Here is a 54935-nt window from a genome sequence, read left to right on the forward strand (position 1 = left end):
CGCCCGCGACAGTGGCCGCTCATCGTTTCGCGGCGTGCCGGTCTCGACCTCGACGGTGCTGTACCAGTCCACCGGGCAGGAGACCAGCTTCTCGCTGCCGAGGATCCAGCCCTGGATAAGTTCTCCGCACGAGGCGGGACATTGTGCAACGGCCACGTTTTCACCTTTCCGCTTACCTTCGCCAGGGCGCATAGTGGCACGGCGATTCGCCGGTTACCATGATTCTCCGCAAGGGGAGAGGCGCCGTTTATACCGACACCGCCAGCTCGTGCGCCTGCGGCAGCGCCAGGCGCATCACATCGCGGGCAATCATCAGCTCTTCATTGGTATTGATGACCGCCACTTTGACCATCGCATTTTCGGCCTGAATAAAGGTAGCGTTGTGCTGGTTTTTCTCTTCATCGACCGACAGCCCGAGGAAATTCAGGTTATGGCAGATGGCGCTCCTGGCGCGGGCGGAGTTTTCGCCGATGCCGCCGGTAAAGATCAGCGCGTCCAGGCCGCCCATCTGCATAATATAGCTGCCGATGGTGGCGCGAATGCGCTCGGCAAACAGCGAGAGCGCCAGGGCTGCCTGACGATTACCGCCGTCCGCCGCCTGCTCGACATCGCGATAATCGTGCGAGATGCCGGAAACCCCCAGCAGGCCGGACTCGTTATTCAGCAGCTGATTAAGCTGCTCCGGCGTTTTTCCCTCATGCAGCGCCAGCCACGGTAGAATCGACGGATCGATATCGCCGCTGCGGGTGCCCATCATCACGCCGGACTGCGGCGTAAAGCCCATTGAGGTGTTAACCGAGCGCCCGCCTTTGATTGCACAAACGCTGCTGCCGTTGCCGAGATGGCAGCTCACCACGCGCAGAGCGCTCAACGGTACGCCCAGCTTTTCCGCCAGCGTCGCGCTAACGTACTTGTGGCTGGTGCCGTGGAAGCCGTAACGGCGAATGCCCAGCTCGCTGTAGTAGCGCCAGGGCAGAGGATAGATAAACGCGCGCTCGTCCAGCGTTTGGTGAAAAGCGGTATCAAACACCGCCACCGACGGCGCGTCGGGCAGCAGCTGGCGGAAGACTTTAATGCCCAGCGCGTTGACCGGATTATGCAGCGGGGCCAGCTCCGCCAGGCGCTCGATTTCCGCTAAGGTCTCATCGGTCACCGGCGTCGAATCTTTAAAGCGCTCCCCGCCGTGCGCCACGCGGTGGCCGACGCCATCGATATCCCGCAAACTCTGGATAATCCGATGGTCGAGGAGCTTTTCCAGCAGCAGGGTGACGGCTTCACGGTGATCGGCTACGGGCGCCGTTTCCTGCCATTTTTGCGCCGGCGTTTTGAGGGTCACCAGGGCGTTTGCCATGCCGATACGCTCGATCAATCCCTGGCAGAGCATATCGCCCTGAGGCATCTCCAGCAGCTGGAATTTTAACGATGAACTGCCGGCATTAATGGCCATTATTTTGTAAGACATAAAGGTTCCTTCGAATTCAGAAAATCCAGCACGGCATCAAGCCCCAGATTATTCAGCGCGCTGGTGATAAAAATCTGCTGGGCGCCAGCCTGCCTGAGCCACTCGCCGATCAGCGATATCCGCTGCGGGTCGGCAAGGTCGGCTTTCGTGACCAGGCCAATCGTCGGGCGGTTCATCGGCGCGGTAAAACCCGGAGAAAACGGCGACCACTGGGCGTCGGCGTTCAGCACCAGAGCGATAACGTCGGCCTCGCAGGCGCTGGTTAACAGAGCGCTATAAAGGCAGCGGTTCTCCAGATATTCGCCCGGCGTGTCGATGGCCATCGGCGACCATTCAATCGCCTGGGTTTTCTTATAATGGAGCGTTTCGCCGCGCAGGCCCTGGGTCAGCGAGGTTTTGCCGCACTGGCTGGGGCCGATCAACATCAGACGTTTCATCGCGCTACGTCCGGGTTATTGAGCAGGTAGTAAACTGCATCATCTCGCCCAGGGTGCGCGTCACCTGCCTGAGGGCGTACTCGACGGCGGAAACGTCGCCGGTCAGCACCACGGCGCCGGTAAAGCGGTCAAGAAAACCGATCTCCACCGCGCCGGATTTGGTGGCGATATCGCAGGCGATAATCGACGCCTCGCTGGGCGTAATGGTGAGGATGCCGATGGCGGACACCGCATCCTGCAGGCCGAGTTTCTTAAAGAGATCTTTCCCGGGATTGGCAATCAGGTGCGCGAGGGTTACCTGTTTCCCGGGAACGTATTCCTGAATCATGCGATCCGTTGTTGGCTGTCTTTCCATTATCCCTCCACCATCTGTCGCCACATGGCTTCATGCGGGCGCGGGATCACCGAACGATAAACCAGCAGCCCTTTTTCGCCCGCGCTTTCGCTGGCTACCGTAACCGCGTTGTTGACGTCGGAAACGTCGCCCGCCACCACCATGTAGCATTTACCGCCGATGCCGAAGGCCATATGCACCCGTACCAGGGTGACGTTGGAGCCTTTCACCGCCCGGTCCGCGGCGCTGATGCAGGCCGCAACGCTCCAGGTTTCAACGATGCCGACCGCCTGGCGTTGGTCTACGCTGTTCAGGCCGCTGATGGCCGGGAGTACGCTGGGATGGATATTCGCCAGCACCAGGCTGTCGACGAGCATTTCGCCGGCCTGCGAAGTGCCGGTTTCAATGGCCTGCTGGATGGCGCCGATATCCCCGCCGAGCATCAACAGAAACTTACCCGGGCAGATAGTCTTGCTGACCAGCAGATTGACGTTGGCGCTTTTCAGCATCGCATCGCCGAGTTCCATTCCTTTGGCAATGCTGGTGAGTTCTAAAATTCCTATAGCCTGAGACATGGTTAACCTCTTACCACCGTGATGGCCTGTTCGCTGATGGCCGCAACCACGCCGTCGATGCTGGCGTGAACCGGCGCGCCTAATGCGCCTGCCGGAATATCAGCAACGCATTGCCCGCGCGTAACGCGGTCGCCCACTGCAACGTTCGCTACCGCGCTGGCGCCGATATGCTGGCGCAACTGCAACGTCACTGTTTCTACTGCCGGTTCGTCTTCCACCAGCGGCGCCTCCTGATACCAGGGGCTCAGCCCCAGTTTGGCGATCAGTCGCTTCACCGGCACGAGGCGATATTTCGCCATTTCGTCGGCCGGATAGAGCGGCCCTTCATAGCGCTGGTTTTGCGCGCGCAGCTCGCGTTTCAGCATGCGGTTGATGCGCATCGGCGAGATCCCTACCGGGCAGGCCACGCTTTCGCAGACGTTGCATTCCGAACAGGTGAGCGCGCTCAGCAGCAGCTGGGGCGTGGCGGCCTGATGAAAGTTCACCGCCCGCACCAGCAGGTGCGGGGAGAGTTCGTGGCCGATCAGATGCCGTGGGCAGAGATCGGTACACAGGCGACACTGTTCGCAGACGGTACGGGCCACGGAAAGCACCGTGCGCTCGTCCTGCATCCGCCGCTGGATAAGCGGATGGCTTTTGGGCAGCACCAGCAGGCCGCCGGTAGTTTTGGTTACCGGGCTATCGAGAGCAGTCATCAGGCCGCCCATCATCGGGCCACCGTTAATAAAACCGGGGTCGTCGACCGTCGCGCCGCCCGCCAGCGCCAGCACTTCGCGCAGCGGCATGCCGATGGGGACGGTGACGGTCAGCGGTCGGGCGACCGCGCCGTTAACGGTTAGCGTGCGGCGGGTCACCGGAAACTGCTGCTCAACCGCACGGGCAATATTGAGCACCGTTTGTACGTTATTCACCACGACCCCAACGCTGGCTGGCAGCGCGGCGGGTGCGACCCGTCGACCGGTAGCTAACCAGATAGTCAGCACCTCATCGCCTGCGGGATAGACATCCGGCAGAATATGCAGGCGAATACCGGCAGGCAGCAGCGGGGTGAGGGCGTCGATAGCCCGGCGGTACTTCTCTTTCAGGGCAATCACCCCTTCGCGCGCGCCGGTTGCCGTCATCGCGTACTGCACGCCGCGGACCAGACGTGCAGCCTGCTGCCACATTAGCTGCTGGTCGACCTTGAGCATCGGTTCGCACTCGGCGGCGTTAACCAGAAAGATCTCCACCTGCGCCTGCAGCTTCACGTGGGCGGGAAAACCCGCTCCACCCGCGCCGACTACGCCCGCAGCGCGCACGCGCTCGCGGATCTCCTCGGCGCTTCTGGCCATTTCAACAGCGTTGACGGCGGTACTCATAGCAGTTCCTCCAGCAGTTCCTGAATTTCCCCGGCGCTGGCCGGGCGAGGATTCGTACGCAAGGTCACGTCAGCCAGTGCGGCCTGCACCATGGCCGGAATGCGCGCTGAGTACTCGGCACGTCCCTCTTTCAGCGCGACCGCCAGTGACGGCAGCGCACAGCGCTGCTTGAGCCGTTCGATTTGCTGGATCAGCGCATTGATCGCCGTACTATCGCTGGCGTCTGCCGGACAAAAGCCGCAGGCTTTGGCCAGCCGCGCGTAGCGTTTTCCGGCGCGCGGATGACCGGCGTTAAAGCGGATAACCGCGGTTAACAGCAGCGCGTTGGCCAGTCCGTGCGGGAGATGAAACTGCCCGCCAAGCTGGTGGGCGATAGCATGGTTAAGCCCCAGCCCCGCCTGGCTGAACGCCATCCCGGCAAGCGTTGAGGCATTGTGCATTTTCCCGCGCGTCGCCACGCAGTCGCCTTTTTCCACCGCCGTGGGCAGATACTGGAACACCAGTTTGGCGGCTTTTTCCGCCAGCGCGTCGGTAAAGTCGCTGGCGTGCGGAGAGACCCACGCCTCCAGCGCGTGGGTCAGCACGTCCATGCCGGTGTTGGCCGTAATCTGCGGCGGCACGCTGACCACCAGCTCCGGGTCAAGGATCGCCATATCGGGATAGAGCGCATTGTTGAACAGCGGGTACTTGATGCCTTTATCCGGATCGCTAATTACGCAGGCGCTGGTCACTTCTGAACCGGTACCGCTGGTGGTCGGTATGGCCACGCAGGTTTCGATGCTGATGCCGCTCTGCTGACTGAACCAGACGATAGCTTTCGCCGCATCCATTGCCGATCCGCCGCCGAAGCCGATGACCACCTGCGGCTGCAGGGCCTGCATTTGCGCAATGCCCTGTACCACGGTGTGGATAGTGGGGTCCGGGGTTATCTCGCTAAAGACGCTAATGCGGTTATCTGCGGGCAACGCCTGACGCAGGGTTTCCAGCAGCGGCGAGCGCGCCAGAAAGCCATCGCAGATAATCCAGATGTGCTTGTTGGTAAAGCGTTTGAGCACCGCCAGGCTACCCTGACCGCTGTACAACCGCGTTTGTAGTGAGAAAGTTTTCATCGCGACCTCGGTTAGCGAATGGAAAAGCCGTTGGTCAGCACGCAGCGACGGGAGCGGGCAAACGTGCGCGCCGAGGTTGTCCCTTCACCGGTCGGCGTGGCGATAGTAAAGGTGGTAAAGCCTTCGCCGCCGACGCCGATCCCGGCATAAGAGGGGCCGTTCTTGACGAATATCGAGGTTTGCAGGGTGCGGGCCGCGAGGTTCAGGCGCGACACGTTCTGCGAGTGCATAATGGCGGTATGATGCAGTCCCTCTTCAACCTTCAGCGCCAGGGCCAGCGCGCTATCGAAATCGCTAACTTTCACTATCGGCAGCATCGGCATCAGCTGCTCGCTGGTAACCCACGGATCGTCGGCGTTAACCAGCGCTATCAGTAGACGCGGCGCTTTCGACGGAACGGCGATCCCGGCCGCTTCGAGCATGGCTGATGGGCTTTTGCCGACCAGTTTTTTATTCGCCTGGCCTTCAGGCAGGCAGGCGGCCCGGAGTCTGTCGGTGTCGGCCGGGCCCAGCAGCAGCGCGCCGAAGGTTTGCATTTGCTGCACCAGACGTTCGGCGACGCTCTCCACCACAATCAGGCTCTTCTCGGCAATGCAGGGCAGGTTGTAATCGAACGAGGCGCCGTTGATGATATCTTCCGCCGCTTTAACCAGATCCGCCGTTTCATCAACGATGCAGGGCGGGTTACCCGCGCCAGCGCCAATGACTTTCTTACCGCTCTTCATGCCCATCGCCACAATACCCGGGCCGCCGGTAATGGCCAGAACCGCAATGCGCGGATGGGCCATCATCTGCTGGGTGGCTTCGAAAGTGGGTTCTGCTACGGTAACCACCAGATTGCGGATGCCGCAGCAGCGGAAAACAATCTCTTCAATCATGCTAATCAGCTTCAGTGAGACCTTTTTTGCTCCCGGATGCGGGCTGAAGTAGACGCTATTGCCCGCCGCCAGCATGCTGATGCTGTTATTAATGATGGTTTCCGTCGGGTTGGTGCTCGGTGCGACCGACCCGATAACGCCAAACGGCGAATACTCAAACAGCACCATGCCGCCGTCGCCGGTCAGTGCCGTGGTGGTGAGATCTTCCACGCCCGGCGTGTTGTCCAGCGCAGCTTTGTTTTTCAAAAATTTATCTTCTTTGTTGCCCATCCCCGTTTCATTGGCGCTCTCTTCCGCCAGGGCGGCCAGATGCGGCGTCAGCTCCTGACGCATTGCGCTAATGATGGCGCTGCGGGTTTTTAGCGGGCACTGCTGATAACGTAAGAACGCCTGATGCGCGGCATCAATGGCCTCGCTCACGGACTGAAAAATCCCTTTGCCCTGCGCCGGGTTTGGCGTTTGGGCTGGGGTTAACTGTTCGCTAAGAATGGTGCGAATAAGCGTTTCGAGTTCAGAAGTATTCATTGATGAGTTCCCACGTTAATGGCCGCGATGGCGGTCTGTGCTATATCCATGTCCTGTTCAACGCTGCCGCCGCTGATGCCAAGACCCCCAATTAATGAGCCGTCGCGCCACAGGGCGTAACCGCCGCCAAAGGTAACCACTTTTCCCTGCAAATGCGTTTCGAGGCCATAAAGCGCGGCGCCCGGCTGAACGGCCTCGCTCAGCTCATGGGTCGCCGTTTTCATCGCCACCGCGGTCCAGGCTTTTTTCGGCGCCAGTTCGCTGCTGACCAGCAGGGCGTCCGGCATCCGCCAGGTCACGGTTTCGGTGCCGTGTGCGTCAACGATGCTGATCACCACCGGAACCTGAAGCTGCTGCGCGCGCTCAACGGCGGCGCGGGTGAGCTGGTGCAGATCGTGGAATGAAAGGGCCAGGGGCGTCGTCTCCTTGCTGCGGCTCGGCTGAGTGACGGCCAGATAGCGCCGGCTCACTTCACGAATGATGTTGTTCTGGTGCGCATCGCTATCTTCCGCGCGCGCCAGGGCGTACAGGCAGTCTGACAAGCGATTGATGTAGCGCATCAGCACCTGGCGCACGTTGACTTCCGCCGCCAGCTCAACCAGTCGTCGTTCGGCCCGGCGGGCCAGCGTGCGGGCAAAATGCAGGCGGCTCGCGGCTTCGCAGCGGCCGGGTAAAATAAAACTGTGCAGCGGTTCGACGCGGGCCATGGCCCGATCGATGGCGGCTTCCAGAGCGGAAATCTCTTCGCTGCTGATGTAGCGCTGTTTCGGTGACGGCCGTTCGTTGTCGCTGGCCAGTTCTGCGCTAAACCAAAAAAGCTGCTGCTGGATGGCCTCAAGTAAGGCGCGGTGATTTTCATCCGCGGCGGCGCAGGCGCACAGGCTCAGCGCGGCGTTCAGCTCATCCAGCGTGCCGTAGGCTTCAACCCGCGGGTGGGTTTTACTCACCCGCTGGCCGGTAAAGAGTGAGGTGGTGCCAGCGTCGCCCGTTCGGGTATAAATCGCCATATTCGCTCCTTAACGTGAAAGCGTATCGACAATGCCGACAACGGCGAGGTCGATGGCCTCGTTTGGCCCGGAAAAAACGTGCCTGGCGCTGGAGCCGCCGCTGAGCAGAACCAGCTCGCCGATCCCCGCGCCGACGGAATCCACGGCGACTTCATCGCCGGAGGTCGGCGAGGCGGGAAGCTCGCCATCGGCGCTGACCCGCCGCACCAGCAGCAGCTTTTTGCCGATCAGGGAAGGCGATTTTTGCGTGGAGACAACCGCGCCCGTGACTCGTGCCAGATGCATGATTTACTCCTGCTTAATTAATTGAATATGCCGCGCCTGTGCCGCTTCGCGCGCCAGCGCGGTCACGATGCATTTGCGGTGGATAACCAGGCGACCCTGGCCCAGCTGCGCGACGTCGCGATAGCTCAGCACCGATCCTGCGTGCAGGATCAGCGGCAGCCCGCGCTCGTCGGTGAAGATCGCCGGCAGGCGCGCCAGTTTTTTGACCGGGATAACCGGCAGCAGCTGACTGTGCAGGGTGAGCTGCACGCGGATGCCGAAAGCCAGCGCGTCGTGAATTGTCCGGGCCGCAGGATCGTCGGTTTCCGCCTCCGTCAACTGGCCCAGCAGCGGCAGGTCGACAAGCAGGATGCGCAGCGAGGCGTGCTGGCTGAACAGCCCGGGGCAGTCGGCATCGCGCAGCTGCGCAACGCTCAGCGTCGCCGTGCTGTGGGCGCGACGCTGCAGCCTGGAGACGATTTCCTCCACGATGCGCTGCAGAACTTCGCCGTTCATCGCGGGCCTACCAGCCGGGCAAAGGCCTGCGGATTATCGGCGCCGGCGGCGTTGGCTTCATCGGTATCAATGTGCATTTCGAGACGCATATCCGGTGAAACGCGAATCGCCACGTTGTTGAAAATCAGCCCGCGCTCGTCGCCTTCAATGGCCACGGAGACCCTATCGCCGTGGGAAACCCGCAGGATCAGCGCATCGAGCGGCGACATATGAATATGCCGCTGCGCGACGATAACCCCTGACGAGAGCGTCAGTTCGCCATAGGGGCTGACCAGACGGATGCCCGGCGTCCCTTTCAGATCGCCAGACATTCTCAGCGGCGCCGCAACCCCCAGGGTTCTGGCATCGGTACGCGATATTTCCACCTGGCTTACCGAACGCAGTGGGCCGAGCAGGCGCACATTTTTAAGCTGCCCCTTCGGCCCTACCAGGGTGACGGTTTGCTCCGCAGCGTACTGTCCCGGCTGCAGCAGCGCTTTTTTCTCGCTGATGGGATGGCCAGGAAACAGGCGTTCATAATCCGACGCCGACAGGTGGATATGACGATTTGAAACCCCCAGCGGAATGGGCCGCAGACGCATCTCGTCGAGGACTTTACTGACCGTTGATTCGAGAAGCTGTTTATCCATTACGCTTCACCTCGCTTGCCGGGATGAATGCAAAGGGTGCGCGGCTCGCCCTTCTGGCGCGGACATTTTGGATCCAGGCACAGGTTGCAGCTGACCACGCCTTGTTGCTGGAGGGGCTCTTCTGCTGGCGCTTCAGAAACGACATTAGCCGTCTTTGACTCTTCAGGCTCAGGTTCCATGACAGAGAGTGGGGGAGCCTCTGCGGGCAGGATCCCTTCTCCGGGTCTGGCGATGACTTTATGAGCCACCAGACCGTTTCGCTGTTCGGCAAACTGTGCACCGGTGGTGATGGCCGCCTGTACTGAGGCCACATCACCGGTAATTTTAATGACCGTCCAGCCTGAACCATTGGTCTTTTCGAGGGCGACCAGCGTGATAGAAGCGGATTTCGCCATGATATCGGCGCAGCTAACAGCCAGTGCCAGACCACAAACTTCAAGTAATCCCAGTGATTGCTTCACGCGGTGCTCCTTATTCGCCATCAATCAGGCTGATTTCGGTAAAATGGCCTCGACGTCGCTGTGCGGACGCGGGATCACGTGGCAGGATTTCACTTCGCCTACGACGCTTGCCGCCGCGCTGCCCGCATCTACTGCCGCTTTGACCGCGCCGACATCGCCGCGAACCATGACGGTCACCAGACCCGAGCCAATTTTTTCGTAGCCGACCAGCTGCACGTTGGCCGATTTCACCATCGCATCGGCGGCCTCAATGGCGCCTACTAACCCTTTTGTTTCAACCAGTCCCAGTGCGTTATTCATACTGCTGTTCTCCTGTTGCTTAGCTATTCAGATCCCGGAACGGGATCCCTTTGACCAGCCGTGCCGCGTTATTACCGGTGTTACGTTGGGCCTGACTGTCCTGATGATGCATCAGCGTAAAAAGCGGCGCCGATGCGGGTAAATTCTTGTAGTGCACGACCAGCGTATGGCGATCGCAGGCGATGCCCACCAGTAGCGGCGAGCTGCGCGCCGCCTGCCAGGCGCTGTCCACGACATCCCCGGCCGGGTGATGCTGGAGCAGGAAAGGAATGCCTTCCTCTTCGATACCCAGCAGCACGTCGCGCCACAGGCCGTCGCAACCGTCGATGGCGGCGATCACAATAGCCGGGGTGCTGTGATTACTGTCCATGCGCGAACTCCTTATGCCAGGAGAGAATCAGGCCGGTGGCCACCGCGTTTCTGGGGCCCTCGCTGCCGCGAATATTTCCCCGCCCGGCAACCAGGCGGTAGTGCGCCAGCGCATCGGTGACCAACTGCGGGACCTCGAAATCCAGCGACGAACCGCCGACCAGCACCACGAACGGAATATCGCGAATGTTGCCGGTGGGGCTGACCTGACGCAGTGCGCGCAGGGCGTTGGTGACAAAGACCCGCTCTTTGGCGCTGCGGCGAATGGCGCGTACTTTTTCCAGCGCTAAGTCGCCGGGTAGCGGCACCAGTTCGTCCGGTTTCACCACGCAGACGCGGGCGAATACGGCGGGGGGCAGCGGCGTGGAGAAGAACTGCACGCTGCCGTCCTCGTGGCGTAAATGGAACAGACTTTCCACCTTGGCCAGCGGATACTTCTTGATCTCTTCCGCCAGATAGCGGTCTTCCAGCCCCAGCTCGCGGGCAATAATCATCGTCACCATATCGCCAGCTCCGGCGAGGTGAGTGGCGATGATTTCGCCTTTGGGGTTGATGATGGAGGCATCGGTGGAGCCTGCGCCGAGGTCGAGGATCGCCAGCGGTCGGGTGGTACCCGGCGTGGTCAGCGCGCCCAGAATGGCGGCTTCGGCCTCGGCGCCGCCGATCTGCACGTCGATATTGAGCTTCTGCTCGATTTCGCGGGCAATCATCGCCATCTGCAAACGATCCGATTTCACCATTGAGGCGATGCCCACGGCCTGCTCCAGCGAGAACTCCCCGGCAAGACCGCCGGTGACGCTCACCGGCACCGAGGTATCGACGGCCAGCAGGTCCTGAATGAATATTTCGCTGCTGGGCTTGTTGGTCAGCTCGGCCATGGTCTGGCGCACGTGTTCCAGCATGCCGCCGATATTGGTCCCCGACTCGCCGGTGACGTTATCGAGCTTGCCGCAGCCGTCGACCGCTTTCATGATGGCTTCGGCGCCAGCGGCAACGTCTACGCGTACGCTCCGGCCCTGGGCCAGCAGCTCAAGGTTACCGGCGGGTATCGCACGCGCTTTGACGTCACCGGATGGCGTTTTGACCACCACGGCGGAACGGTTGCCAATCAGCGCCCGGGCCATCGGGACGATGTTTTTCGTCTCCTCGGCGTTGAGGTGGAATACGGTGGCGATGCCGTAGGGGTTAGAGAGCGTTTCGATAACCTTCCCCGGGACGGCGACCTCAATTGCCGCCAGCATTCCCAGCGGAATGCGGTCGATGTACAGCACTTCGTCAACAATCGGCAGCGGTTTTTCCAGCCGGTTGCTGACCAGTACGCCATCGTCGCGTTGCAAAATGACGCCGGTAATCTGATATCCGGCGCGCAGGGAAGCGTTAATCACGCTGGCGATATCGGCAAAATCGAACGCCGACGACACCACCAGGATATAGGGCGCGTCCGCCGGGCGGGTTAACAGCTCCTGCGGCGTAATGGTGATGCCCACGCCAAGCCCCGCGCCGCCGGGCGTTTTCGGGTTATGGCCGATCATGGTCGATTCGGTGATGATGGTCTCGGTAATGGTTTCCATCGCCACATCGCCAATCACCGGCGTAGCTTCATTAATGCGGATGAGCGAAATATCGCTGACGGCGATCCCGGCGCCTCTGGCGACGAGGGCGAGCGCCTCCTGAATACCGAACACGTTACGCAACGTGCCTTTGATCCCGGTGGTTTCCGCCAGCGCGCTGTGGGTGATTGTCAGCGTGCCAGCCTCATTCAGAGTCGCCAGGGCGACTTCCGTCGATGAGTTGCCGATATCAATGCCAGCTATATATCGCATACGAAATCCTTAATCGTCGCCTTTGAGTTTTTTACGCTCGACGTACAGCGTGGCCGCCTCGCGAACGAAAGCGGCGCAAATCTTCGCCTGATAGCGGCTTTCGAGATCGTCGGCAATCGCCATCAGCTCTTCTTTGGTGGAACGATACGGACGAAGGGCGTTGTAGATTTCAAGAATGCGATCGTCCGGTACCGCGGTCAGTTCGGCGGCGCGTTCGAAGTTCATCGCCAGCCGGTCGCGGCCCGCGTCCCTGGCGATAGAAGCCTGTAAGCGCAGGGTTTCCGGGGTGATACGCATATCCTGGGCGGTGACTTTATTGCTCAGCACGTTTTCCAGCGTAAAGTCGTCCAGCGTTTTATTGGTGGCGGTTTTCACCCATTCCGGGTGTTTGTTCGCCAGCGGGTAGTCGCTGACCTTTGCGCTACGGGACGTGCCGTCTGCCGCCGGAGCCGCCGTCGGCGCCTCGCCCTGCAGGCTGTTCATGCGGCTTAATACGTCGCGCACCATCGATTCAATTGCGTCGGTATTCATGGAGTTATCCTTTATCAAAGCGCCACGCGCAGTTCCTGCGGGTTTTTGCCCGTTACCACGTACTTGGTCTCTTTAATGTGCAAAATGGCCGATTTCGCCTGGTATTTTGGCCGCGCCATCTGGTCGTTCAGCGTCGGGACCGGTTGCGGCGATTCGCGTTTCGCATAGCGGGCGGCGTTTTTACCAATCTGGCGATAGGTTTCCAGGGTCAGCAGCGGCGCCTGGGGGAACAGCTCCAGGTTAGAGAGCGGCGGCAGCCCCTGCTGGTGAATCACCGTGGTGCCTTTTGACTGGATGCCGATAGAGATGCCGGAACCGCTCAGGCGATTGCCTTCAACGGCGACGAAGGCCACGTCGGAGGATTTAAAGCAGCGAATCACGCGCGCCTTAATGCCTTCTTCTTCAATACCGGCAATGACTTCGCGCAAAATGCTCTTATGCGGTATGCCGACGATATTGACGGTCTGCGCCAGGCCGAAAGCCGGGCCGACGGCGATAATCACTTCGTCCTGCTGGGTTCCCTGACGCGCTTCGCCCACTTCCGTCAGGAAGCCGTCGCCGGCGGGCGGCGTGGCCTGGGGCGCCGCGGAGGCCGCTGGCGCAGTAAACGAGACGGGTTTATCGCTGCCCTTCATCTCGCTGAGCACGTCTTCAATTATCTGGCGCAGCAATTTTTCATTAATTTCCATTTCTCACCCCTTAATCAATCTCGTTGGGATCAAGAGCGCCAGGGATGTTTTTAATCTCTTCCCAGCGTTCGCCCTGCAGGCGATAGCCCGTTGCCGGACCGGCATAGTCGTTAACGTCGTTGACGGCTGACAGCACCTGCCCATCGCCGACGATAATTGCGGAGGTATGCAGATAGTCTCCGGTCAGCTTGGCTTTCTGGATGTTGAGCATGTCCTGGGCAACGTCGGTGAACCCGCCCTGCGCCAGCGCTTTCACTACTTCCAGGCCGTTGCGGTTTTTATTGATGATTTCCTGGGCGAACTTGATGTCTTCGACGATGTTGCGCTCCGGCATATCTTTCGAACCGTGGGCGTAGGTCGCGGCTTCCACTTCTTCATCGGTAATCGGCGGCAGCCCCATTCCGGCAAAAACGGCCTGCAGCGCGCGGGCAGCCTTATTACGGATGGCAATAACATCTTCTTCGCGAACCGGACGCAGACCGCCGTCCACCTTCAGGTCGCGCTGGATGACGTTGTAGTCGTCAAAGTCTTCGGCATCTTCGTTGGAACCGGCGAACATGTTGTCGTAGTTCGGCACCGCGGAATAACCGGAAGAGATAAAGTCGGTCCCCGGCAGAAACTGCATCAGCAGGCGCGCGGTACGACGCATATCGGAGTGGGTGAAGGTCTGGTCGTTACTGGAGGCGCACTCCAGATCCAGCGACGAACAGATCAGGTTTTCCGCCAGCACCGCGCGAATGCCGGAAGGCACCGCAGACGGCACGCCGATGCAGCTAACGGAACCGTTTTGCAGGCCCTGTACGCCCGCGGCTTTGGTGATGTAGATGCAGCGCGCTTCCAGGTAAAGCATGGATTTGCCTTCGGCATAGCCCATCTGCACTTCGGAGCCGGAGCCGGAGGTGAAGCGCATTTTCAGACCGCGAGAGGCGTAGGAGGAGGCTAAGAAACCCTTCGACCACGGCGTGTCGTCGCCGTCGGTAAAGACCGGTTCGGTACCGTAGACAGAGATGGTTTCGGCGTAGCAGGTGTGGCCCAGCATGCCGAGCTTGAGCTCGGTGGCTTCTTCCAGCGAGCACTGAGTCAGTACGCCCGGACGGCCTACCTGCGAGCCGACCAGCAGCGCGATGGCGTTGAACGGCGCGTAGCGCGCTACCGCAACGGTGGTTTCCTGTTCGTCAAATCCGCGCCATGCGCCTTCGGCGGCGTCGGCGGCAATCTGTACCGGGTTATCTTTGACGTTGGTGACGTGCGCCTGCTGGGACGGGGTGCGGCGGGCGCGCATTTTCTGCATCGCCATCATCATCTCAACGACGTTCATATGCGAAACCACTTCGACAATTTTTGCCGGCGTCATCGCGGTGGTCAGCGGGACGATTTCGCTGCGTTTAACGTTCGGATCGCACAGCATGTTGGCCAGCTTGACCGAATCCATCGCCATCACTTCTTCGGCGCGATTCAGGTTGATACCGTAGCGGGCGATAAAGTGGTCGATCAGGTCAAAATCGCTCACCGGTTTCCCGTCCAGCTCGGTCACCGCGCCGTTAACGATTTTTATCGACGGTTTCGGATCGTTCGGGCTTTCCATCGCGATAAAGCCTTCTTCGATCCACTCCTTAACGAAGCCGTCCTGATTCACAGGGCGTTTCGCCAGTGCTTCAAATCTTTTCGATCTCATGAATCAGCCTCGTGGGTATCAGATGTAGGACGGGCGATCGTTTTTCGGTTCAGAACCGAGGGTCGCAAGGACGGTTTTACCGATTTCGCGCGCGGAGGTGACTGCCTGGCGGACCGCGCCGGAGTCGCCGGAAATCACCAGGATGGCTTCGTTACTGAAGCTGGTGCCGTGCGCCGGAGAGCTATACGCCACGACTTCCACGTTGGCTGACTTCAGGGCGGTATCGGCCATCAGCACGCCAACGGAGGCCGGTGCGCCGACGATAATGCCGCAGGCGCGGCCAATCGGCGCGCCGAAGGCTTTTTCCAGGGCGTAGCTGGCGCGGGCGGTGTACTGCAGCTCGATATGTCCGGCTTCATTGCCGTAAACATCGCCGAAGGTGCGGTCGAGCTCTTTCAGCGCCACTTCAATCCCGCGCTTAACGTCGGACACGTCGTTGCCGCCTAAAATAATCAACGAACCGTGGCCCGCGCCGCCTTTGGTATCGCGCGGCAGCTCAATGCTGACCACTTCGGTGTTGGTGGCTTTCACCGCTTCGTCCGCCGCCATAATGTGCGGGCCAGCGCCGGTGCGGGCGCCGAGAATGCCGATGGAGCGATAGCGCTTTTCAAGCTTCATCGCGTCCAGCAGGGCGGTATCGACGTTGGCGATAACCAGACCCAGGGTGTCGCCAATAGCGGTCCCGACAAATTCCGTTAAACTGCAGCTTTTTTCTGCCATAGCCGTCTCTCGTATTGGATGGTTTTCAGTAGGGATGGCCTGCTGTTCCGGCGTTGCCACGCGGGCAATCACCTGAGCCATGATCTGTTCAACCAGCTCATTGCTGCTCATTGGCTAATTCCCTTCGGTAAGATTTTTTCTACATCGGTGTGAGGGCGTGGGATGACGTGTACGGCTTTCACTTCACCCACGTTACGTGCGGCGGCGGCGCCCGCATCGGTGGCCGCTTTTACTGCGCCAACGTCGCCGCGCACGATGACGGTTACCAGCCCGGAGCCAATCTTTTCATAGCCCACTAACATCACATTGGCTGACTTAACCATTGCATCAGCGGCCTCTATGGCTGCGGTTAAGCCTTTGGTTTCTACCATTCCTAGTGCTTCTTGTTGCATAAAGACCTCGCATGGAGTGTTCCGATAGTGGGGACTATAAGAAGATGCGAGGAAAAAGAATGGCTGACTTCAATGTGATGGTGAAAAAATAGTGGGTATTGGATAATATAAAATTGTCGTTTATTTATTTAACTGCTTGATGTTATTTGTTATTTTTATTTATTCTGATGTGATTATCTTGTTTTGTATATTCCATATTTACAAATTTGTTCATGACGATTTTAATTTAATCTGCTATGCGCGAGAAACTGATTTGTGATGTTTGTTGGAAAACGTTGAACTGGTTTTAGCAATATTTTTGCATGCCATGGCGGTGGCATAATGGCGAAAGCCGCGCGTGAGCAATGCAATTCTGCGTTATTTAATGACAATAATTTGTTATTGATACCCGAATTTTCCGGAGGCTGCCGTCAGCAGGTTGCCAACAATTTGCGGACGGGAGTTCATATAGTGGTGCGCGTTGTACTCTACTGCCAGCAGGATGTTGGCTGGTCAGGACACGAACTCTGCTAAGAAGGTGTCACCATGAATGATTCGTTAAAAGCGCAATGTACCGCCGAGTTTCTGGGCACCGGGCTGTTTTTGTTTTTCGGCATCGGCTGCCTGAGCGCGTTAAAGGTGGCGGGCGCCAGCCTCGGACTGTGGGAGATATGCATTATCTGGGGGTTGGGGATCTCGCTTGCCGTCTATCTGACGTCGGGAATATCCGGCGGGCATCTCAACCCGGCGGTGACCGTTGCGTTATGGCTGTTTGCCTGCTTTCCCGGCCGAAAAGTCTTCCCCTATATCGTTTCACAGGTTGCCGGCGCCTTTGGCGGCGCGGTGCTGGCCTATGTGCTGTACAGCACGATGTTTACCGAGTTTGAATCCGCCCACCATATCGCGCGCGGCAGCGTAGAGAGCCTGCAGCTGGCGAGTATTTTCAGCACCTACCCGGCGGCATCGCTGAGCATCTGGCATGCGGCGCTGGTTGAAGTGGTGATCACCTCCATGCTGATGGGGATGATTATGGCGCTGACCGACGACGGCAACGGCGTACCGAAAGGGCCGCTGGCTCCGCTGCTGATCGGCCTGCTGGTGGCGGTCATTGGCGCTTCAACCGGGCCGCTGACCGGCTTTGCGATGAATCCGGCGCGTGATTTTGGGCCGAAGCTGTTTACGTGGATGGCGGGTTGGGGCGATATCGCGATGACCGGCGGAAGGGATATTCCGTACTTTATTGTGCCGATTATTGCGCCACTGATCGGCGCCTGTCTCGGCGCGGCCATCTATCGTTATCTGATTGGTAATAATCTACCGTGTAATACCTGTAAATTAGAGGATTAAGGTCACGGCTGAAATAGCCAAAAATTTTCATGAACCGGTATCACGAACTGGCCAAAAACGTCTCCCACGGATGGGAGACTTTTGCTATCGTATTATTCTTTTATCGTTGGCGGTAATTGATGATGAAAGGAAGTAAATATTAAAGAAATGTTTTATTTATAACAAAAAATTAACTGAGAGGTTTTATCATGATTTCTGCGAGCACACTGAACTCAGAACTCATTAATAAAATCGCACAGGATTTTGCGCAGGCCACCAGTCTGGCGGTGGTGGTCGTCAATATTCATGGTGATGAAATATCTGAACTGTTTAACTTCACCCCTTTTTGCCAGCTGATGCGCCAGCATCCCCAGCACAGCACCCGCTGTCGAATGAGCGACCGCTGCGGCGGGCTTGAGGCGTCTAAAACCGATCAGCTCTGTATCTACCGCTGCCACGCCGGGTTAACCGATTTCTCCATTCCTCTGGTCATTGCCGGGCACCTTGTGGGCTTTGTGCTTTGCGGCCAGGTGCGCTTAAGCAACGATGTTGAACTGGTCGATATTCTCAACGTGGATGACCGCTGGCAGGCCGACCCCGAGCTGCTTAAAGCGTTTCGCGACGTGCCGGAAATGGACTACGCCAGAGTGATTGCTTCTGCTGATTTACTGAAGCTTATCGTCGAAAACTGCCTGAAAAAACAGCTCAACTTTGTGGTGATTAAAGATAATCCCCAGCAGCCGGAACCTGCGCGCGCCAGCCGGGTCGCCAGCCCTCATGACAGCAAAATGAAGAAGGCGCTGCGCTACATTGACGCCCATTTATCCGACGAGCTTCGCCTGGAAGACGTCGCCGCTCACGTTTATCTCAGCCCCTATTACTTCAGTAAGCTGTTCAAAAAATATCAGGGTATCGGCTTTAATGCCTGGGTGAACCATCAGCGGATGGTGAGCGCCAAAGAGCTGCTATGCCACAGCGACTGGAGCATCGCCAGCATTGCGCGGAATTTAGGATTTTCGCAAACCAGCTATTTTTGCAAAGTTTTTCGCCAGGCCTATCAGGTGACTCCGCAGGCCTATCGTCAGCAAATTAACGCCAGATCACAAACTGAGTCAGTTTAAATGACAATAATTTGTTATCGCCGGTTTTTGTTATACCCGCGTATCCTGCTCATTCTAAAATGAAAATATCTCATTCACAGCAATAAATTGTCATAGCGCAACAAAATAATAATGAGAGAACGATAAACTGCACCAGTTTTTATTTATTTGATGGGATAGAGTGATATCCGAAATGGCTTTCAGCGCGCCATCGGCGTAATGAAATAGCTTTGGTATTTAAAAATTAAACACGACGGAAGCCATCCGGCTTCCGTAAGATGTTCCGGGAATCATTCAAGTGGATTTCATCCCGCTCGAATCATGACGGACTAAACCGACAGGCGCCAGGGAAGGGGGTGTAAATCCCCCGCAGCCCCCGCTGCTGTGATGCTGACGAACCCATATTTAGCCACTGATCTGCTTAGCGGATTGGGAAGGATGGGGAAGGATGACGCTAAGCCAGAAGACCTGCCTGTCGGTAATAATCAACAACTTCGGTGGGAAGTGGGTTGCTCAGATGCGTACAGTCGAAAGACTGGGAATGCACGCAGCCCTACCACCCGGCACAGGATCGGGGTATGGCAGCCAGGCAGCACGCATTTATTCTCGCAGGAACCGGCAGCGGTTGTGGTAAAACTACGGTCACGCTTGGCCTGCTCAGCCTGTTGAAGCAGCGCGGCATGCGGGTTCAGCCCTGCAAAGTCGGCCCGGACTACCTCGACACCGGCTGGCACACCGCCGTCAGCGGCGTCGCTTCCCGCAACCTCGACAGCTTTATGCTCCCGGAACCGGTGCTTAACGCGCTATTTTGCGAACAGATGCAGCGGGCGGATATCGCGGTCATTGAGGGCGTGATGGGGCTTTATGACGGCTTCGGTACCGACCCTGGCTACTGCAGCACCGCCGCGATGGCTAAACAGCTCGGCTGTCCGGTCATTTTGCTGGTAGATGGCAAAGCGGTTTCCACCTCCATCGCCGCCACGGTGATGGGATTTCAACACTTCGACCCCAGCCTCAACATTGCCGGCGTTATCGTCAACCGCGTCAACAGCGAATCCCATTATCAGCTTCTCAAAGGCGCCATTGAACGCTATTGCGGGCTGCCGGTGCTCGGCTACGTACCGCGAATGGAAGGGGTGGCGTTACCCGAACGCCATCTGGGGCTGGTTACCGCTCGCGAGTCGCTGGTTAACCAGCAGCCGTGGCGCGATTTTGCCCACACGCTGGCGCGAACCCTGGATATTGAACGGCTCCTTGCTCTTAGCCAGCTCACCACCCTGCCCGCCGGGGAGTGGCCGGCGCTGCCGTCGCCCGACGCCGGCGCGGGCCTGACGCTGGCGCTGGCCGACGACGAGGCCTTCAACTTTTACTACCCGGATAACCTCTCGCTGCTTGAACGCTGTGGAGTGAATATCGCGCGCTTCAGCCCGCTGCGCGATAGCGAGCTGCCACCGTGCCAGATGATTTGGTTCGGCGGCGGCTATCCGGAAATTCATGCCGCCGCGCTGGCGGCCAATACGCCGATGCTGGCGCAGCTGCGGGAGGCGCACCGGCGCGGGGTGGCGATTTACGCCGAATGCGGCGGTCTGATGTATCTCGGCAGCTCCCTGGAAGACGCCAGCGGCGACATCTATCCGATGGCCAACCTGATCCCCGGCCACAGCAAGATGGGCAAACGGCTTACCCGCTTTGGCTACTGCGAGGCGCGGGCGATGCGGCAAACGCTGCTGGCGGCGCCCGGCGAAACCCTGCGCGGGCATGAATTTCACTACTCGGATTTTACTCCCGAGTCCCCGGCGGTTCTGGCCTGCCGCAAGGTCCGCGACGGTATGACCCTTCAGCAGTGGTCCGGCGGCTGGCAGGTAGGCAACACGTTCGCCAGCTATCTGCACCTGCACTTTGCGCAGCGTCCCACCATGCTCAACCACTGGCTGGCTGCGGCAAGGAGCGCGCTATGACGCTGCTGGCATGGGGCGTTGCCTGGCTCCTCGATTTTATCATCGGCGATCCGCAGAGCTGGCCGCATCCGGTGCGCTGGATTGGCAGCCTGATCGCCGCCGTTCAGCGCGGCGTGCGCCGCTATTGCCGTAGCGATGTCGCCCTGCGCGTCGGCGGCGGGGTGATGTGGATAGTTGTGGTCGGACTAACGTGGAGCGTCTGCTGGGGCGTGCTGACGCTGGCGCAGAGGATTCATCCGTGGCTTGGCTGGCTGGTTGAGGTCTGGATGATTTTCACCGTGCTGGCCGGACGCTGCCTGGCGCAGTCGGCGCGGGACGTCGAGCGCCCGCTGCGCGCGGGGGATCTGGCGGAAAGCCGCGTCAAACTCTCATGGATTGTCGGGCGCGACACGACGCAGCTTGCGCCGCAGCAGATTAATCGCGCGGTTGTTGAGACGGTGGCGGAAAACACCGTTGACGGGATTATCGCGCCGCTCTTCTTCCTGCTGCTCGGCGGCGCGCCGCTGGCGATGGCCTATAAAGCGGTCAACACCCTGGATTCGATGGTCGGCTATAAGCACGAAAAATACCGCGCCATCGGCATGGTTAGCGCCCGCCTTGATGATGTCGCCAACTTTATCCCCGCTCGCCTGAGCTGGCTGCTTATCAGCCTCGCCGCTCTCCTCTGTGGTGAAGCGAGTGGCCGCGCGCTGCGCATCGGCTGGCGCGATCGCTACAACCACAGCAGCCCAAACTGCGGATGGTCGGAGGCCGCCGTCGCCGGGGCGCTCGGCATTCGGCTTGGCGGCCCTAACGATTACTTTGGTCAGCGCGTGGAGAAGCCGTGGATTGGCGAGGCGACGCGCGACGTTTCCGAAGACGATATTTCCCGAACGATTCGACTGATGTGGGTGTCTTCGACCCTGGCGCTGGCGCTGTTTATGGCGATCCGGTTCTGGCTGGTCGGCGCAGCCTGAGGACAAATGAATGCACTATATCCAGCAACCGCAGGCGATTGAGGCGAAAAGCTTCGACATTATTGGCGACATTATTGCGCAGACCCGCCCGGACTACCGCTTTGCCAGCCCGCTACACGAAGCCATTATCAAGCGGGTGATCCACACCACCGCCGATTTTGACTGGCTGGATATCCTGTGGTTTTCTCCCGACGTGCTTCCTCGCTTAAGCGCCGCCCTGAGCCAGCCCTGCACGCTTTATACCGATACCACCATGGCCCTTTCCGGGATCAATAAAACTCTGCTGGCGAAATTCGGCGGCGAGTGCCGCTGCTATATCAGCGATCCGCGCGTGGTGGCGGAGGCCAAAGCGCAGGGGATGACCCGCTCGATGGCGGCGGTCGATATAGCGGTTGCCGAAGAGGGCGAGAAGGTGTTTGTTTTCGGCAATGCGCCCACCGCGCTGTTTCGTCTGCTGGAGCATGATGTCGCGGTCAACGGCGTGATTGGCGTGCCGGTCGGCTTCGTCGGTGCGGCGGAGTCGAAAGACGCCCTGACGCAGAGCGGCCTGCCGGGCATTGCCGCGCTGGGTCGTAAAGGCGGCAGCAACGTCGCCGCCGCTATCGTCAACGCCATTTTATACCACTTACAGGGGGCGAGATGAGCGAGCAATCCTTCGACGCCCCGGTGTGGCACAACGGCAAGGCGCTGCGTAAAGGCTATACCACCGGATCCTGCGCGACGGCGGCGGCAAAGGTCGCGGCGCTGATGGTGATGCGCCAGCACCTCATTCATCAGATCTCCATCGTGACTCCTTCCGGCGTCACCCTGTGTCTTAACGTCGAATCGCCGCACGTCGAAGGGCAGCAGGCGATCGCCGCGATTCGTAAAGACGGCGGCGATGACGTTGACGCCACCCACGGCATGCTGATTTTCGCTCGCGTGACGCTCGACGACTCCGGCGAGATAACCCTGCGCGGCGGCGAAGGTATCGGCACCATCACCCGTAAAGGAATCGGCCTGCCTATCGGCAGCCCGGCGATAAACCGCACCCCGCGCCACACCATTGAGTCGGCGGTGCGCGAAGCGATAGGCCCGTCGCGCGGGGCGACGGTAGAGATTTTCGCCCCGGAGGGCGAGGAGCGGGCGCAGAAAACCTATAACTCGCGGCTGGGGATCCTGGGTGGCATCTCGATTATCGGCACCACCGGTATCGTGACGCCGATGTCGGAAGAGAGCTGGAAGCGTTCGCTGTCGCTGGAGCTGGAAATTAAGCGCGCGGCGGGGCTGGAACGGGTGGTGCTGGTGCCGGGCAACCACGGTGAACGCTTCGTACGCGAGCAGATGGGCATCGACTCGCAGGTGGTGGTCACCATGAGCAACTTCGTCGGCTACATGATTGAAGAGGCCGTCCGCCTCGGGTTCCGTCAGATTGTGCTGATTGGCCATCCCGGCAAGCTGATTAAAGTCGCCGCCGGGATCTTCCATACCCACAGCCATATCGCCGATGCGCGCATGGAAACGCTGGTCGCGCATCTGGCGCTGTTGGGGGCGCCGCTGGCGCTGCTGCAACTGGTGAGCGAATGCGATACCACCGAAGCGGCGATGGAGCACATTGACGCGTACGGTTTTCAGCCTATCTATAACCATCTTGCTGAACGCATCTGCCTGCGGGTGATGCAGATGCTGCGTTTTACCAAAACGCCGCCCGTCTGCGACGCCATCATGTTCTCCTTTGATAACAAGGTCCTCGGCAGCAATCGCCCGGTGGCCGAGATTGCGCGGGAGATGTCATGTTAACGGTGGTTGGCATGGGGCCGTCAGGCCTGCATTTGATGACGCCGGCGGCGCAAGATGCGGTCGCCAGTGCGGATGCGCTGGTAGGCGGTAAGCGGCATTTGCAGCAGTTCCCCGGATTTCGCGGCGAACGGTTTGCGCTGGGCGCCAATATTGCCGAACTGCTGGTCTGGCTCGGCGAACGCGCAGCGCAGAAGGTGGTGGTGCTGGCCTCAGGCGACCCGCTCTTTTACGGGATCGGCACGCGGCTGATAGCCCACTTTGGCATCGATCGCGTGCGCATTATTCCCGGCATCAGCGCGGTGCAGTATCTCTGCGCGAAGGCCGGTATCGATATGAACGATATCTGGCTGACCAGCAGCCACGGGCGAGACGTCTGTTTTGATGAGCTGGCGCGTCAGCGCAAGGTGGCGATGGTGACCGACGGGCGCTGCGGGCCGCGGGAAATCGCCGCCCAGCTGGCGGCGCGGGGTAAAGGGTATCGCTGGATGGTGATTGGCGAAAATCTGGCGATGGATAACGAGCGGATCCACTGGCTACCGGTCAGTGAGGTCGATGCCGAATATGAGATGAACGCGGTGGTGATCCTCGATGAAAGATGAGCTTTTTCTGCGCGGCGAGAAGGTGCCGATGACCAAAGAAGCGGTTCGCGCGCTGGCGCTGGCCAAACTTGAACTGCACCGGGCAAGCCACCTGATTGATATCGGCGCCGGTACCGGCAGCGTGTCGATTGAGGCGGCGCTGCAGTATCCCTCTTTGCAGGTAACCGCCATCGAACGCAACCCCGCGGCTCTCCGGCTGCTGGACGAAAATCGCCAGCATTTCACCTGCGGCAATATTGAGATCCTGCCCGGTGAAGCGCCGATGGTGATTACCGAGCGGGCCGACGCCATTTTTATGGGCGGCAGCGGCGGCCGTCTCGACGAACTGATTGACTGGTCGTGGCAGCAGCTCTATCCCGGCGGCCGTCTGGTGATGACTTTTATCCTGCAGGAGAACCTGAACGCGGCTCTCGACTATCTGCAGCAGCGGGGGATTACACAGATTGATTGCCTGCTGCTGAACGTTTCATCGCTGACCGCGCTGGGCAGCGGCCACTATTTCAAACCGAATAATCCCGTTTTTGTTATCGCCTGTCAGAAGGAAGAAAACCATGGCTGAGACATTTGACCCCCGTAGTGTGTGGTTCGTTGGCGCAGGGCCGGGCGACCGTGAGCTAATTACCCTCAAGGGCTACCGCTTGCTGCAGCAGGCCCAGGTGGTGATCTACGCCGGGTCGCTGATAAACACCGAGCTGCTGGAGTATTGTCCGCCCGGCGCCGAGTGTCACGACAGCGCCGAACTGCATCTGGAGCAAATTCTCGACCTGATGGAAGCCGGCGTTAAAGCCGGGAAAACGGTAGTGCGTTTACAGACCGGGGACGTGTCGCTGTATGGCTCGGTCCGCGAGCAGGGTGAAGAGCTGACCAAACGCGGTATCGACTGGCAGGTAGTGCCGGGCGTCAGCGCGTTTCTGGGCGCGGCGGCGGAGCTGGGCGTCGAGTACACCGTGCCGGAAGTCTCCCAGAGCCTGATCATCACCCGCCTTGAAGGGCGCACGCCGGTGCCGGAGCGCGAGCAGCTTGAATCATTTGCCAGCCACCAGACTTCAATGGCGATTTACCTTTCCGTGCAGCGCATTCACCGGGTAGCGGAGCGCCTGATTGAAGGCGGCTATCCGGCAACCACGCCGGTGGCGGTGATCTATAAAGCGACCTGGCCGGAAAGCCAGACCGTACGCGGTACGCTGGCGGATATCGGCGACAAGGTACGCGAGGCGGGGATCCGCAAAACGGCGCTCATTCTGGTCGGGAATTTCCTGGGCTCTGAGTATCACTACTCAAAACTCTACGCGGCGGACTTTAGCCATGAATACCGTAAAGCCTGAATCAATCGCACTTTTCTGCCTGACGCCAGGGGGCGTTCGGCTGGCGAAACGGCTGGCGGCGATGCTGCCGTTAACCTGCTTTACCAGCGAGAAGCTGCTGGAAGAGGGTTTTCTCCCCTTTGAAAACGGTTTTGCCAGCGCCGCGCGCGAGGCCTTCAGCAGCTATTCGGCGCTGATTTTCATCGGCGCCACCGGGATCGCGGTACGCGTGCTGGCCCCGCTGGTCAATGATAAGTTCAGCGATCCGGCCGTGGTGGTGATCGACGAACGTGGCCAGCACGTCATTAGCCTGCTTTCCGGCCATGCGGGGGGCGCGAATGCCCTCAGCCGCTATCTGGCCGGGATGCTCGGCGCCGACCCGGTGATCACCACCGCCACCGACGTCAACGAGTTGGCGGCCCTGGATACGCTGGCATTCCAGCTTAATGCCCGGATGAGCGACTTCCGCGCGGCGGTGAAAACCGTCAACCAGATGCTGGTCAGCCATCAGCGCGTCGGTCTGTGGTGGGACGAAGAGCTGGATGAAGACGTCCGCCACTGCGACCGGCGGGGGTTTATCACCGTGACCGATCTGCACCAGCTTCCCGAGCTGGATGCGCTGGTCTGCGTCACGCTGCGCAACGAACTGCCGCCGATCGCCGTGCCGCACTGGAAGCTGGTGCCGCAGCGGGTGGTCGCCGGAATTGGCTGCCGCCGCGATACGCCATTCCCGTTATTAGCGGCGCTGCTGGCGCGCCAGCTTGAGGCGCAGCGCCTGGATCCGCTGGCGCTGAAAGCTATCGGCAGCGTCACGTTGAAGAAGCACGAGCAGGGGCTGATTCAGCTGGCTTCCTGCTGTCGCGTACCGTTCGAAACCTTTCCCGCTGATGCCCTGCGCGAGCATGAGCATCACTTTCCCGCTTCATCGTTCGTCAGAAAAACCGTCGGCGTGGGGAGCGTATCCGGTCCGGCGGCCTGGCTGCTGAGCCATGGGCAACTGTTAGGCGAAACCCTGCGCGAACAGGGCGTCACTATTACTTTGGGAGTTTCACACTGATGTTAAGCGTAATCGGAATCGGCCCTGGCTCGCAGTCCATGATGACCATGGAGGCCATTGAAGCGCTGCAGGCGGCGGAAATCGTCGTTGGCTATAAGACCTACACGCACCTGGTGAAAGCCTTTACCGGCGATAAGCAGGTGATCAAAACCGGAATGTGCAAAGAGATTGAGCGCTGCCAGGCGGCGATTGAGCTGGCGCAGGCCGGGCATAACGTGGCGCTGATCAGCAGCGGCGATGCCGGTATTTACGGCATGGCCGGACTGGTGCTCGAACTGGTCAGCAAGCAGAAGCTGGATGTGGAAGTCCGCCTGATCCCGGGGATGACCGCCAGCATTGCCGCCGCCTCGCTGCTGGGCGCGCCGCTGATGCACGACTTCTGCCATATCAGCCTCAGCGACCTGCTGACCCCGTGGCCGGTGATTGAAAAACGCATTGTCGCCGCCGGGGAAGCCGACTTCGTCATCTGTTTTTACAATCCGCGCAGCCGCGGCCGCGAGGGCCATCTGGCGCGCGCCTTTGAGCTGCTGTCGGCCAGTAAAAGCGCGCAGACCCCGGTGGGAGTCGTGAAATCCGCCGGACGTAAAAAACAGGAGAAATGGCTGACTACCCTGGGGGAGATGGATTTTGCACCGGTCGATATGACCAGCCTGGTGATCGTCGGCAACAAAGCGACGTATATCCAGGATGGCCTGATGATCACGCCGCGAGGCTACGTGCTGTGAGCCACGGCGAGGTGCTGGTGATGGGCGGAACCAGCGACGCGAGGGCGCTGTGTCAGCAGCTTGACGCGGCGCAGGTCCCCTACACCCTGTCGGTGGCGACGCCCACCGGTCAGCAGCTGGCGGGGGATATTCGCGGCCAGGTGCGCTGCGGGCGCCTCGAGCTGGAGGAGATGATCGCCTGGCTGAAGGCTAACCGGACCCGCTGGGTGATCGATGCTTCGCACCCCTACGCCGAAGCGGTAAGCCGCAATATCGTCCGGGCCTGTGAAACCGCCGGCGTGCTGCTGAGCCGCTATCAGCGCCCAGAGCAGCTGAGCGGCCTGACGCATCCGCTGCTCTATACCGTGGAGAGCATTGAACAAGCCTGCGAGGTGGCGCGGCATTTCGGCCAGCGCGTGCTGCTCACCACGGGAAGTAAAGATCTGGCGCGCTGGCGGGCGGGATTAGGTGATAAAACGCTGCTGGCCCGGGTGTTGCCGGTCGCCGATGTCATCGCGCAATGCGCCGCGCTGGGGTTTGGCGTAGGCGAGATTTTCGCCCTGTGCGGGCCGTTCAGCGCCGCGTTCAACGCCGCTTTCTACCGCCAGTGCCGGGCCGACGTGGTGATCACCAAAGCCTCCGGGGCCGAAGGCGGCTATCAGGAAAAAGTACAACCCTGTCTGGATGCCGGTATCCCCTGCATCGTGATTACGCGCCCGGCGCCGCTGGTGACGGGTGAAGAGTTACTGGAAAGTCAGGCTGCCTTTGCCCGGCGCTTATCGCGCTGGCTGGCCGCTGCTTAAGGAGTCAGAAATGAAAAAAGCGCTTCTGGTGGTCAGTTTTGGCACCAGCTATCCCGACACCTGTGAAAAGAACATCGTCGCCTGCGAGCGCGAGCTGGCGGCCAGCTGTCCGGACCGCGACACGTTTCGCGCCTTCACCTCCGGGATGATTATCCGCAAGCTCAAACAGCGCGACGGTATTGAGATTGATACGCCGCTGCAGGCATTGCAGAAGCTGGCCGAGCAGGGCTACCAGGATGTGGCGATTCAGTCGCTGCACATTATCAACGGCGATGAGTATGAAAAGATCGTCCGCGAAGTGCAAAGCCTGCGCCCGCTGTTCCTCCGCCTGACGCTGGGGGCGCCGCTGCTGAGCAGCCATAACGATTATGTCCAGCTGATGCAGGCGCTGCGCCAGCAGATGCCGCCGCTTGCTGCCGATGAAACGGTGGTCTTTATGGGCCACGGCGCCAGCCATCACGCTTTCGCCGCCTACGCCTGTCTGGATCATATGATGACGGCGAAGGGATTTCCGGCGCGGGTCGGCGCGGTCGAGAGCTATCCGGAAGTCGATATTCTTATCGATAGCCTGCGCCAGCAGGGGGTGAAGGGCGTGCACCTGATGCCGCTGATGCTGGTGGCCGGCGATCACGCCATTAACGATATGGCCTCGGACGAAGAGGACTCCTGGAAAACGCTGTTCAACGCCGCCGGTATCACGGCGACGCCCTGGCTGAACGGGCTGGGAGAGAATCCGGCGGTGCGCGCAATGTTCGTCGCTCACCTGCAGCAGGCGCTGAGCCTGGCAATGGAGGAGGCGGCATGAGCGGCAAACTATATGCCTTAAGTACCGGCCCTGGCGCCGCCGACCTGATCACCGTGCGCGCGGCGCGGGTGCTGGGCACGCTGGACATTCTCTACGCGCCCGCCGGACGTAAAGGCGGCGACAGCCTCGCGCTCTCCATCGTGCGCGAGTATATCGGCGAACGGACCGAAGTACGCTGCTGCCATTTCCCGATGAGCGCCGACAGCGCGGAAAAAGAGGCGGTGTGGGATGAGGTTGCCGCCGCGCTGGTTCAGGAAGTGGAAGCGGGCAAGCAGGTCGGCTTTATTACCCTCGGCGACGCCATGCTGTTCAGCACCTGGGTGTTCTTACTCCAGCGTATCGGCTGCCCGGAGTGGCTGGAGATTGTTCCCGGCGTCACCTCTTTTGCCGCCATTGCCGCGCGTTCAAAAACGCCGCTGGCCATGGAGCAGCAATCGCTGGCGGTGATCTCCTGCACCGCGCCGGAAACGGAAATCGAGCAGGCGCTGCGCCAGCATGAAAGCCTGGTGCTGATGAAAGTGTACGGGCGGTTTCCCCGTATCAAAGCGCTGCTGGCGAAAAACGGTCTGCTGGATGCCGCGCTGATGATGTCTGAAGCCACGCTGCCGGGCGAGCAGTGCTGGCGCCATCTCAATGACGTCAGCGACGACCAGCCGCTGCCCTATTTCTCGACCATTCTGGTCAATAAACAGTGGGAGTATGCAGAATGAAACGTGAACAACAGCTAAAACAGCTGTCTTTCAGCGGGTTAGCTGCGGCGCTATTGCTGATAGTGGTTCCCGAAAAGGCTTTCGCGATGCACATCATGGAGGGGTTTTTACCGCCGATGTGGGCCCTGGCATGGTGGCTGCTGTTTTTACCCTGCCTGTGGTACGGGCTGGTGCGCCTGCGCCGCATTGTGCAGGAAGATAACAATCAGAAGGTGCTGCTGGCGCTGTGCGGGGCGTTTATTTTTGTCCTCTCGGCGCTGAAAATTCCTTCCGTAACCGGCAGCTGTTCCCACCCGACCGGCGTCGGCCTGGCGGTGATTCTCTTCGGGCCTGGCGTGGTGGCGATCCTTGGCGCCATCGTACTGCTGTTCCAGGCGCTGCTGCTGGCGCACGGCGGGCTGACGACGCTCGGCGCGAACGGGATGTCGATGGCGGTCATCGGGCCGGTGGTCGGCTATATGGTGTGGAAAATGGCCTGCCGCGCGGGCATTCGCCGCGACGTCGGGGTGTTTCTCTGCGCGATGCTGGCGGATCTGGTGACCTACTTTGTCACCTCCGTACAGCTCGGCGTGGCCTTTCCGGATCCCGCCGCCGGCGCGACCGGATCGATCGTCAAGTTTATGGGGATCTTCTGCCTGACGCAGATCCCGATCGCCATTGCTGAAGGACTGTTAACCGTCATGATCTACGACCAGTTGACCAAACGTCAGCTGATTACCGCACAGGGGCATTAACATGAAAAAGACGCTGATATTGTTCGCCATGGTGGTGGCGCTGGTGATCCTGCCGTTCTTTGTCGATCACGGCGGCGAATTCGGCGGTTCAGACGGCGAGGCGGAGAGCCAGATTCAGGTGGTCGCGCCGCATTATGAGCCGTGGTTCCAGCCGCTGTACGAACCGGCTAGCGGAGAAATTGAGAGCCTGCTGTTTACGCTCCAGGGCTCTCTCGGCGCGGCGGTAATTTTCTATATTCTGGGCTACAGCAAAGGCAGACAGCGCCGTGATGACCGGGTTTGACCGACTCAGCTATCAGAGCCGCTGGTTTCACGTCGCACCGGAGCGCAAGTTCCTGTTCTGGCTGCTGCTGATGGTGCTGGCTTTTACCCTGCCTCCGCTGGGGCAGGGTATCGAAATGGCGCTGATTGCCGCCTTAACCTGCTGGCTGCTGCGGGTCTCGCCGTGGCGCTGGTGCCGTTGGATGGCGCTGCCGTTTGGCTTCCTGCTGATCGGTGTGCTGACCATTCTGTTTAGCGTCAGCCGCAATCCGCAGGATCTGCTGGTGAGCCTGCCGCTGGGCAGCGTCTGGCTGGGCATCACGTCGGAGGGGCTGACGACCGCCAATCAGACCTTCTGGCGCAGCCTGGCGGCGCTGGCGTCCACCTTCTGGCTGGTGCTGAATCTGCCGTTCCCGCAGCTTATTGTGCTGCTCAAGCGCGGGCGGGTGCCGCGGCTGCTGACCGAGCAAATTCTGCTGACCTGGCGTTTTATTTTTATTCTGTTAGACGAAGCGCTGGCGATTCACCGTGCGCAAACATTACGTTTTGGCTACCGTAGCGTGCCGAAGGGCTATCGTTCGCTGGCGATGCTGGTAGGACTGCTGTTTACCCGGGTGATGATTCGCTACCAGCAGATGAGCACCACGCTGGATATCAAACTGTATCAGGGTGATTTTCACCTTTAAGGATAAGTATGCTTGCCACGACCGATCTCTGGTTTCGCTATCAGGACGAGCCGGTGCTGAAGGGGCTGACGCTGGATTTTTCCCATCACGCCGTGACCGGACTGGTAGGGGCGAACGGCTGCGGAAAATCCACGCTGTTTATGAACCTGAGCGGTCTGCTGCGCCCGCAGAGCGGGGCGGTGCTATGGCAAGGAAAACCGCTGGACTACAGCAAGCGCGGCCTGCTGGCGCTGCGTCAGCAGGTGGCGACCGTTTTCCAGGACCCGGACCAGCAGATTTTCTATACCGATATCGACAGCGATATCGCCTTTAGCCTGCGGAACCTGGGCGTAGCGGAAGAGGAAATTGCCCGCCGGGTGGACGATGCCCTGACTCTCGTCGATGCCCAGGGGTTTCGTCACCAGCCGATTCAGTGCCTGAGCCACGGGCAGAAAAAGCGCGTGGCGATAGCCGGCGCGCTGGTGCTGCAGGCGCGCTATTTACTGCTCGACGAGCCGACGGCGGGTCTCGATCCTTCGGGACGCGCTCAGATGATCGACATCATTAAGCGTATTGCCGATCGGGGCAACCACGTGGCGATCTCCAGCCACGATATCGATCTGATCTATGAAATCAGCGATGCGGTTTACGTGTTACGCCGCGGCGAAGTGCTGGCGCACGGCGAACCCGGGGAGGTGTTTGCCCGCAGCGAACTGATGGCCCAGGCCGGGCTCACCCAGCCGTGGCTGGTGAAACTGCACGCGCAGCTCGGGCTGCCGTTGTGTAAAACTGAAGAAGAATTTTTTACGCGGATGCGAAGCAACGCGATGAAGGAGGCGTCATGACGCTGGCAATTATGTTACAGGGCACCGCTTCTGACGTCGGCAAAAGCGTGCTGGTCGCGGGGCTGTGCCGCATCTTTTATCAGGACGGGCAGCGCACCGCGCCGTTTAAATCGCAGAATATGGCGCTTAATTCCGGTATCACGCCGGATGGCAAAGAGATGGGCCGCGCGCAGATTTTCCAGGCCGAAGCGGCGGGTATTATCCCGGATGTGCGCATGAACCCGGTGCTGCTTAAGCCAACCAGCGACCGCAAAGCGCAGGTGGTGCTGATGGGCAAGGTGGCGACCGATATGGACGCGGTGAGCTATCACGAATATAAACCGCGCCTGCGGGAACAGATCCTCGCGGTTTATAACAGCCTGGCCGCCGAACATGATGTGCTGGTGCTGGAAGGGGCAGGAAGTCCGGCGGAGATCAATCTGCGCGATCGCGACATCGTCAATATGGGCATGGCCGAGATGGCCCAGTGCCCGGTGATCCTCGTGGCGGATATCGATCGCGGCGGCGTCTTCGCCTCTATCTACGGCACGCTCGCGCTGCTGCACGATCGCGAGCGCGCGCGGGTCAAGGGCGTGATTATTAATAAATTTCGCGGCGACGTGGCGCTGCTGTATTCCGGGATCGAGCAGATAGAAGCGCTCACCGGCGTCCCGGTGCTCGGCGTCATGCCGTGGCTGGACGTCGATCTTGAAGATGAGGACGGCGTCGCGCTGCAAAAAGGGAAATATCTGCGCACCGACAGGCGCGATATTGAGATTGCCGTGATTCAGGTGCCGCACATCTCTAATTTTACCGATTTCAACGCGCTGGCGGCGCAGCCGGACGTCCGCGTCCGCTATGTTCGCCAGCCGCAGGAGCTGGCGGGCGTGGATATGGTGATCCTGCCGGGCAGTAAAAATACGCTCGGCGACCTCGGCTGGCTTCGCGAGAGCGGCATGGCGCATGCGGTACTGCAGGCCCGGCGTCAGGGCGTACCGGTGCTGGGGATCTGCGGCGGCTATCAGATGCTCGGCGAAACCATTATCGATGAGGTGGAGTCGGGGCTTGGCACCCAGCCGGGGCTGGGGTTGCTCAATACCGTCACCCACTTTGCGCACAGCAAAACGACGACCCAGGTCACGGCGACTCTGGCTCCGGCGCTGCCGGCGTGGCTGGCGGCAACGGCGGGGCTGGCGGTAAGCGGCTACGAAATTCATATGGGCGAAACCGAGCTGCGCGACGGCTGTCGTTCGCTGATGCAATTACATAAAGGCGGCCTGAGCGTGGCGGACGGCGCGGTCAGCGATGACGGCCTGGCGTTTGGCACCTATCTGCACGGCCTGTTCGATAGCGATGCCTTTACCCGCGCGCTGGTTAACGGCCTGCGCCAGCGTAAAGGGCTGGCGGCGCTGGATAGCGATTTCGAGTATGCACAGTATAAATCGCGCCAGTTCGATCTGCTGGCGGACGCGATGCGTCAGCATATCGATATCGAAAAAATCTACGCCATCATGCGTCAACATCAGGAGCCCGTATGCTGACTTTAGTGACCGGCGGGGCGCGCAGCGGTAAAAGCCGCCATGCCGAAGCGCTGATCGCCCATGCGCCGCAGGTACTGTATATCGCCACCTCGCAGGTCTTTGATGACGAGATGGCGGCGAGGATCCAGCACCACCGCGACGGCAGGCCCGCGCACTGGCGCACCGCCGAGCGCTGGCAGCAGCTTGATGAGCTGATCACCCCGGATATCGCCCCGGAGGAGGCGATTTTGCTGGAATGCATCACCACCCTGGTGACCAACCTGCTGTTTGCGCTGGGGGGCGACAGCTCGCCGGACGGCTGGGATTATGCGGCGATGGAGCGGGCGATCGACGCCGAAATCGCGGTACTGATTGCCGCCTGCCAGCGCTGCCCGGCCCGCGTGGTGCTGGTGACCAACGAGGTAGGGATGGGGATTGTGCCGGAAAACCGTCTTGCCCGCCATTTCCGCGATATCGCCGGGCGCGTCAACCAGCGCCTGGCGGCGGCGGCGGACGAGGTGTGGCTGGTGGTGTCGGGCATTGGCGTAAAAATCAAATAGGCCAGGCGCGCCGTAACGGGCGTTATTCTTCCTGCTGGCTCTGCCATGAGCCAGCCAACAAGACGAGAACCTCTATGCAAAGCTTAACCTCTCTACTGGGCGCGATCCCGGCGCCTGATGAAAACGCGATGGCGCGCGCCCGGCTTCATATTGATGGTCTGCTGAAACCGCCCGGCAGCCTTGGACGCCTTGAAGATCTTGCCGTGCAGCTGGCGGGTATGCCCGGTCTTGACGGCGTGCCGCAGGTGAAAAAAAAGGCGCTGCTGGTGATGTGCGCCGACCACGGCGTGTGGGACGAAGGGGTCGCCATTTCGCCAAAAGCGGTGACCGCAATTCAGGCGGCGAATATGACGCTGGGCAAAACCGGCGTTTGCGTACTGGCGGCGCAGGCGGGCGCGAAGATGCACGTGATTGATGTTGGAATCGATGCCGAGCTGATACCGGGCGTCATCAACATGCGCGTGGCGCGCGGCTGCGGCAATATCGCCGTCGGTCCGGCAATGCGCCGCAGCCAGGCGGAAGAGCTGCTGCTGGAGGTGATGCGCTATACCCGGGGGCTGGCGCAGGATGGCGTCACGCTGTTTGGCGTCGGGGAGCTCGGAATGGCCAATACCACCCCGGCGGCGGCAATCGTCAGCGTCCTGACCGGCAGCGATGCCCAGGAGGTGGTGGGCATTGGCGCTAATCTGCCGTTGGCGAAGGTTGGCAATAAAGTTGAGGTGGTACGACGAGCCATCGCCGTTAACCGCCCCGATCCGCATGATGGTCTGGACGTGCTGGCGAAAGTGGGCGGTTTTGATTTATTGGGGATGACGGGGGTAATGCTGGGCGCGGCCTCCTGCGGTCTGCCGGTGGTGCTCGATGGCTTCCTCTCCTACGCCGCGGCGCTGGCGGCGTGCCGAATTGCGCCGCAGGTGAAACCCTATCTTATCCCGTCGCACTATTCGGCGGAGAAGGGGGCGCGTATCGCGCTGGCGCACCTGGAGCTGGAGCCGTATCTCAACATGGGGATGCGCCTGGGCGAAGGCAGCGGCGCGGCGCTGGCGATGCCGATCGTGGAAGCGGCCTGCGCGATGTATCACGAAATGGGGATGCTGGCGGCGAGCAATATTGTGTTGCCGAAGGGCTGAGAAGGTGGGGGAGCGGCGCTGCGCCGTTTCCGGAATTCTGTAGCAGATTCGCGGAGCGCAGAAACAAAAAAACACCCTGGAGGGTGTTTGTAATGTTGGTTGCGGGGGCCGGATTTGAACCGACGACCTTCGGGTTATGAGCCCGACGAGCTACCAGGCTGCTCCACCCCGCGTCACCGTACTGCTTCACATTGTCAAATTTGATTGGTTGCGGGGGCCGGATTTGAACCGACGACCTTCGGGTTATGAGCCCGACGAGCTACCAGGCTGCTCCACCCCGCGTCACCGTACTGCTTTACTTCATCAAATTTTAATTGGTTGCGGGGGCCAGATTTGAACTGACGACCTTCGGGTTATGAGCCCGACGAGCTACCAGGCTGCTCCACCCCGCGTCCGTGGAAGCGCACTATACTCCGCTAGCGAGATGATGCAACCTTTTTTCGACCAAATCGACATTTTTGTAAGAATTGGCTTATAAAACGCCATGTTGTGGTGTTTTTTTACACAAAACTGTGCCATCGATGAGATCGCGCATTTCAATAGCCCCGGCGCTTTGTTATCTTCAACACGCACTAAGGCTTCGCAGCAAAAGATGAGACACCATGAAAGGACGTTGGGCAAAATATGTAGCGACGGGGGCAATGCTGGCCATGCTCGCCGCCTGTTCCTCAAAACCGACCGACCGCGGTCAGCAATATAGCGATGGCAAGTTCACCCAGCCGTTTTCACTGGTAAACCAGCCGGATGCCGTCGGGGCGCCGATCAATGCCGGCGACTTCTCCGAGCAGGTTAATCAAATTCGTAACGCTTCGCCGCGCCTCTATAACAGCCAAAGCAACGTCTATAACGCGCTGCAGGAGTGGCTGCGCGCCGGCGGCGACACCCGTACGCTGCGCCAGTTTGGCATCGACGCCTGGCAGATGCAGGGCACCGACAACTATGGCAACGTCCAGTTTACCGGCTACTACACGCCGGTGGTGCAGGCGCGCCACACCCGCCAGGGCGAATTCCAGTACCCCATTTACCGGATGCCGCCGAAGCGCGGCAAGCTGCCGTCCCGCGCCAGCATTTATGCCGGCGCGCTGAGCGATAACTATGTGCTGGCGTACAGCAACTCGCTGATGGATAACTTCATCATGGACGTGCAGGGCAGCGGTTATATCGACTTTGGCGATGGTTCGCCGCTCAACTTCTTTAGCTATGCCGGGAAAAACGGCTGGCCCTATCGCAGCATCGGCAAAGTGCTGATCGACCGTGGGGAAGTGAAGAAAGAAGATATGTCGATGCAGGCGATCCGCGAGTGGGGTGAAAAGCACAGCGAAGCGGAAGTGCGTGAGCTGCTGGAGCAGAACCCGTCGTTCGTGTTCTTTAAACCGCAGTCTTTCGCGCCGGTGAAAGGGGCCAGCGCCGTGCCGTTGATCGGCCGCGCCTCGGTGGCCTCCGACCGGTCGATTATTCCGCCGGGAACCACCTTGCTGGCCGAGGTGCCTCTGCTGGATAATAACGGCAAGTTTAACGGCCAGTACGAACTGCGACTGATGGTCGCCCTCGATGTCGGCGGGGCCATCAAAGGCCAGCATTTCGACATCTATCAGGGCATTGGGCCTGACGCAGGCCACCGTGCCGGCTGGTATAACCACTACGGCCGCGTATGGGTGCTGAAAAACGCCCCGGGCGCGGGCAACGTCTTTAGCGGGTAGTACTCACATTTTCCCCGGTCGCGCTGCGCTTACCGGGGCTACGGTAGCCCGGGTAAGGCGATTGCGCCGCGACCCGGGAATGTCCACTAATTCTGAGGTTATATGTCTGTTGTAATCAGCGATGCCTGGCGCCAGCGTTTTGGCGGTACGGCACGTTTATATGGTGAAAAAGCGCTGCAATGTTTTGCCGACGCCCACGTCTGCGTGGTCGGCATCGGCGGGGTCGGCTCGTGGGCGGCGGAAGCGCTGGCGCGAACCGGCATCGGGGCGATCACCCTTATCGATATGGACGATGTCTGCGTCACCAATACCAACCGGCAGATCCACGCCCTCAGCGGCAACGTCGGGCTGGCGAAAGCCGAAGTGATGGCGGAGCGTATTCGCCTGATCAACCCGGAGTGTCGGGTGACGGTAGTGGATGATTTCGTGACCCCGGAAAACGTGGCGGAATACCTGGGCGCCGGCTTCAGCTACGTCATCGACGCCATCGATAGCGTCCGGCCGAAAGCGGCGTTAATCGCTTACTGTCGTCGCCATAAGGTGCCGCTGGTCACCACCGGCGGCGCGGGCGGACAAATCGATCCGACGCAAATCCAGGTCGCCGATCTGGCGAAAACCATCCAGGATCCGCTGGCGGCCAAACTGCGCGAGCGGCTGAAAAGCCAGTTTGGGGTGGTGAAAAACAGCAAAGGCAAGCTCGGCGTGGACTGCGTCTTCTCTACCGAAGCGCTGGTCTACCCGCAGGCGGACGGCAGCGTCTGCGCGATGAAGAGCACGGCGGAAGGGCCGAAGCGGATGGACTGCGCATCCGGGTTTGGCGCGGCGACGATGGTGACCGCGACCTTTGGCTTTGTCGCGGTATCCCATGCGCTGAAGAAAATGCTGGCGAAGGCGCAGCGGCAGACGGCGTAAATTCCCGGGTCGCGGCGCAGGCGCCTTACCCGGGCTACAAGACAATTCCCCGGAGGCACCTGTCCGGGCGACAAAACCGCACGAACCCGTAGCCCGGGCAAGGCGCGTCAAGCGCCGCCCCCGGGATGAGCTTAAACCTCAACCTCGCGGGCGGCGGCGAGCACCGCTTCGCTCAGGGCGCTGAGCCCCTGGCTGCGCGAGGCGCTCAGCTGGCCGCGCAGCCCCAGCGCATCAAATAGCGCCAGCGGATCCTGCGCCAGCAGATCAGCGGCGCTTTTGCCTTCAATGGCGGTCAACAGCACCGCCAGCATGCCGCGCACAATCCGTCCTTCGCTGTCGCCAAAGAAGTGCAGCCTGCCTTCGGCATCCTCCTCATAGCCCAGCCAGACGCGGTTTTCACACCCGGCAATCTCCCGGGCCTGCGCTTTGCGCTCATCGGTCAGCGTCGGCAGCTTTTTGCCCAATAAAATCAGCTGCCGATATTTATCCTCCCACTGGTTCAGCGGGGCAAAGGTCTGGCGCAGCGTGGCGTCGGTAATGGTCGTGCCGAAGGGATGCAGAGTTGTCATTAATCCACCAGAATTTCCAGAGCGCGATCCACCGCGTGGACCAGCGCCGCAACATCGTCTTGGGTATTGTAGGGGGCGAAAGAGGCCCGCAGCGTGCCGCTGACCCCTAAGGCCGCCAGCAGCGGCTGGGCGCAGTGTTGCCCGGCGCGCAGGGCAATGCCGGACTCCGCCAGCAGCGTCACCAGATCGCTGTGATGAATACCGTCGAACTCAAAGGCGAGCAGGCTTGACTGCTGGCAGCGGAAAGAGCGGAAGCCTGGCCGTTTCGCCAGCGCCTCTTCCGCCAGGCTCGCCAGACTGCGGCTCCAGTTTTCCGCCTGGCCGATATCGCTCTGCGCCAGCCACTCCAGCGCGGCGCTCAGGCCGATCACCCCGGCGACATTGGGCGTACCGGCCTCAAGGCCATAGGGCGCCGGCTGCGGCGTAAAGCCGTCAAAGCTGACCTCGGCGATCATCTTCCCGCCGCCGAGCCAGGGCGACATCGCCGCCAGCAGTTCGCTTTTACCGTACAGGGCGCCGATCCCGGTCGGGCCATACAGCTTATGGCCGGAAAAGGCGTAAAAATCGATATCCAGCGCCTGCACGTCCGCGGGGAAATGCACTGCCCCCTGGGCGCCATCGACCATCACCACCATTCCGGCGGCGTGAGCAAGGCGGATGGCCTGCGCCAGGTCCGGGCAGCCGCCGGTGACGTTGGACATCTGCCCGATGGCTAGCACCCGGCTGCGCGGGGTGATGAGCGCGCCGAGGCTGGCGATATCCGGCAGCCGGTCGGCGCCAAGCGGCAGCTTGACCACTCTGGCGCCGGTCTGCCCGGCCACCATCAGCCAGGGCACGAGGTTGGCATGATGCTCGGCTTCGCTGACGATAATTTCATCGCCAGGCTGCAGTCGCGGCCGGACGTAGCTCTGCGCCACCATATTGATGGCCTCCGTGGTCCCCCGCGTCCAGACGATATCTTTGCCGGAGGGGGCGTTCAGCCACGCCGCCACGCGCTCGCGGGACGCCTCATAGCGCTCGGTCAGCCGCTGGGCGGCGGCGAATTGACTGCGGTGGACGTTGCCGGCGCTCAGGCGATAAAACTGGTCGCTGGCGTCGATCACCGCCAGCGGTTTGAGCGCCGTCGCCGCGCTGTCGAGATAGACGCCGGCATCGGCCAGAGCCGGAAACTGCGCGCGAAAGTGCGCAGGGTTGAATGCGTTCATGGAATTCCTCGTGTCAATGCCGCGATCGTCGCGCAATTTGCCGGGCGTGACAAGGCCTCTGCGTCCTGTGGAATTGTCCGAATGTGACTCCACATGGGGCAAAGAGGGTTATGCTGAAAAGTGTTGGGTTTGTGTTTTAACCTATTACTTAACGAGTCACGAATAGTATAAATAGCCGTAAGGAGAGAAAAATGAAAATGACTAAGGCCGCTGCGATTATCTCTGCCTGTATGCTGACACTGGGCCTGAGCGCCTGTTCCTCTAACTATGTGATGCATACCAATGATGGGCGGACCATCGTCACCGACGGGAAACCGCAAACCGATAATGATACTGGCATGATCTCGTATAAGGACGCGTGGGGCAACAAACAGCAGATCAATCGCTCTGACGTGAAACAGCTGGGTGAGCTGGACGAGTAAGGCAGTAAAAAGGCAAAAAAAAGCACCGCGCGTTGCGGTGCTACATTAAATCACTATGGACAGACAGGGTAAATGTACAGGAAGTGAAAAGGGGTAGCCTTGCTACCAGGGTCTGCAAAGACAGACCAATTGCAAACACAACAACACAACATCACAACCGTAAGCCAAAAGCTTGATGGAACACGCATTCCAAAAAAAGCTTCTCGTTCCGGCTCAGGAAGTGCCGCCACTATAGGTATTTGCTGGTAGAACCTCAACGGACAATTTATAATGGCTCAGATAAAAAAAACTAATAGGTTAACCGTTGTTTCCTATTTGTTAAATTGAGTTAACATCTAAGCCAAAATAACCATGTCGAAGCGATTACCTCCTCTGAATGCATTACGTGTTTTTGATGCAGCCGCACGCCATCTCAGCTTCACTCGGGCAGCCGATGAGCTTTTTGTGACGCAGGCCGCAGTCAGCCACCAAATCAAGTCTCTCGAGGATTTTCTGGGCCTTAAGCTGTTCCGTCGGCGCAATCGTTCGCTGCTGTTAACGGAAGAAGGGCAAAGCTATTTTCAGGATATTAAAGAGATTTTTTCGCAACTGACGGAAGCGACGCGTAAACTGCAGGCGCGCAGCGCCAAAGGGGCCTTAACGGTCAGTTTATTGCCAAGTTTCGCCATCCAGTGGCTGGTGCCGAGACTCACAAGCTTTAACTCAGCTTATCCGGGAATCGACGTCAGGATCCAGGCGGTGGACCGTCAGGAGGATAAGCTGGCGGACGATGTCGACGTGGCGATTTTTTACGGTCGCGGCAACTGGCCGGGCCTGCGAGTGGAAAAACTGTACGCCGAGTATCTGCTGCCGGTCTGTTCCCCGCTGCTGCTCACCGGCGACAAGGCATTGAAAACGCCTGCCGATCTGGCGCAACATACGCTGCTTCACGATGCGTCCCGCCGCGACTGGCAAACTTATACCCGCCAGCTGGGTCTAAGCCATATTAATGTGCAGCAGGGACCGATTTTCAGCCATAGCGCGATGGTGCTGCAGGCGGCCATTCATGGGCAGGGCGTGGCGCTGGCCAACAACGTCATGGCGCAGTCCGAAATTGAAGCCGGTCGCCTGGTGTGTCCGTTTAATGATGTTCTGGTCAGTAAGAATGCGTTTTACCTTGTTTGCCATGACAGTCAGGCAGAACTGGGTAAAATAGCCGCTTTCCGGCAGTGGATTCTGGCGAAAGCGGCAAGTGAACAAGAAAAATTCCGCTTTCGTTATGAACAATAATTACTTGTAGGGTAACAACATGACCAGCCGTTTTATGCTGATATTCGCCGCGATTAGCGGCTTTATCTTTGTGGCTCTGGGTGCCTTCGGCGCGCATGTCTTAAGTCAATCGCTCGGCGCGGCGGAGATGGCCTGGATCCATACCGGCCTGGAGTATCAGGCCTTCCATACCCTGGCGATTTTTGGTCTGGCGGTGGCGATGCAGCGTCGGATCAGTATCTGGTTCTACTGGAGCAGCGTGTTTCTGGCGTTAGGGACCGTGCTGTTCAGCGGCAGCCTCTACTGCCTGGCGCTCTCTCATTTACGCCTGTGGGCGTTCGTGACCCCGGTGGGCGGCGTGAGCTTCCTCGCCGGCTGGGTTTTAATGTTAATTGGTGCAATTCGTCTGAAACGTAAGGGCGTTGTTCATGAATAAGGTTGTCCTCTATTGTCGCCCTGGGTTTGAGAAAGAGTGCGCAGCAGAAATTACCGATAAGGCAGCCCGCCTTGAGGTGTTTGGTTTTGCCCGGGTCAAAGAAGACTCTGGTTATGTGATTTTTGAAGGCTATCAGCAGGATGATGGCGAGAAGCTGGTGCGCGATCTGCCGTTCAGCTCGTTGATCTTCGCCCGCCAGATGTTTGTGGTCGGCGAACTGCTGCGCGACCTGCCGCCGGAGGATCGCATCACGCCGATCGTCGGCATGCTTCAGGGCGTGGTGGAGAAGGGCGGCGATCTGCGCGTCGAGGTGGCGGACACTAACGAAAGCAAAGAGCTGATGAAGTTCTGCCGCAAGTTTACCGTGCCGCTGCGCGCGGCGCTGCGCGAAGCGGGCGTCCTGACCCGCTATGAAACGCCGAAGCGTCCGGTGGTGCATGTGTTCTTTATCGCCCCGGGCTGCTGCTATACCGGCTACTCGTACAGCAACAACAACTCGCCGTTCTATATGGGCATTCCGCGGCTGAAGTTTCCGTCCGACGCCCCGAGCCGCTCCACCCTCAAGCTGGAAGAGGCGTTCCACGTCTTTATTCCGGCGGACGAGTGGGACGAGCGCCTGGCGAACGGCATGTATGCCGTCGACCTTGGCGCCTGCCCGGGCGGCTGGACCTATCAGCTGGTGAAGCGCAACATGTGGGTCTCTTCGGTCGATAACGGTCCGATGGCCCAGAGCCTGATGGATACCGGCCAGGTGACCTGGCTGCGCGAAGACGGTTTCCGCTATCGTCCGAACCGCAACAACATCTCGTGGATGGTCTGCGATATGGTGGAGAAGCCGGCGAAAGTGGCGGCGCTGATGGCGCAGTGGCTGGTCAACGGCTGGTGCCGGGAGACCATCTTCAACCTCAAGCTGCCGATGAAAAAGCGCTACGAAGAGGTGTCGCAGAACCTAGCCTATATTCAGGCCCAGCTGGACGAGCACGGGATTAACGCCCAGATCCAGGCGCGTCAGCTGTACCACGATCGTGAAGAGGTGACCGTTCACGTGCGTCGCCTGTGGGCCGCCGTCGGCGGACGCCGCGACGAGCGTTAATCTCTCACCCTCAGGCCGGAGACGCGTGCTTGTCCTCCGGCCTTCGCCGCATGCTTAAGGCTGCGGCGCATCCGACACAATATGCGTCACGTCATCCAGATGACCAATTCTCGCCTCGCCGGAACGGTTGAACTTACTTTTATCGATCAGCAGCAGCGACTGCGCCGCCCGCTTAAGCAGGATCGATTTGAAGTCGGCATTGAACGCATTGGAGTCCCACAGCGCGCCCTGCGGGTCGATGCCTTCGCAGGAAAAAATAAACAGATCGATCTCCAGCGATTTCAGCTGGGAAATCAGCGCCGGGTTAACGTAGCAGCCATATTTCCGCTGCAGGGTGCCGCCGGAGCAGGTGAGGGCGATCTGGTCGCGTTTGGCCAGCTCCTGGCAGATGGGCTGGCTGTTGGTAAAAACGTGCAGCGGGCGGTCCGGCAGCTGGCGGGCGAGGTACCAGCAGGTGGAGCTGGCATCGAGGGCGATGACCATGCCTTCGTCAATCCAGGCCAGCGCTTCGCGGGCGATGTCGGCTTTATGCGCGTAATGGCTTTTCAGGCGCATGTGGAAAGGGTCGCCGCTGTCCTGGCTGCGCTGGTGGATCACTTTGGCCCGGCCGTGGTTGCGCAGCACTTTGCCCTGCGCCTGCAGCTCGCTGAGATCGCGGCGAATGGTTTCCCTGCTGACGTTGAGCTGTTTTGACAACGTTTCGGTGGTCAGGCTGCTGTGGTTGATCAGGAGATCGACGATCGCCTGCTGGCGGGCCGCTTTCATTTATTCTCACCCCATCATTGATTGAGCGTCTGCATCAGGCAGACGCTCCGGCATGAGATTACGGCGTGACTCCTTTTTTTAAAAGGATATTTCCGTACTTAGCGCACTCTCCTGTGATAACGATCGCAAAGGCTTTTTGCGCCCGCTCGTAGAAGGCGAAGCGGTCAATCCGCACGATGTCCGGGCAGGGGGCCTGCGCCGAGAGCGCCTGCCGATAGCGCTGTTCCACCGTCGGGTCGAGGGCATCGCCTTCGACGGCAGCCATCATCACCAGCGGCGGCGCGTAGCTGTCTAACTCGAACAGCGGGATAATCGCCTGCAGCAGGTCGCTGACCCGCAGGCCGTCGGCGCGGATCACCTGCGGACCCATGCTGTGCGCCGGGAAGTGGGCATCGGAAAAAATAATTTCATCCCCATGGCCCATTTCGGCCAGCACTTTCAGCAGTTCCGGCGATATCAGCGGGGAAATGGTTTTGAGCATCTCAGGCTTCCTCTGTGAATTCAGGTTCAGTTTGCGGCCAAAAATAGCGGTAGCGGTACGCGACCTGCGCTCTGGCCTGCTCCGGCGAAGAGAACTCGCCCACGCCATACCAGCCAAACATCGCCGCGCCGGCCACCGTGGTTTCGGCATCGTCGAGCACTTTGATCGGTATTCCCAGCCGGTCGGCCTTGATCTGGTTCCACAGCGCGTTGCGGCTGCCGCCGCCGACCAGCAGCAGCTCTTTCGCCCGGAAGCGGCCGATGTTTTCCAGGGTTTGCAGATGCTGCGCCAGCTGGTCGCTTAACCCCTCCAGCGCGGCACGGTAAAAATGGCCGCGGGTGGTGTTGAGCGTGACGCCCTGCCAGCCGGCGTGCTGGCTGGCGAGCAGGTCGCACTGCATCCTGACGCCCTCGGCGCCGGGCGGGATCGCCTGGGCTTCGTCAATCAGAGTTTGCCACGGCGTGTCGGCGCTCCACAGCAGCTTACGCACCCATTCGAGCACGCCGGAGGCCAGCCACTGCATCCCCGGGTTATAGCGCCCCGGCTGGCTGTCCAGTTCGCAGGTGGAGCCGCTGTAGTCGCCGAGCAGCGAGGTGTCGACCTGCGCGCTGCGCACCATCAGGATCTCCCAGGTCCCGGAGGAGAGCACCGGCTCATCCTGCCCGGCGCCGGCGCCAAACAGGGCGAACTGGGTGTCGTGCCCGGCCGAGATAACCGGGATCCCGACGGGAAGGCCCAACAGCGCAGCGGCCTCCGGCAGCAGGGCGCCGATCGGCTGGCCCGCTTCTACCAGCCGTGGGAACAGGCGGCGCGGCAGGCCGGTCGCCTGCAGGATCGGCGCGCTGAAATCGCGCTGCCGGAGATCGAGCATCTGGCTGGTGCCCGCCATGGTGAGGTCGGTGGTGAACTCCCCTGTCAGCCGATGGTTGATCAGCGACGAAATGAACAGCCAGGCATGGGCCTGCGCCAGCAGCTGCGGGTGGTTCTCTTTCAGCCAGATCAGCTTATACAGGGTGTTGAACGCAAAGGCGCCGACGCCGGCGATTTGCTGCAGCTGGCGCGCGGGCATATACCGGCTGATGGTGTCCATCACCGCCGCGGTGCGCGGGCATTTCCAGCTGATGATCGGATACAGCAGCGCACCCTGCTCATCCACCAGCGCGCCATCGACGCCAAAGGTCGTGACGGCGATGCCGCGTACCGTGCAGGAGGCCAGCGGGTCGTGGATCTGCCGACAGCAATCGGCAAAGCGCTGCATAATGGCCTCCAGCGACCACTGGTGCCAGTCGCTGCGCTCGGCGGCGATGTCGCTGGCGTTTGCCGTGGCGGCGCGGGCGACAATGTTCCCCTGTCGGTCAACGGCCATCGCCCGCACGTTCGTGGCGCCGCAGTCGAGGACCAGGATAACGTCTTGCTTCATAGTGACTCCCGAAACAACATTGCCGAATGGCGCGGCGCTTATCCGGCCTACAAACAGCGCGCGTCTGTAGGCCCGGTAAGCCTGCGCCACCGGCTAAACCCACCAGTTAACGCTTATACAGCGGCCCGTAGTTCTGGCAGGCGCGATAGTCCTGGCCTTCGATGTCCATGCCGTGCGCGGCCCAGGCGGAGGGGCGGTAGATTTTCGCCGCTTCCACGTTGTGCATGCAGACCGGAATGCGCAGCATGGCGGCGAGGGTAATGAAATCCGCGCCGACATGGCCGATGGTCAGCACGCCGTGGTTGGCGCCCCAGTTGGCCATGACCGAGTACACATCGCTGAACGGGCCCTTGCCGGTGAGGCGCGGGGCAAACCAGGTGGTGGGCCAGGTGGAGTTGGTGCGGGCGTCGAGCTGGTCGTGCATCGCTTTGGGCAGCGCCACGCTCCAGCCTTCGGCAATTTGCAGCACCGGTCCCAGACCTTTGATGATGTTCACCCGGGTCATGGTGAACGGCACGCCGCCTTCGGTCAGGAAGCGGGAAGAGAAGCCGCCGCCGCGGAAGTATTCATGGATCGCCGGGCACCATTCGGTGGCCGCGAGGCAGGCATCCGCCTCGTTCTGTTCAATCTCCCAGTGAGGTTTCATCGTCGGGTTGCCCTGCGCGTCGCGCTGCTGGCAGGAGCCGTCCAGCGCCGCGGAGCCGGAGTTAATCAGGTGAATAATGCCGTGCTCCGCCCGGCCGGTGAGCGGCTGCCCGGTGACGCGCTCAACGGCGTCCGGCGACCAGTAGGTGCGTACGTCGGCAAACACCTGGGCGGTGCCGGTGAGCTGGTGGCCCATCAGCATGGCCACGCCGTTGAGGCTGTCGTTTTCGGTGGCGACGACGAACGGCTCGCGCACGCCGTTCCAGTCAAAAGAGCTGTTGAGCAGCGCTTCGGCGGTATCGCCATTGGGGTATTGATCGGTCCAGTGGCGCTGGCCCTGGAAACCGGCGGCGATGGCGTTGTAGCCCAGCGACTCCTCCACCAGCCCTTTTTCCGCGAGCTTCGCGTTGCCCTGCATCATATCGCGGATGCACATCGCCATCAGCAGGCTCTCTTTCAGCACCGCGCGGCTCTGCGTTTCATTGCGCTTATACTGCTCGGCGTTCTGATCTTCGCCGTAGCGGAAATGTTTATCCGCCCACGCCAGCGCCATCTCCAGCTCGGTTTCATCATAGATTTTCTGATCGATTCGCCGGCGCAGCTCCGTCATGTCGACTGCCTGAACCTTCATCCCGAGCCAGGATTCAAAGAAGTTGTGGTCGACGATGGAGCCGGCGATGCCCATTGAGACGCCGCCCAGCGACAGATAGCTTTTCCCCTTCATACTGGCGACGGCCAGGCCGGCGCGAGCAAAGCGCAACAGTTTTTCTTCGACGTCCGCCGGGATGGAGGTGTCATCGGCATCCTGCACGTCATGCCCGTAGATGGAGAACGCCGGGATCCCTTTCTGGCTGTGGGCCGCCAGCGCGGCGGCCAGATAGACCGCCCCCGGACGTTCGGTGCCGTTAAAGCCCCAGATGGCCTTCGGGCGCAGCGGATCCATGTCGATGGTTTCACTGCCGTAGCACCAGCAGGGGGTGACGGTGATGGTGACGCCAACGTTCTGGCTGCTGAATTTCTCTTCACAGGCGGCCGACTCGGCCATGCCGGCGATGCAGGTATCGGCGATCACGCACTCCACCCGGGCGCCGCAGGCATGGCGCAGCTTCTCGCTGATAAGCGCGGCGGTGGCTTTCGCCATGTTCATGGTTTGCGCTTCCAGCGATTCGCGGACCCCCATGCGACGACCATCGATTACCGGGCGGATACCGATCTTCGGTAAGCTGATTTTTTTCATTACAGATCCCTCAGGTTATGCGGATAACAGGTTTAGTTCGTCGCCGCTTGCGAGCGGAAACGGGCAAAAATAAAGATGATGGCGAAGCACAGCGCCGGGACCAGCTCAGCGGTCGGGATATTGCCGGCGGCATCGCTGACAAAGCCCATCACCGGGGTGACGATCCCGCCGCCGATGATGGTCATGACGATAAAGGACGAGCCATATTTGGTGTCCTGGCCCAGCTGCTTAATCCCCAACGAGAAGATGGTCGGGTACTGAATGGACATAAAGGCGCTGCACAGGGTAAGGGCCAGCAGGCCGACGTGGCCGCCGCTGAAGGCGGAGAGCAAACAGAGCAGCATGGCGATAAGCGCATAGAAAGCCAGTACGTTATGCGGCGCGAAGCGGCGGATAAGCCAGGTGCCGGTGAAACGGCCAATGAAGAAACAGACCATGGTGCCGGTCAGGTAGTTGGCGGCGAAACCGGCCGTCATGCCCGGGATCTCTTCGACAGCGTAGCGAATCAGATAGCTCCAGCAGGCGGTCTGCGCGCCGACATAGCAGAACTGGGCCAGAACCGCCCAGCGCCAGTGGCGGATGCGCATCAGGCGCGACAGCGAGGCGAGAAAAGTGCTCTGCGCGCTGTCGCTGTGGTCATCGCTTTGCAGCGACGGGAAGCGGGTGCAGACGATCAGCAGGGCGACCAGCAGCACGATGGCCACGATAATCATATAGGGGGTTTGTACCGACAGAACCAGGCTGTGCTTCCAGGCGCCGAGCTGTTCTGGGGTCATGCTATCCAGCACCTCCTGCGGCTGATGCGGGACGTTGGACAAAATAAGGCTCTGGCCAAATACCACGGCGATAATGGCGCCAAATGAGTTAAAGGTCTGGGCCAGATTAAGACGGAAGTGACCGCCGCTTTCCGGACCGAGAACGGTGACAAACGGGTTGGCCGCGGTTTCCAGACAGCCAAGCCCGGCGGCGATAATAAATAATCCAATCAGAAATAGGGTGTAATTCATCACTTCGGCGGCAGGCCAGAACAGCGCGGCGCCGCAGGCATATAAAAACAGGCCAGTAAGAATGCCTGCTTTATAGCTGAATTTTTTCATCAGCATCCCGGCGGGGATGGGAATAACAAAATAGCCAAAATAAAAAGCTGACTGGATTAATCCGGCCTGAAAGTTAGTCAACGTAAAGGCCTGTTGAAATTGCGGTAATAAAATATCATTAAGATTATTGGCCACGGCCCACAGAAAAAAGAGGGAGCATAGCAGAGCAAAAGGAATAATATAGCTCTTACTCTGCCCGCTCTCCATGGCGCGGTAACTTTGCGTTGGTATCGTTGTGTTTCCCATAGCGTCCTCATCAGTTCAGAAGCAGTTACAACAGCATTCAGGGCGCAGTCTGGTGCTGCAGCAGACCGCAAAATTAAGTGAGCTCAGGTGACGCGCCGGTGAGTGAAATGAAAGTCACGGCGGAACTCATGGCTTCATTTTCAAATAAAAACCGCCTGTTAATATGATGAGGGTCACACTTAACGCTCTGCGGACCATTTTATGTGATAATTGTCACTTTAATTTTTCAAAATCGCTGACCGTTTGAGAAAATAAATTCACAAAACCACAACGCCAATGACCGATTGAATATATATCGTGGAAAACGGGCAAATGTTACAGGAAAATAAAATGCCCGCTTGATGGAATATTTTTAAGAACGGGCATTTTAAATGGTCGATTAACCAGTCTGATCTCTTTTTTTAGGGCGGAATAATTGACGTGGTTCACAAAATATGGCGATGAAAATTCCCCTGTGATTATTCAGGCTGAAGATGGAGAACATTATTCAACCTATCCCACGGTAGCCGACAATAATTGCGTTGCCCTGCCGTTGACGGATGATGAGTCGCCAAAAGAGGAAAGCAATGGAAAGAAACAGACTGGCCCGGCAGATTATCGATACCTGCCTGGAAATGACCCGCCTGGGGTTAAATCAGGGGACCGCCGGCAATGTCAGCGTGCGCTATCAGGGGGGGATGCTGATCACGCCCACCGGCATCCCGTATGAAAAACTGACGGAAGAGAAGATCGTCTTTATTGATGCCGATGGCCAGCATGAGCAGGGAAAACTGCCCTCCAGCGAATGGCGTTTCCATCAGGCGGCCTACCAGACGCGGCCCGATGCCCAGGCGGTGGTCCACAATCACGCTGTGCATTGTACGGCGGTGTCGATCCTCAACCGGCCCATTCCGGCCATCCACTATATGATCGCCGCGGCGGGCGGGAATTCGATCCCCTGCGCGCCCTATGCCACTTTCGGCACCCGCGAACTGTCTGAGCATGTCGCGGTGGCGCTGAAGCACCGCAAAGCCACGCTGCTGCAGCATCATGGCCTGATCGCCTGCGAGGCCAGCCTGGAGAAAGCGCTCTGGCTGGCGCATGAAGTGGAAGTCCTGGCCCAGCTCTATCTCAGCACGCTGGCGATTACCGACCCGGTACCGGTGCTGGATGACGAGGCGATCGCCATCGTGCTGGAGAAGTTCAAAACCTACGGATTACGCATTGAAGAGTGATGCCGCAACGCTAACAGGAGAGACGCGATGGCAAACCGAATGATCCTCAACGAAACGGCGTGGTTTGGCCGGGGGGCGATAAACGCATTAACCGATGAAGTGCTGCGGCGCGGTTATCGCAAGGCATTGATCGTGACCGACAGCACCCTCGCGCAGTGCGGTGTAGCGGCAAAAGTCACTGACAAACTGGACGCCGCCGGGCTGGCATGGGACATGTTCAGCGACGTGATCCCCAATCCCACCATCGCCGTGGTCCAGCAGGGGCTGCAGGCCTTTCAGCGCAGCGGGGCGGATTACCTGATCGCCATCGGCGGCGGTTCGCCGCAGGATACCTGTAAGGCGATCGGTATTATTCAGCGTAACCCGGCGTTCGCCGATGTCCGCAGCCTGGAGGGGCTGTCGCCCACCCGTCAGCCCAGCGTGCCGATCTTCGCGGTGCCGACCACCGCGGGTACCGCGGCGGAGGTGACGATTAACTATGTCATCACCGATGAAGAACAGCGGCGCAAGTTTGTCTGCGTCGACCCGCACGATATTCCGCAGGTGGCCTTTATCGATGCCGATATGATGGACGCCATGCCGCCGGCGCTGAAGGCGGCGACCGGCGTCGACGCCCTGACGCACGCTATCGAAGGGTACCTCACCCGCGGCGCCTGGGCTTTGACCGATGCGCTGCACCTCAAAGCCATCGAGATCATCGCCGGCGCGCTGCGCGGCTCGGTTGCCGGAGACGCCGGAGCAGGGGAAGCCATGGCGCTCGGCCAGTATGTGGCGGGGATGGGATTTTCCAACGTCGGGCTTGGCCTGGTGCACGGCATGGCGCATCCGCTCGGCGCTTTCTACAACACGCCGCACGGTGTGGCGAATGCCATCCTGCTGCCGCACGTGATGCGCTTTAATGCTGAGGCGACCGGGGAAAAATATCGCGATATCGCCAGGGCGATGGGCGTCAGGGTGGAAGCGTTAAGCCTGAGCGCCGCGCGCCTGGCGGCGGTGGAGGCGGTCTGCCAGCTCAACCGTGATGTCGGTATTCCCGGCCATCTGCGCGAGGTGGGCGTCAGGAAAGAAGATATTCCGGCGCTGGCCCAGGCGGCGCTGGCGGATGTGTGTACCGGCGGCAACCCGCGCGAGGCGAGCCTGGCTGATATCGTCGGGTTATATCAGGCTGCCTGGTGAGGGGCCGCCCCGGCCGAAGCAGGCGGTGCCGCCGCGCCGGCGCCGCGCTCGGGTAGGGTCAGCGCGTCAGCCGCAGCTGCTGCAGATTGCCGTCCAGCTGTAGGTCGGTCTGCAGGCGGGCGACTTCCCGGCAGGTGAAGGCCATGTCCTGATGCGTTGCCAGCTTTTTGCGCCACTTTTCCGGGACCTCGGCCAGGCGGGCATACAGCCCCTCCAGGTCCTGGAACTCGTTCAGCAGCTGGGCGGCGCTTTTAGGGCCAATGCCCGCTACGCCCGGCACCTTCGAGCTGCTGATCCCCGCCAGCCCCCAGTAATCCGCCAGCTGCTCCGGGGTGACGCCGAACTCGCTGGCGATGAAGGGGGCGTCCAGCCAGCGCTTCTGAAAGTAGTCGCGGATGCGGATGGTGGGCGACAGCAGCTGGCAATAGCCTTTGTCAGTGGAGACAATGGTGGCCTGATGGCCCGCCTGGGCCACCTTCACCGCCAGGGTGGCGGCGAGGTCGTCCGCTTCGCTGCCCGGCGAGGCCCAGCAGCGGATCCCCCGCTGCTCGAAGGCGGCCCGCAGCGCCGGCATCTCGGCGACCAGGGTCTCCGGCATCGGCGCGCGGCCGGCTTTGTACTCCGGCAGGCGCTGGTGGCGCCAGCCGTGGGCGCGATCCTCATCATCAAACACCGCCACCGCGTGGGTGGGCTGACTATGGACGATCAGCTGCTCCAGCGCATGCAGGCAGGTATCGACGCAGGGCGAGCCCTGTACCGCGTGGATGCGGCGGATCAGATTTAACGCGTCGACGATTAACAGATGAACAGCCACGGATACCCCCTTATTCTCAGCGCCTTTAGGGTAACATCGGTGGTGATTCGAGGCCATTGGTAGAGCGAGGATCGGGAATCACACTCGCAAATCAGGCAGGATTCCGGTCAAAAGCAGGCCCGCCGCGGCGACGCGCGGCGGGCCAGCAGGTTAATCGCAGGCGACAATCTTCATCGCCAGCCCCCCGCGAGATGTTTCCCGGTACTTGGCGTTCATGTCTTTGCCGGTTTCGTACATGGTCTCAATGACTTTATCGAGGCAGACGCGCGGCTCGCTGGTCCGGCGCAGCGCCATTCGCGCGGCGTTGACCGCTTTCACGGCGGCGATAGCGTTGCGTTCGATGCACGGCACCTGCACCTGGCCGGCGACAGGGTCGCAGGTCAGACCGAGGTTATGCTCCATGGCGATCTCTGCCGCGATGCACACCTGGCCCGGGCTGCCGCCCAGCAGTTCAGCCAGACCGGCCGCCGCCATCGAGCAGGCGACGCCCACTTCACCCTGGCAGCCCACTTCGGCGCCGGAGATCGAGGCGTTCATCTTATAGAGCGAACCAATCGCGCTGGCCACCAGCATATAGCGCGCCAGGGAGTTGCTGTTCACCTTGCGGATAAACTTGTCGTAATAGGCCAGCACTGCCGGCACGATACCGCAGGCGCCGTTGGTCGGCGCCGTCACCACCCGGCCGCCGGCGGCGTTCTCTTCGTTCACCGCGAGGGCGAACATATTGATCCAGTCGACCACCGCCATCGGGTCGCTGTTGGTGGTGTCCTGGCTCACCAGCATGCGGCGCAGCGCGGCAGCCCGGCGCGGAATGCGCAGTTTGCCCGGCAGGACGCCTTCGGTGGTGATGCCGCGCTCAATACCGGCGCTCATCACTTCCCACACCGCGGCGAAGTGTTGCTCCAGCGCCTCTTTACTGTGCAGCGCCAGTTCGTTCTGCATCATCAGGCCGGAGAGCGACAGCCCGGTTTCGCGGCAGTGACGCTGCAGGTCGGCGGCGTTTTTATAAGGATAAGGGACGGCCACCGGCGCGTCGGTGGTCTGGCCGAAGTGCGCTTCATCGACGATAAAGCCGCCGCCGATGGAGTAGTACGTCTGGCTGTAGAGCGCCTGGTCGCCGGCCAGGGCGGTGATGCGCATGCCGTTCTCATGCAGCGATAGGTTGTCGGCATGGAAATTCATGCACTGATCGACCGGGAAGTCCACTTCGTGCTGGCCGTTGGCCAGCATCAGGCGACCATGGGTGTTAACGTCCTGAATAAAGCCAGGGATAGCGTCGATGTCGACGGTGTCCGGCAGGTTGCCGGCGAGCCCCATGATAATCGCGATATCGGTATGGTGGCCTTTACCGGTCAGGGAGAGGGAGCCGTAGACGTCGACGACCACTTTGCTCACCTCGGCCAGCAGGCCGCGCGCGATCAGGTCGTCAGTGAATTGTTTGCCCGCTTTCATCGGTCCAACGGTATGGGAGCTGGAAGGGCCAATGCCGATTTTAAAGATATCGAATACGCTGATCATATGTATTCCCGTGCTGTCGGAAAGCGCGCCGCCGTTCAGCGGCGCGGGGGGAGGTGTTGACTGAATTAGCTGAACAGCGAGTAGAAGATCGCGGAGATGGCAATCAGACCCATAATCACCACGAAGACGTTGCTGACGTGGCCGCTGTATTTACGCATCGCCGGCACTTTCTGAATCGCGTACATCGGCATCAGGAACAGGATCATCGCGATAATCGGGCCGCCAAGGGTCTCGATCATGCCGAGGATGCTCGGGTTCAGCGTCGCGACAATCCAGGTGGTCACCAGCATGAACAGCGCGGTCAGCTTGTTCAGTTTGTTGATTTCGATAGATTTGCCTTTACCGCGCAGGGACTTAATCACCATGCCGTTAAAGCCTTCGCGGGCGCCCAGGTAGTGGCCGAGGAAGGATTTGGTGATGGCGATCATCGCGATGATCGGCGCCATCCAGGCAATGATTGGCGCGTTAAAGTGGTTCGCCAGGTAAGACAGAATCGAGATGTTCTGCTCTTTCGCCGCCGCCAGGTCTGCCGGAGAGAGGCTCAGGACGCAGCTGAAGACGAAGAACATCACGGTCAGCACCATCATGATATGGGCGCGAGCCAGGATGCTGGAGCATTTTTTCTCGGCGCCTTCGCCGTACTCTTCACGCTTGGCAACCGCGAAGGAGGAGATGATCGGCGAGTGGTTGAAAGAGAAGACCATGACCGGGATCGCCAGCCACAGGGTCATCAGCAGGCCGTTGCCGGTGACGGAGGCGCCGCTCAGGGAGAGGGTCTCCAGCGCCGCGCCGTTCCACTGCGGGATCAGGTACAGCGCCAGAATCATCAGGGCGATTACGAACGGAAACACCAGAATGCTCATCGCTTTCACGATCATCTGCTCGCCGAAACGCACGATGGTCATCATACCGACGATCAGGATCAGCGACAGAATCGCACGCGGCGGCGGCGTCATGTGCAGCTGGTGCGCCATGAAGCTTTCGACGGTATTGGTGATCGCCACGCTGTAGACCAACAGGATTGGGTAGATAGCGAAGAAGTAGAGCAGGGTAATCAGCTTACCTGCGCCTACGCCGAAGTGTTCTTCAACCACTTCAGTGATGTCTTCGCCCGGGTTTTTGCCGGAGAGCACGAAGCGGGTCATACCGCGGTGGGCGAAGAAGGTCATCGGGAAGGCCAGAATCGCCATGATAATCAGGGGGATCATGCCGCCGACGCCGGCGTTGATCGGCAGGAACAAGACGCCCGCGCCGATCGCTGTACCATACAGGCCCAGCATCCACATGGTGTCGGTTTTACGCCATCCGCTGCGGGTTTCGCCCGAAACGATGGTGCTGGTTTGAGTGGTTTCCATCTGTATCTCCTGGAGGAATCAACAAAATCTAATGAACAAATACAATTGCGTAACACGAAATTCGTTTAATTACGGTTTTTTTAGAAATTTTCTCCGTAATAATTGGGCCGGAAAGATACATTTATATGGTTTATGCATCAGTGATCGCGATCTCAAATGCAATAATCCACTTTCAATGTGCGTATTTTTAGTCCAACAGCCTGTTTCTGGTGATCAGCCAGCGATTTGTGGCGCGCAGGCTACCATTTGCAGCATATGAGATAAAAGCTGGGCGGCGTAATAACGAGGGATTTACTGTAAAAAAGAGAAGTGGTCGACGTTTTTGCGCTTAAAACCATTTTTTGCAGTGATAATTGTCGCAGTTTTTACCAACGCAAACGATTGGCTATGTAAAAATAATTTAGCTGTTTGATGAGTAACAGAAAGTTTTTTAGCGCGTTTTGGAATTCAGAGAAAGCGTGCCCGCCGGGGCAACAGGCGCTGCCCCGGCGGGACGGAAATCAGGCGATGATTTCGTAGCAGGGAATATAGGCGGTGCCGCCCGGGAGCTTCAT

61 protein-coding genes, 3 tRNA genes and 1 riboswitch (2 of these 65 cut by a window edge) are annotated in these 54935 nt (G+C 60.0%); of the genes, 29 read left to right on the forward strand and 35 right to left on the reverse strand.

The window, feature by feature from the left end:
* The 21 genes from MKR05_RS10035 to pduA all read right to left on the reverse strand — a co-directional run.
* Window positions 1-156 carry the beginning of an L-threonine kinase gene (locus MKR05_RS10035; protein WP_130952696.1) on the reverse strand. It extends 711 nt beyond the left edge of the window, so the window shows 156 of its 867 coding nt (coding positions 1-156); it begins with the start codon at window positions 154-156; its stop codon lies off the left edge, out of view.
* A gap of 91 nt (window positions 157-247) precedes the next feature.
* Window positions 248-1462, reverse strand: coding sequence for an acetate/propionate family kinase (locus MKR05_RS10040; RefSeq protein ID WP_180402116.1), 1215 nt, complete (start codon window positions 1460-1462; stop codon window positions 248-250).
* Complete coding sequence (gene pduV / locus MKR05_RS10045; protein ID WP_110211560.1) at window positions 1447-1899, reverse strand: propanediol utilization protein PduV; 453 nt, start codon at window positions 1897-1899, stop codon at window positions 1447-1449. Before pduV ends, MKR05_RS10040 begins: the two co-directional genes overlap by 16 nt.
* Before the next feature lie 4 nt (window positions 1900-1903).
* Window positions 1904-2254 (reverse strand): propanediol utilization microcompartment protein PduU, encoded by a 351-nt coding sequence (gene pduU, locus MKR05_RS10050; protein ID WP_032453966.1) that lies wholly within the window; start codon window positions 2252-2254, stop codon window positions 1904-1906.
* Window positions 2254-2808 carry a propanediol utilization microcompartment protein PduT gene (pduT, locus tag MKR05_RS10055; RefSeq protein WP_072413523.1) on the reverse strand — a complete coding sequence of 185 codons (555 nt, stop codon included), beginning with the start codon at window positions 2806-2808 and terminating at the stop codon, window positions 2254-2256. Before pduT ends, pduU begins: the two co-directional genes overlap by 1 nt.
* Before the next feature lie 2 nt (window positions 2809-2810).
* Window positions 2811-4166, reverse strand: a complete 1356-nt coding sequence (gene pduS / locus MKR05_RS10060) for a cobalamin reductase PduS (protein ID WP_238875608.1) — start codon at window positions 4164-4166, stop codon at window positions 2811-2813.
* Window positions 4163-5275, reverse strand: a complete 1113-nt coding sequence (gene pduQ, locus MKR05_RS10065; protein WP_004105190.1) for a 1-propanol dehydrogenase PduQ — start codon at window positions 5273-5275, stop codon at window positions 4163-4165. Before pduQ ends, pduS begins: the two co-directional genes overlap by 4 nt.
* Before the next feature lie 11 nt (window positions 5276-5286).
* Window positions 5287-6678 carry a CoA-acylating propionaldehyde dehydrogenase PduP gene (gene pduP, locus MKR05_RS10070; protein ID WP_072413521.1) on the reverse strand — a complete coding sequence of 464 codons (1392 nt, stop codon included), beginning with the start codon at window positions 6676-6678 and terminating at the stop codon, window positions 5287-5289.
* Entirely contained in the window at window positions 6675-7685 is a 1011-nt protein-coding gene (gene pduO, locus MKR05_RS10075) for a two-domain cob(I)yrinic acid a,c-diamide adenosyltransferase PduO (RefSeq protein WP_101866645.1), read from the reverse strand. The genes pduP and pduO overlap by 4 nt, the downstream gene beginning before the upstream one ends.
* A gap of 9 nt (window positions 7686-7694) precedes the next feature.
* Entirely contained in the window at window positions 7695-7970 is a 276-nt protein-coding gene (gene pduN / locus MKR05_RS10080; protein WP_000549823.1) for a propanediol utilization microcompartment protein PduN, read from the reverse strand.
* A 3-nt stretch (window positions 7971-7973) separates the two neighbouring features.
* Complete coding sequence (pduM, locus tag MKR05_RS10085) at window positions 7974-8465, reverse strand: microcompartment protein PduM (protein ID WP_101866644.1); 492 nt, start codon at window positions 8463-8465, stop codon at window positions 7974-7976.
* Complete coding sequence (locus MKR05_RS10090) at window positions 8462-9094, reverse strand: phosphate propanoyltransferase (RefSeq protein WP_004115022.1); 633 nt, start codon at window positions 9092-9094, stop codon at window positions 8462-8464. Before MKR05_RS10090 ends, pduM begins: the two co-directional genes overlap by 4 nt.
* Entirely contained in the window at window positions 9094-9576 is a 483-nt protein-coding gene (locus MKR05_RS10095) for a BMC domain-containing protein (protein WP_284118230.1), read from the reverse strand. Before MKR05_RS10095 ends, MKR05_RS10090 begins: the two co-directional genes overlap by 1 nt.
* Window positions 9577-9579: 3 nt before the next feature.
* On the reverse strand, window positions 9580-9855 hold the full coding sequence (pduJ, locus tag MKR05_RS10100) for a propanediol utilization microcompartment protein PduJ (RefSeq protein ID WP_001057755.1): 276 nt from the start codon (window positions 9853-9855) through the stop codon (window positions 9580-9582).
* A gap of 19 nt (window positions 9856-9874) precedes the next feature.
* Entirely contained in the window at window positions 9875-10225 is a 351-nt protein-coding gene (gene pduH, locus MKR05_RS10105; RefSeq protein ID WP_101867367.1) for a propanediol dehydratase reactivase beta subunit PduH, read from the reverse strand.
* Complete coding sequence (gene pduG, locus MKR05_RS10110) at window positions 10215-12047, reverse strand: propanediol dehydratase reactivase alpha subunit PduG (RefSeq protein ID WP_072420542.1); 1833 nt, start codon at window positions 12045-12047, stop codon at window positions 10215-10217. Before pduG ends, pduH begins: the two co-directional genes overlap by 11 nt.
* Before the next feature lie 9 nt (window positions 12048-12056).
* The gene (gene pduE / locus MKR05_RS10115) at window positions 12057-12578 is read right to left on the reverse strand and encodes a propanediol dehydratase small subunit PduE (protein WP_101866537.1); all 522 of its coding nucleotides are present in this window, start codon (window positions 12576-12578) and stop codon (window positions 12057-12059) included.
* A gap of 14 nt (window positions 12579-12592) precedes the next feature.
* On the reverse strand, window positions 12593-13267 hold the full coding sequence (gene pduD, locus MKR05_RS10120) for a propanediol dehydratase medium subunit PduD (protein WP_023290878.1): 675 nt from the start codon (window positions 13265-13267) through the stop codon (window positions 12593-12595).
* A 10-nt stretch (window positions 13268-13277) separates the two neighbouring features.
* Window positions 13278-14942: a propanediol dehydratase large subunit PduC gene (pduC, locus tag MKR05_RS10125; protein WP_004105132.1), complete on the reverse strand. Its 1665-nt coding sequence runs from the start codon at window positions 14940-14942 to the stop codon at window positions 13278-13280.
* 18 nt (window positions 14943-14960) lie between these two features.
* Window positions 14961-15773 (reverse strand): propanediol utilization microcompartment protein PduB, encoded by an 813-nt coding sequence (pduB, locus tag MKR05_RS10130; protein ID WP_004105122.1) that lies wholly within the window; start codon window positions 15771-15773, stop codon window positions 14961-14963.
* Window positions 15770-16054: a propanediol utilization microcompartment protein PduA gene (pduA, locus tag MKR05_RS10135; protein WP_001183618.1), complete on the reverse strand. Its 285-nt coding sequence runs from the start codon at window positions 16052-16054 to the stop codon at window positions 15770-15772. Before pduA ends, pduB begins: the two co-directional genes overlap by 4 nt.
* 525 nt (window positions 16055-16579) lie before the next feature.
* Between pduA and pduF the strand changes: the two genes are divergently transcribed.
* The 21 genes from pduF to cobT all read left to right on the forward strand — a co-directional run bounded on the left by pduF (window position 16580) and on the right by cobT (window position 34828).
* A complete protein-coding gene (pduF, locus tag MKR05_RS10140) occupies window positions 16580-17380 on the forward strand; it encodes a propanediol diffusion facilitator PduF (protein ID WP_004105118.1) in 801 nt (266 codons plus the stop codon).
* Between the two features lie 188 nt (window positions 17381-17568).
* On the forward strand, window positions 17569-18480 hold the full coding sequence (gene pocR, locus MKR05_RS10145) for a transcriptional regulator PocR (protein WP_023290877.1): 912 nt from the start codon (window positions 17569-17571) through the stop codon (window positions 18478-18480).
* Between the two features lie 301 nt (window positions 18481-18781).
* Window positions 18782-18950: riboswitch (cobalamin riboswitch) on the forward strand.
* An 87-nt stretch (window positions 18951-19037) separates the two neighbouring features.
* Entirely contained in the window at window positions 19038-20417 is a 1380-nt protein-coding gene (locus MKR05_RS10150) for a cobyrinate a,c-diamide synthase (protein ID WP_101866455.1), read from the forward strand.
* Window positions 20414-21373 carry an adenosylcobinamide-phosphate synthase CbiB gene (cbiB, locus tag MKR05_RS10155; protein WP_248569151.1) on the forward strand — a complete coding sequence of 320 codons (960 nt, stop codon included), beginning with the start codon at window positions 20414-20416 and terminating at the stop codon, window positions 21371-21373. Before MKR05_RS10150 ends, cbiB begins: the two co-directional genes overlap by 4 nt.
* A gap of 10 nt (window positions 21374-21383) precedes the next feature.
* Window positions 21384-22016 (forward strand): cobalt-precorrin-8 methylmutase, encoded by a 633-nt coding sequence (locus MKR05_RS10160; protein WP_004105109.1) that lies wholly within the window; start codon window positions 21384-21386, stop codon window positions 22014-22016.
* A complete protein-coding gene (gene cbiD, locus MKR05_RS10165) occupies window positions 22013-23152 on the forward strand; it encodes a cobalt-precorrin-5B (C(1))-methyltransferase CbiD (RefSeq protein ID WP_047720718.1) in 1140 nt (379 codons plus the stop codon). Before MKR05_RS10160 ends, cbiD begins: the two co-directional genes overlap by 4 nt.
* Entirely contained in the window at window positions 23146-23751 is a 606-nt protein-coding gene (locus MKR05_RS10170) for a cobalt-precorrin-7 (C(5))-methyltransferase (RefSeq protein ID WP_004114996.1), read from the forward strand. Before cbiD ends, MKR05_RS10170 begins: the two co-directional genes overlap by 7 nt.
* Window positions 23741-24310, forward strand: a complete 570-nt coding sequence (locus tag MKR05_RS10175) for a decarboxylating cobalt-precorrin-6B (C(15))-methyltransferase (RefSeq protein ID WP_004105104.1) — start codon at window positions 23741-23743, stop codon at window positions 24308-24310. Before MKR05_RS10170 ends, MKR05_RS10175 begins: the two co-directional genes overlap by 11 nt.
* Window positions 24303-25076 (forward strand): cobalt-precorrin-4 methyltransferase, encoded by a 774-nt coding sequence (locus MKR05_RS10180; RefSeq protein ID WP_023321550.1) that lies wholly within the window; start codon window positions 24303-24305, stop codon window positions 25074-25076. The genes MKR05_RS10175 and MKR05_RS10180 overlap by 8 nt, the downstream gene beginning before the upstream one ends.
* Entirely contained in the window at window positions 25057-26112 is a 1056-nt protein-coding gene (cbiG, locus tag MKR05_RS10185; RefSeq protein WP_023321549.1) for a cobalt-precorrin 5A hydrolase, read from the forward strand. The genes MKR05_RS10180 and cbiG overlap by 20 nt, the downstream gene beginning before the upstream one ends.
* Window positions 26112-26837 (forward strand): precorrin-3B C(17)-methyltransferase, encoded by a 726-nt coding sequence (locus MKR05_RS10190; protein WP_004105101.1) that lies wholly within the window; start codon window positions 26112-26114, stop codon window positions 26835-26837. The genes cbiG and MKR05_RS10190 overlap by 1 nt, the downstream gene beginning before the upstream one ends.
* Window positions 26834-27619, forward strand: coding sequence for a cobalt-precorrin-6A reductase (locus MKR05_RS10195; protein WP_101866648.1), 786 nt, complete (start codon window positions 26834-26836; stop codon window positions 27617-27619). Before MKR05_RS10190 ends, MKR05_RS10195 begins: the two co-directional genes overlap by 4 nt.
* 10 nt (window positions 27620-27629) lie before the next feature.
* Entirely contained in the window at window positions 27630-28424 is a 795-nt protein-coding gene (cbiK, locus tag MKR05_RS10200) for a sirohydrochlorin cobaltochelatase (protein ID WP_004105099.1), read from the forward strand.
* Window positions 28421-29134: a cobalt-factor II C(20)-methyltransferase gene (locus tag MKR05_RS10205; RefSeq protein ID WP_004105097.1), complete on the forward strand. Its 714-nt coding sequence runs from the start codon at window positions 28421-28423 to the stop codon at window positions 29132-29134. Before cbiK ends, MKR05_RS10205 begins: the two co-directional genes overlap by 4 nt.
* On the forward strand, window positions 29131-29868 hold the full coding sequence (cbiM, locus tag MKR05_RS10210; protein ID WP_086075071.1) for a cobalt ECF transporter S component CbiM: 738 nt from the start codon (window positions 29131-29133) through the stop codon (window positions 29866-29868). The genes MKR05_RS10205 and cbiM overlap by 4 nt, the downstream gene beginning before the upstream one ends.
* 1 nt (window position 29869) lies before the next feature.
* Window positions 29870-30151, forward strand: a complete 282-nt coding sequence (locus MKR05_RS10215) for an energy-coupling factor ABC transporter substrate-binding protein (protein WP_004105092.1) — start codon at window positions 29870-29872, stop codon at window positions 30149-30151.
* Entirely contained in the window at window positions 30138-30815 is a 678-nt protein-coding gene (locus tag MKR05_RS10220) for an energy-coupling factor ABC transporter transmembrane protein (RefSeq protein ID WP_014839396.1), read from the forward strand. Before MKR05_RS10215 ends, MKR05_RS10220 begins: the two co-directional genes overlap by 14 nt.
* A gap of 8 nt (window positions 30816-30823) precedes the next feature.
* On the forward strand, window positions 30824-31639 hold the full coding sequence (locus MKR05_RS10225) for an energy-coupling factor ABC transporter ATP-binding protein (RefSeq protein ID WP_004105088.1): 816 nt from the start codon (window positions 30824-30826) through the stop codon (window positions 31637-31639).
* Complete coding sequence (locus MKR05_RS10230; RefSeq protein WP_048298154.1) at window positions 31636-33159, forward strand: cobyric acid synthase; 1524 nt, start codon at window positions 31636-31638, stop codon at window positions 33157-33159. Before MKR05_RS10225 ends, MKR05_RS10230 begins: the two co-directional genes overlap by 4 nt.
* The gene (cobU, locus tag MKR05_RS10235) at window positions 33153-33698 is read left to right on the forward strand and encodes a bifunctional adenosylcobinamide kinase/adenosylcobinamide-phosphate guanylyltransferase (RefSeq protein WP_044524577.1); all 546 of its coding nucleotides are present in this window, start codon (window positions 33153-33155) and stop codon (window positions 33696-33698) included. The genes MKR05_RS10230 and cobU overlap by 7 nt, the downstream gene beginning before the upstream one ends.
* Before the next feature lie 74 nt (window positions 33699-33772).
* Window positions 33773-34828 (forward strand): nicotinate-nucleotide--dimethylbenzimidazole phosphoribosyltransferase, encoded by a 1056-nt coding sequence (cobT, locus tag MKR05_RS10240; protein WP_101867037.1) that lies wholly within the window; start codon window positions 33773-33775, stop codon window positions 34826-34828.
* Window positions 34829-34924: 96 nt separating this feature from the next.
* Here the strand turns inward: cobT and MKR05_RS10245 are convergent.
* From MKR05_RS10245 to MKR05_RS10255, 3 genes are all read right to left on the reverse strand, one after another.
* Window positions 34925-35001: transfer RNA gene (locus MKR05_RS10245), tRNA-Met, on the reverse strand.
* 32 nt (window positions 35002-35033) lie between these two features.
* Window positions 35034-35110: transfer RNA gene (locus MKR05_RS10250), tRNA-Met, on the reverse strand.
* Between the two features lie 33 nt (window positions 35111-35143).
* A tRNA-Met gene (locus tag MKR05_RS10255) sits at window positions 35144-35220 on the reverse strand.
* Window positions 35221-35430: 210 nt separating this feature from the next.
* On the opposite strand from MKR05_RS10255, the gene mltA reads away from it, so the two are divergent.
* Window positions 35431-36528 carry a murein transglycosylase A gene (gene mltA / locus MKR05_RS10260; protein WP_008806279.1) on the forward strand — a complete coding sequence of 366 codons (1098 nt, stop codon included), beginning with the start codon at window positions 35431-35433 and terminating at the stop codon, window positions 36526-36528.
* Window positions 36529-36630: 102 nt separating this feature from the next.
* Window positions 36631-37440, forward strand: a complete 810-nt coding sequence (tcdA, locus tag MKR05_RS10265; protein ID WP_064157660.1) for a tRNA cyclic N6-threonylcarbamoyladenosine(37) synthase TcdA — start codon at window positions 36631-36633, stop codon at window positions 37438-37440.
* Window positions 37441-37571: 131 nt separating this feature from the next.
* Here tcdA and csdE read toward each other — a convergent pair whose 3' ends face one another.
* Window positions 37572-38009 (reverse strand): cysteine desulfurase sulfur acceptor subunit CsdE, encoded by a 438-nt coding sequence (csdE, locus tag MKR05_RS10270; protein WP_048298149.1) that lies wholly within the window; start codon window positions 38007-38009, stop codon window positions 37572-37574.
* On the reverse strand, window positions 38009-39214 hold the full coding sequence (gene csdA / locus MKR05_RS10275) for a cysteine desulfurase CsdA (RefSeq protein ID WP_060591983.1): 1206 nt from the start codon (window positions 39212-39214) through the stop codon (window positions 38009-38011). The genes csdE and csdA overlap by 1 nt, the downstream gene beginning before the upstream one ends.
* A gap of 197 nt (window positions 39215-39411) precedes the next feature.
* Here csdA and MKR05_RS10280 point away from each other — a divergent pair, with 197 nt between their 5' ends.
* From MKR05_RS10280 to rlmM, 4 genes are all read left to right on the forward strand, one after another.
* On the forward strand, window positions 39412-39636 hold the full coding sequence (locus MKR05_RS10280) for a YgdI/YgdR family lipoprotein (protein ID WP_002915549.1): 225 nt from the start codon (window positions 39412-39414) through the stop codon (window positions 39634-39636).
* A 351-nt stretch (window positions 39637-39987) separates the two neighbouring features.
* The gene (gene gcvA / locus MKR05_RS10285) at window positions 39988-40905 is read left to right on the forward strand and encodes a glycine cleavage system transcriptional regulator GcvA (RefSeq protein WP_002915545.1); all 918 of its coding nucleotides are present in this window, start codon (window positions 39988-39990) and stop codon (window positions 40903-40905) included.
* A gap of 19 nt (window positions 40906-40924) precedes the next feature.
* Window positions 40925-41320, forward strand: a complete 396-nt coding sequence (locus MKR05_RS10290) for a DUF423 domain-containing protein (protein WP_002915543.1) — start codon at window positions 40925-40927, stop codon at window positions 41318-41320.
* Window positions 41313-42413 carry a 23S rRNA (cytidine(2498)-2'-O)-methyltransferase RlmM gene (gene rlmM, locus MKR05_RS10295; RefSeq protein WP_023290861.1) on the forward strand — a complete coding sequence of 367 codons (1101 nt, stop codon included), beginning with the start codon at window positions 41313-41315 and terminating at the stop codon, window positions 42411-42413. Before MKR05_RS10290 ends, rlmM begins: the two co-directional genes overlap by 8 nt.
* A 54-nt stretch (window positions 42414-42467) precedes the next feature.
* On the opposite strand, the gene fucR is transcribed toward rlmM, so the two are convergent.
* From fucR to fucP, 5 genes are all read right to left on the reverse strand, one after another.
* On the reverse strand, window positions 42468-43178 hold the full coding sequence (gene fucR, locus MKR05_RS10300; protein WP_023290860.1) for an L-fucose operon activator: 711 nt from the start codon (window positions 43176-43178) through the stop codon (window positions 42468-42470).
* A gap of 58 nt (window positions 43179-43236) precedes the next feature.
* Window positions 43237-43659, reverse strand: coding sequence for an L-fucose mutarotase (gene fucU / locus MKR05_RS10305; protein ID WP_023290859.1), 423 nt, complete (start codon window positions 43657-43659; stop codon window positions 43237-43239).
* Window position 43660: 1 nt separating this feature from the next.
* Window positions 43661-45079 carry an L-fuculokinase gene (gene fucK / locus MKR05_RS10310; protein WP_044524560.1) on the reverse strand — a complete coding sequence of 473 codons (1419 nt, stop codon included), beginning with the start codon at window positions 45077-45079 and terminating at the stop codon, window positions 43661-43663.
* Between the two features lie 106 nt (window positions 45080-45185).
* Entirely contained in the window at window positions 45186-46961 is a 1776-nt protein-coding gene (gene fucI / locus MKR05_RS10315; RefSeq protein ID WP_023290857.1) for an L-fucose isomerase, read from the reverse strand.
* A gap of 32 nt (window positions 46962-46993) precedes the next feature.
* The gene (gene fucP / locus MKR05_RS10320) at window positions 46994-48304 is read right to left on the reverse strand and encodes an L-fucose:H+ symporter permease (RefSeq protein WP_044524559.1); all 1311 of its coding nucleotides are present in this window, start codon (window positions 48302-48304) and stop codon (window positions 46994-46996) included.
* 566 nt (window positions 48305-48870) lie between these two features.
* Between fucP and fucA the strand changes: the two genes are divergently transcribed.
* The gene (gene fucA, locus MKR05_RS10325; protein WP_023290855.1) at window positions 48871-49518 is read left to right on the forward strand and encodes an L-fuculose-phosphate aldolase; all 648 of its coding nucleotides are present in this window, start codon (window positions 48871-48873) and stop codon (window positions 49516-49518) included.
* A gap of 27 nt (window positions 49519-49545) precedes the next feature.
* Window positions 49546-50694, forward strand: coding sequence for a lactaldehyde reductase (gene fucO / locus MKR05_RS10330; RefSeq protein WP_044524556.1), 1149 nt, complete (start codon window positions 49546-49548; stop codon window positions 50692-50694).
* Window positions 50695-50752: 58 nt separating this feature from the next.
* On the opposite strand, the gene xni is transcribed toward fucO, so the two are convergent.
* From xni to ppnN, 4 genes are all read right to left on the reverse strand, one after another.
* Window positions 50753-51508: a flap endonuclease Xni gene (xni, locus tag MKR05_RS10335; protein WP_044524555.1), complete on the reverse strand. Its 756-nt coding sequence runs from the start codon at window positions 51506-51508 to the stop codon at window positions 50753-50755.
* Window positions 51509-51658: 150 nt separating this feature from the next.
* Window positions 51659-53026 (reverse strand): L-serine ammonia-lyase, encoded by a 1368-nt coding sequence (locus tag MKR05_RS10340; RefSeq protein ID WP_248569149.1) that lies wholly within the window; start codon window positions 53024-53026, stop codon window positions 51659-51661.
* Between the two features lie 65 nt (window positions 53027-53091).
* On the reverse strand, window positions 53092-54381 hold the full coding sequence (locus tag MKR05_RS10345; protein ID WP_023290841.1) for an HAAAP family serine/threonine permease: 1290 nt from the start codon (window positions 54379-54381) through the stop codon (window positions 53092-53094).
* A 500-nt stretch (window positions 54382-54881) separates the two neighbouring features.
* Window positions 54882-54935, reverse strand: partial view of a nucleotide 5'-monophosphate nucleosidase PpnN gene (gene ppnN, locus MKR05_RS10350; RefSeq protein WP_023290840.1) — the final stretch only. 1314 nt of this gene lie beyond the right edge of the window; 54 of the gene's 1368 nt are visible here — the last part of the coding sequence; its start codon lies off the right edge, out of view; the stop codon is at window positions 54882-54884.

Origin of the sequence: Klebsiella sp. K5-204 (genome assembly GCF_030128585.1) — a bacterium.
Lineage (GTDB): Bacteria > Pseudomonadota > Gammaproteobacteria > Enterobacterales > Enterobacteriaceae > Klebsiella > Klebsiella quasipneumoniae.

Coding starts and splice junctions, on each gene's coding strand:
- MKR05_RS10040 (WP_180402116.1), bottom strand. CDS start 1,462: ATGTCTTACAAAATAATGGCCATTAATGCCGGCAGTTCATCGTTAAAA.
- pduV (WP_110211560.1), bottom strand. CDS start 1,899: ATGAAACGTCTGATGTTGATCGGCCCCAGCCAGTGCGGCAAAACCTCG.
- pduU (WP_032453966.1), bottom strand. CDS start 2,254: ATGGAAAGACAGCCAACAACGGATCGCATGATTCAGGAATACGTTCCC.
- pduT (WP_072413523.1), bottom strand. CDS start 2,808: ATGTCTCAGGCTATAGGAATTTTAGAACTCACCAGCATTGCCAAAGGA.
- pduS (WP_238875608.1), bottom strand. CDS start 4,166: ATGAGTACCGCCGTCAACGCTGTTGAAATGGCCAGAAGCGCCGAGGAG.
- pduQ (WP_004105190.1), bottom strand. CDS start 5,275: ATGAAAACTTTCTCACTACAAACGCGGTTGTACAGCGGTCAGGGTAGC.
- pduP (WP_072413521.1), bottom strand. CDS start 6,678: ATGAATACTTCTGAACTCGAAACGCTTATTCGCACCATTCTTAGCGAA.
- pduO (WP_101866645.1), bottom strand. CDS start 7,685: ATGGCGATTTATACCCGAACGGGCGACGCTGGCACCACCTCACTCTTT.
- pduN (WP_000549823.1), bottom strand. CDS start 7,970: ATGCATCTGGCACGAGTCACGGGCGCGGTTGTCTCCACGCAAAAATCG.
- pduM (WP_101866644.1), bottom strand. CDS start 8,465: ATGAACGGCGAAGTTCTGCAGCGCATCGTGGAGGAAATCGTCTCCAGG.
- MKR05_RS10090 (WP_004115022.1), bottom strand. CDS start 9,094: ATGGATAAACAGCTTCTCGAATCAACGGTCAGTAAAGTCCTCGACGAG.
- MKR05_RS10095 (WP_284118230.1), bottom strand. CDS start 9,576: ATGGCGAATAAGGAGCACCGCGTGAAGCAATCACTGGGATTACTTGAA.
- pduJ (WP_001057755.1), bottom strand. CDS start 9,855: ATGAATAACGCACTGGGACTGGTTGAAACAAAAGGGTTAGTAGGCGCC.
- pduH (WP_101867367.1), bottom strand. CDS start 10,225: ATGGACAGTAATCACAGCACCCCGGCTATTGTGATCGCCGCCATCGAC.
- pduG (WP_072420542.1), bottom strand. CDS start 12,047: ATGCGATATATAGCTGGCATTGATATCGGCAACTCATCGACGGAAGTC.
- pduE (WP_101866537.1), bottom strand. CDS start 12,578: ATGAATACCGACGCAATTGAATCGATGGTGCGCGACGTATTAAGCCGC.
- pduD (WP_023290878.1), bottom strand. CDS start 13,267: ATGGAAATTAATGAAAAATTGCTGCGCCAGATAATTGAAGACGTGCTC.
- pduC (WP_004105132.1), bottom strand. CDS start 14,942: ATGAGATCGAAAAGATTTGAAGCACTGGCGAAACGCCCTGTGAATCAG.
- pduB (WP_004105122.1), bottom strand. CDS start 15,773: ATGAGCAGCAATGAGCTGGTTGAACAGATCATGGCTCAGGTGATTGCC.
- pduA (WP_001183618.1), bottom strand. CDS start 16,054: ATGCAACAAGAAGCACTAGGAATGGTAGAAACCAAAGGCTTAACCGCA.
- pduF (WP_004105118.1), top strand. CDS start 16,580: ATGAATGATTCGTTAAAAGCGCAATGTACCGCCGAGTTTCTGGGCACC.
- pocR (WP_023290877.1), top strand. CDS start 17,569: ATGATTTCTGCGAGCACACTGAACTCAGAACTCATTAATAAAATCGCA.
- MKR05_RS10150 (WP_101866455.1), top strand. CDS start 19,038: ATGGCAGCCAGGCAGCACGCATTTATTCTCGCAGGAACCGGCAGCGGT.
- cbiB (WP_248569151.1), top strand. CDS start 20,414: ATGACGCTGCTGGCATGGGGCGTTGCCTGGCTCCTCGATTTTATCATC.
- MKR05_RS10160 (WP_004105109.1), top strand. CDS start 21,384: ATGCACTATATCCAGCAACCGCAGGCGATTGAGGCGAAAAGCTTCGAC.
- cbiD (WP_047720718.1), top strand. CDS start 22,013: ATGAGCGAGCAATCCTTCGACGCCCCGGTGTGGCACAACGGCAAGGCG.
- MKR05_RS10170 (WP_004114996.1), top strand. CDS start 23,146: ATGTTAACGGTGGTTGGCATGGGGCCGTCAGGCCTGCATTTGATGACG.
- MKR05_RS10175 (WP_004105104.1), top strand. CDS start 23,741: ATGAAAGATGAGCTTTTTCTGCGCGGCGAGAAGGTGCCGATGACCAAA.
- MKR05_RS10180 (WP_023321550.1), top strand. CDS start 24,303: ATGGCTGAGACATTTGACCCCCGTAGTGTGTGGTTCGTTGGCGCAGGG.
- cbiG (WP_023321549.1), top strand. CDS start 25,057: ATGAATACCGTAAAGCCTGAATCAATCGCACTTTTCTGCCTGACGCCA.
- MKR05_RS10190 (WP_004105101.1), top strand. CDS start 26,112: ATGTTAAGCGTAATCGGAATCGGCCCTGGCTCGCAGTCCATGATGACC.
- cbiK (WP_004105099.1), top strand. CDS start 27,630: ATGAAAAAAGCGCTTCTGGTGGTCAGTTTTGGCACCAGCTATCCCGAC.
- MKR05_RS10205 (WP_004105097.1), top strand. CDS start 28,421: ATGAGCGGCAAACTATATGCCTTAAGTACCGGCCCTGGCGCCGCCGAC.
- cbiM (WP_086075071.1), top strand. CDS start 29,131: ATGAAACGTGAACAACAGCTAAAACAGCTGTCTTTCAGCGGGTTAGCT.
- MKR05_RS10215 (WP_004105092.1), top strand. CDS start 29,870: ATGAAAAAGACGCTGATATTGTTCGCCATGGTGGTGGCGCTGGTGATC.
- MKR05_RS10220 (WP_014839396.1), top strand. CDS start 30,138: ATGACCGGGTTTGACCGACTCAGCTATCAGAGCCGCTGGTTTCACGTC.
- MKR05_RS10225 (WP_004105088.1), top strand. CDS start 30,824: ATGCTTGCCACGACCGATCTCTGGTTTCGCTATCAGGACGAGCCGGTG.
- MKR05_RS10230 (WP_048298154.1), top strand. CDS start 31,636: ATGACGCTGGCAATTATGTTACAGGGCACCGCTTCTGACGTCGGCAAA.
- cobU (WP_044524577.1), top strand. CDS start 33,153: ATGCTGACTTTAGTGACCGGCGGGGCGCGCAGCGGTAAAAGCCGCCAT.
- cobT (WP_101867037.1), top strand. CDS start 33,773: ATGCAAAGCTTAACCTCTCTACTGGGCGCGATCCCGGCGCCTGATGAA.
- mltA (WP_008806279.1), top strand. CDS start 35,431: ATGAAAGGACGTTGGGCAAAATATGTAGCGACGGGGGCAATGCTGGCC.
- tcdA (WP_064157660.1), top strand. CDS start 36,631: ATGTCTGTTGTAATCAGCGATGCCTGGCGCCAGCGTTTTGGCGGTACG.
- csdE (WP_048298149.1), bottom strand. CDS start 38,009: ATGACAACTCTGCATCCCTTCGGCACGACCATTACCGACGCCACGCTG.
- csdA (WP_060591983.1), bottom strand. CDS start 39,214: ATGAACGCATTCAACCCTGCGCACTTTCGCGCGCAGTTTCCGGCTCTG.
- MKR05_RS10280 (WP_002915549.1), top strand. CDS start 39,412: ATGACTAAGGCCGCTGCGATTATCTCTGCCTGTATGCTGACACTGGGC.
- gcvA (WP_002915545.1), top strand. CDS start 39,988: ATGTCGAAGCGATTACCTCCTCTGAATGCATTACGTGTTTTTGATGCA.
- MKR05_RS10290 (WP_002915543.1), top strand. CDS start 40,925: ATGACCAGCCGTTTTATGCTGATATTCGCCGCGATTAGCGGCTTTATC.
- rlmM (WP_023290861.1), top strand. CDS start 41,313: ATGAATAAGGTTGTCCTCTATTGTCGCCCTGGGTTTGAGAAAGAGTGC.
- fucR (WP_023290860.1), bottom strand. CDS start 43,178: ATGAAAGCGGCCCGCCAGCAGGCGATCGTCGATCTCCTGATCAACCAC.
- fucU (WP_023290859.1), bottom strand. CDS start 43,659: ATGCTCAAAACCATTTCCCCGCTGATATCGCCGGAACTGCTGAAAGTG.
- fucK (WP_044524560.1), bottom strand. CDS start 45,079: ATGAAGCAAGACGTTATCCTGGTCCTCGACTGCGGCGCCACGAACGTG.
- fucI (WP_023290857.1), bottom strand. CDS start 46,961: ATGAAAAAAATCAGCTTACCGAAGATCGGTATCCGCCCGGTAATCGAT.
- fucP (WP_044524559.1), bottom strand. CDS start 48,304: ATGGGAAACACAACGATACCAACGCAAAGTTACCGCGCCATGGAGAGC.
- fucA (WP_023290855.1), top strand. CDS start 48,871: ATGGAAAGAAACAGACTGGCCCGGCAGATTATCGATACCTGCCTGGAA.
- fucO (WP_044524556.1), top strand. CDS start 49,546: ATGGCAAACCGAATGATCCTCAACGAAACGGCGTGGTTTGGCCGGGGG.
- MKR05_RS10340 (WP_248569149.1), bottom strand. CDS start 53,026: ATGATCAGCGTATTCGATATCTTTAAAATCGGCATTGGCCCTTCCAGC.
- MKR05_RS10345 (WP_023290841.1), bottom strand. CDS start 54,381: ATGGAAACCACTCAAACCAGCACCATCGTTTCGGGCGAAACCCGCAGC.